Raw genomic sequence first — 53,681 nt, forward strand, 5'->3', positions numbered from 1 at the left:
GTCGTCGAGACCTACGGCGTCGATCACATCACGACGGGCGACGCCCTCCGCGCGAACAAGGACGTGGAGACCGACTACGGCAAGCCCCGCGAGTACATGGACAAGGGCGAACTCGTGCCGGACCCCGTCGTCAACGAGATCGTCGTCGCCGCCCTGGAGGACGCCGATGGGGGGTTCGTCCTCGACGGCTACCCCCGCAACCTGTCGCAGGCGGAGTTCCTCGACGAGCACGCGACGATCGACGTCGTGCCGCTGCTCGACGTGGGCCGCGAGGAGCTGATCCGGCGGCTCACCGGCCGCCGCGTCTGCCCGGAGTGCGGCGCGACCTATCACGTCGCGTTCGACCCGCCGGAGACGACGGACGTCTGCGACGAGTGCGGGAGCGCGCTGATCCAGCGCGACGACGACACCGAGGAGACGGTGCGCGAGCGCCTCTCGGTCTACGAGGAGAACACCGCGCCGCTCATCGAGTTCTACGAGGAGCGCGGCCTGCTGGCCCGCGTCGACGGCGAGGGGACGCCGGAGGAGGTCTGGCACGACCTCCGGCTGACCATCGAGGACGCGCTGGCGACCGGCGGCCAGTGAACGACCGCCCGTCGTCGCCCGGTTCACCCCGTACCGCGGGTCCACAGGGTTGATATTGCGCCCTCGCTAACCCCCCGCTAATGGCACGGGTAGCTACCAAGGTCGAGGACCTCGTTCGCGAGGACCCCGCCATGGCCGACGCCCTTCGGGTCGTGCTCGACCGCGCCGACGGCGGCACGGTCGAGTGGGCCGACGTGGACGACGAACTCACCAGCGGCCAGTGGGGCCGGCTCATCGAGAAGGGGGTGCTGCGGAGCGCGAGCGGTGACGGGTTCGCGATCCGGGACCGCGCCGCCGTCGAGGAGGCGCTCTCCGGGGACGGCGCGACCGAGGCGCAGGCCGCGGCCGACGACGAGGAGTCGGGCTGGTCCTCCTACGACAAGGCCGCCGCGGTGGGCGCGCTCGGCCTGTTCCTGGGATACATGGTCCCGGAGGTCCGCAACACCGTCGGTCGGACGCTCGACCTCGCCCTCGGGCCGCTCAACGACGCGCTGCCGTTCTACGCCGTCGTCCTCGTCCTCGCGATGCTGACGGGGCTGTACTCGACGCTCCTGCAGGCGAACCTCATGGACACCGAGAAGATGGGCGAGTACCAGGCCCGGGCGAAGGAGATCCAGCAGCGCCTCAAGGACGCGAAGGCCCGCGACGACGACGCGGCCGTCGAGCGCATCCAGAAGGAGCAGATGGAGGCGATGGGCGACCAGATGGGCATGATGAAAGAGCAGTTCCGCCCGATGGTGTGGATCATGCTCATCACCATCCCCGTCTTCCTCTGGCTCTACTGGATGATCCTCGAGAACGGCGGGACCCTCGGCACGGTGACCATGCCCCTCCTGGGCGAGGTCGCGTGGACCAAGAACGCCTTCATCATGCCGGCGTGGATCGTCTGGTACTTCGTCTGCTCGCTCGGGTTCACGCAGGTCATCCGCAAGGCGCTCAACATCAACACGACGCCGTCGACGTCGTAAGACAACCTCTTTTACCCTCTGCGCCGGAGTGGGGACATGTTGATCACCGTCTCCGGACCGGCCGGCAGCGGCAAGAGCACGGCCGCCGCCGCCCTCGCCGAGGCGCTCGGCTACGAACACGTCAGCGGCGGCGACATCTTCCGCGCGCTCGCCGCGGACCGCGGCCTCACGGCGCTCGAACTCAACCGACTCGCCGAGGAGGACGACGAGATCGACCGCGACCTCGACCGGCGACAGCGCGCCCTCGCCCGGGAGCGGGACGACGTCGTGCTGGAGTCGCGCCTCGCCGGGTGGATGGCGGGCGACCACGCCGACCTCCGCCTCTGGCTCGACGCGCCGCCCGCCGTGCGCGCCGCGCGCATCGCCGACCGCGAGGAGAAGCCAATCGACGTCGCCCGCGAGGAGACGCGCGAGCGCGCCGCGAGCGAGGCCCTGCGCTACCGCGAGTACTACGGCATCGACATCGAGGACCGCTCGATCTACGACCTCGCGCTCAACACCGCCCGCATCGACCCGGACGGCATGGTCGACGTCCTGGTCACGTTCGTCGAGGCGTACGCGCCCGGACACGACGAGGGGAAGGTCCCGATCGAGGGCGTCCGCTACGAGTTCTGAGGTGACGTGATCGTGCGCGGACCTCCGGACGACCGATCGCTCGCCGACCTCCTCTCGTTCGGCGTCGTCAACCTCGACAAGCCACCCGGTCCCTCCTCCCACCAGGTCGCGGGGTGGCTGCGCGACCTCGTCGGCGTCGACCGCGCCGCCCACGCGGGGACGCTCGACCCCAAGGTGACCGGCTGTCTCCCGGTCACGCTCGGCGACGCGACCCGGATGGCGCAGGTCTTCGACGACAGCGTGAAGGGGTACGTCGCGGTGCTCGAACTCCACCGACCCGCCCCCGCCGACTTCGAGGCCGTCGTCGCCGAGTTCGAGGGGGAGATCTACCAGAAACCGCCGCGAAAGAGCGCCGTGCGCAGGCGGCTGCGGACGCGGACGATCCACGAGCTGACGGTCCTCGAACGCGAGGAGCGACGCGCCCTCCTGCGCGTCGAGTGCGCGTCCGGGACCTACGTCAGAAAGCTCTGTCACGACCTCGGCCTCGCGCTGGGCACGGGCGCGCACATGGGCGACCTGCGGCGCGTCCGGACCGGCCCGTTCGACGACACCGACCTCGCGACGATGCACGACGTGACCGACGCGCTCGCGTTCGCCGACGACGGCGACGAGTCGCTCCTGCGCGAGTGCGTCCGCCCCGCCGAACGCGCGCTGGTGCACCTCCCCCGCGTCACCGTCGCCGAGAGCACCGCGGAGCAGGTCGCCCACGGCGCGCCCGTGTACGCGCCGGGCGTGCTCGACGCGGAGGACGCGGAGGAGGGTGCCCTCGTCGCCTGCTACACGCCCGACGGCGCGGCGATCTGTCTCGGGCGACTCGTCGGCGATCCGGACGCGGACGCGGGGACCGTCGTCGACCTGGAGCGCGTGCTGGTCTAGCCGTCCCGCCACGGGGTGCGCTCGGGCGGCCCCACGACCGCGACCTCCCCGTCGACGTACTGTGGGTATGGAAGTTCGACGTCCTCCTCGTCGCAGCGCTCCTTCACCGCCTGCGCGAACGCGGACCGGATGTCGAGGTAGCGCCGACGCGAGGGGCTCCGGATCCAGACGTACGTCTTCAGCCCGACGTACCGATCCGCGAGTTCGTCCACGTAGACGGCCGGCTCCGGCACGTCGAGGATCTCGTCGATCCCCCCGGCCTCCTCGAGGACGATCCGGCGCGCGGTGTCGATGTCGTCGTCGTACCCGATGGTGATCGGGAGGTCGATGCGCAGTCGCGGCTTCGTCACGTAGTTGGTGACCTCGGCGTTGATCAACGTGGAGTTCGGAACCGTGACCACCTGGTTGTCGAACGTCCGGATGCGCGTCATCCGGAAGCTGATGTCCTCGATGACGCCCTCGCGCTCGTTCCACGCGATCCAATCGCCGATGTTGAACTTCGGATCCGAGATCATGAACAGTCCGCCGACGATGTTCGAGATGATGTCGCGCGAGGCGAACCCGATCGCGAGCGTGAGCGCCGCCGCCATCGTGGCCGTCGCGGACACGAGGTTCCCGAAGCCCGCGACCGCGAACGCCACCCCGACGGCCACGACGAGGACGCCGCCCCGGACCGCCTTCATCGCCGGCCGGGCGAGCGTCGGGTTGGGGTGGCGAGCGTCCACCACCCGCTGGGCGACCGGAACGACCAGCCACCGGCCGACGAACACGAGCGAGACGAACACGACCGCGAACACCGCGAGCTGTGCCAGAAACCCGAGCAACTGCGCGGCCGACTCCGCGGCGAGGTTCTCCAACCGACCGAGTTCGCCGGAGAGTTGCACGGAGGTCATACGCATGACGACCCCACTCGGCCGCGGCCGATAAGACCGCGGAACGAACCGATTCGGTGACCGTCATCGCGAGCGACGCGCGCTCGTCCGGCTCGGACGCCCTCGTCCGCGTTCGTTCGAGTGGCGTCGCGAGAGCGCCGTCTCCCGGCCGAAGGGAAACGAAGTGCTTAACCCGGGGACCGCCATCTCTCGAAACGCGAACGCGAATGCGGGACCGTGGGGTAGCCTGGTATCCTCGGCGCATGGGGTGCGTCGGACCTGAGTTCGAATCTCAGCGGTCCCACTGATTCCCTCGACGCTGACGGGCAGCGTCGAGTGTAACGGTTACGAGCGCGGAGATTCGAGCAGACGAGTCGCAGCCCGCACAGCGAGCGGAGCGAGCGGGACCGTCTCGGCGAGTTCGAATCTCAGCGGTCCCATAAGGGATTCTACAGGATCACATCACCGAGCGGTAGAACACACTGAGCCTGCCGAATTCGGCGGTCGGAGCGGTCGTGATGGTGGGTCGGATGCGAGTCGCCGAGCAGCGGGCCTGTCCGCACTGCGGACGGCACGGCTCACGCGACTTCCGCCGGACTTTCGGCGACAACGAGAACCGCGCCCACCGCCGTCGGTAGTGGGAACCGGACCACCCATCGCCTCGAACATCCGGCGGCGGTCACGAGCGATAGTCTCGTCGATGCGCACGCGTACTGCTTCTGCTCGCCGAACTTCGACGCAGATTGACCGATTGGGTGTGAATCCGTCGCGGTCAAACTTGCGACCTCCTGACCCGAGTGACCGAGCAATTTCCACTACTGGCTACAGTTCGAGAAACCCGTGGATTTCGTCCTACCCCACCGGTAGATGGCTACACCGTACCTTATTTAAATATCTAATTTTCCCCTACGTTAGTCACTTTTATATTGAGATGGTGATAGCGAAATCGCATGGTGTCAACACTGACGATAGGAGCCGTCCTCACGTTACTCGCCTGGGTCGGGCTCCAGGTCGCCGTGATTCACGGTAAGTACGTCGTGGACAAGATCGCAGCGGGGGACTACGAGAAGGGCCCGTTCGACCGACGGGACGAGGGTGGTTCTCGTGAGTAGCGAGGGGGGACTCCCCGGTCACAGCGACAACGAAGAACTCGCTCGCGACCTCTCGGTGTTCGACATCACGATGATCGGCATCGGGGCGATGATCGGTGCCGGGATCTTCGTCCTGACGGGTCTGGCCGCGGGGCAGGCCGGACCTGGCCTCGTGATGGCGTTCGCGTTCAACGGGTTCATCACCATCTTCACGGGGATGGTCTACGCCGAACTCGGTTCGGCGATCCCGGAAGCCGGCGGCGGGTATCTCTGGGTTCGTGAAGCCCTCGGCCGGTCGCAGGCGTTCCTCGCCGGCTGGATGTCCTGGTTCGCCCACGCCGTCGCCGGCTCGCTGTACACCCTCGGGTTCGGTGCGTTCGTCCACCTGCTTCTGACGGACTATTTCGGCATTCGGTTGTTCGCGCCGGTCGATCTCTTCGTGCTCACGATCGGGCCGGAGAAAGTCTTCGCGGCGTTCGCTGGCGTGCTCTTCGCGTACATTAACTTCCGGGGAGCGAAAGAGACCGGGCTCGCCGGCAACGTCGTGACCCTGATCAAGGTCACGGTCATCGTCGTCCTGATCGCGTTCGGTCTCGGGTACATCTTCGGCCACCCCGCGGAGGCGACTGCTCGATTCGAACCGTTCCTCCCGCGCGGCTTCGGTGGCGTCTTCATCGCGATGGGACTGACCTTCATCGCCTTCGAGGGCTACGAGATCATCGTCCAATCCGGCGAGGAAGTCGTCAATCCGAAGAAGTCAGTGCCGAAAGCGGTCTTCTACTCGATGGCGATCGTCGTCACGATCTACATGCTCGTGGCGATCGTCCTCATCGGGGCGGTGGCGGTCACGCCCGACCTGTTCCGACTCGCCGGGGAGGGGGCCGCGTCAGGCGGTCACGGTGCGACGAACCTTCCACCGGTCCCGGACGATATCTCGGACGCGGCGGTCTGGGAGATCCTCGGCCATCTCGGCGAACTGGGGCTCGCTCGTGCGGCCGGTCAGATCATGCCGTACGGGACCATCGTCATTCTAGTCGCGGGGATCTTCTCGACGCTCTCCGCGCTCAACGCGACGACGTACTCCTCGACGCGCGTGTCGTTCGCGATGGGGCGCGACCACGTCCTGCCCGATGCGTTCAGCGCGGTTCACTCCGAAAAGCGGACGCCGCACATCGCGACGGCGCTCTCCGGAGCGCTCATCATCTTCATGGCGGTCGCGCTTCCGATCGAGGCCGTCGCGGCTGCGACCGACGTGATGTTCCTCCAGGTGAACTACGCCGCTATCGTGATCCGACGGGAATGGGGCGATCAGATCGACTACGGATACGTGATGCCGTACTTTCCGTACGTTCCGATCATCGGTATCCTCACGAAGCTCGGTCTCGCCGTCTACCTGTTTAATTACAGCCCGCTAGCGTGGTACGGAGCGATCGCCTGGATACTCGTCGGAGTCGGGATCTTCTTTCTCTACTCTCGCGGGCGCGTCCGCGAGACGGAGGCCGAACAGGAGACGCGGCTCATCACCGAAGAACGCGCGCCCGAGGAACGCGGTTACCAGGTACTGATTCCGATCGCGAATCCCGGCCACGCAGAACAGCTGGTTCGTGCCGGTAGCGCAGTAGCGCGGCACAAGGACGGGGAGGTACTCCTCACCAGCGTTGCAACTGTCCCCGAACAGACGCCGCTCTCGGAGGGGCGGCGCTACGCGGACGAACAGCGGGATCTCCTCGACGAGGCGATGCAGTACGCTCCCGATGATGTCCCAGTCCATCAGACGGTGACGATCGGCCACGACGTCGCGAAGAGCATCAACAACGTCGCGTACCAGCGCGACAGCGACCTCGTGCTGCTCGGCTGGCGGGGTCAGCGCAAACGGTTCTCCGACTACGCGCTGGGATCGAACATCGATACGGTCGTCGAAAACGCCGAGTGTGACGTCGCCGTGGTGAAGACTACACGATCGCCGAACCCCGGTCACGTACTGGTGCCGACTGCCGGCGGACCGAACGCAGACCTCGCAGAACTCTTCGCAGCCGCGTACGCAGCAGTCGGTGCCGACGTGACGCTCTTCCACGTCGTAACCGACGGCGACGTCGAAGACGCTCGGTCGTTCCTCGCCGAGAAACAGGAGGCGCTGGCCGAATCGAATATCGAAGTCGATACCGCCGTCGAAGCGGGCGACGACGTCGCTCAGACGATCCTGAGACGCGCTCGCGAGGGTGGGTTCGACTCGATCATCATCGGAGCGGCGGGCGAAGGTATCCTTCGCCGCGTGATGTTCGGCGAAATCCCCGAGACGGTCGGCGAGGAGTTCGAGGGGGAGGTCGTGATGGTACGCAAGCATCGGCCCGTGCAATCAGACGTGAAGCGGTTCGTCCGAAAGTGGGTGGGGAAGGGCGCGAAGGCCACTACCATCGGGAGGTAAGTCGTGCGATGGTTCCCCCATCTCGCTCGGACGACTTCGATCCGCCGGGCCGGTCGCCGAGTACCCGGATCGCGGGAACCGTAGAACGCGTCTGCGTGGTCGGTGTGCGCCTCTCGATTCCGCTCCTTCTCCTGGTCGTCAGTTCGTTCGCCGCCTACCTGGTCGGGGGGTACGTGCTCACCTCGCTGGGCGTCTGGTCTCCCGGGTACACGTTTCTGTCCCTGCCCGAGGACGTCTACTTCGCGTGGTTCAGTTTTATTTCGGGCGGGACGATCTGTCTGGGGACGGGATCACTGATCGGATTGGCGTTTCTGACGGAGGGTGAGGGTCAGATCCACAACGAGATCTCGATTCTCGCCTCGTTCGTCGGCTTCGGCTTCGGAGCCGGTGTCATGCGAATAACGTACGCAACCGTACTCGCGTCCCTCTCGTAGGCCTCGAGCGTCTCGCGGTCAGTACGCGATGCGCTCGACGACTGCGTTCGGGAACGTCCGTCCCCTCGTATCCTACTGGTCGCGAGTGAGGCCGAGTACTCCACTCCGGAGTCGATCGCGATCGTCGCCCGGAATCCGAGGCCACGCTCCAGGGGTTTCGGCATCCGTTAGCCGCCCTTCGGGAGTCGTTCTGCCGGAGGAAGATCCGTCGCTCAGTCGAACGAGCAGCGTTCGGTTAAAAGAGACGGTCCCTACGGCTCGAAGTCACCGGCTTCCCTGGCCGAACGCTTCGAGCGTCTCCTCGTCGATACCCCCGCGGCAGAATATCGTCACGAGGTCGTCTGCACGGACGGTCGTATCTCCGCGGGGAGTCAGTATCGTGTCGTCGCGTTCGATCGCTACTACCAGGACGTTCGGGTGGATTATGCCCCGTTCGTTGGCTTCGCTCAGGGTGAGTCCAGCGACGTCGGCGCTCGCCGACACCGGGAGTTCGACGACCTCCGCGCCCCCGGACAGCTTCATGAAATCCGTGATGGTGATACCGTCGCGGGATTCGTCCGGGCCGAACTTGTGATACGGAAGCACCTGTTCGCTCTGGAGTAAATTCTCCTCCTCGATCTCGAGGCCGATGCTCGAGAGGTTGCTCGCGACGTGATTCAACTCCTGCATATCGTCGCCGACAGCGGTCACGTGGAGATTGCTTCGCCCCTTCATCAGCTGTCGGACACCGACGACACCGGGGATCTCGGCGACCTGTTTCGAGAGGCGATCGCGGTCGGGGACCGGGCTCGTGCAGATGTAGAGATTCGTGAGCCGCCCCTCCGTGCGCTGATAATCGATGGTCGCGTGGTAGCCGCGAATGACCCCGGCGTCCTCGAGTTGGGCGATTCGATTTCGAATCGTCCCCCCGGAGACGTTGACCTCCTCCGCGATCTCCGGGGCCGACGTATTGCGCGCGTCGCGAACGAGGTGATACAGGATTCGCCTGTCGACTGCGTCCAGCCTCTTGCTCATGGATCTCGTCTTGCCTACAGGGAAATAATCGGTTTGGACTGCTCCGACGCGGGGGTCCTCCTTTCCCGCTCGTAAGCCAGTCTCGTCGGCTGTTTCGCGCCCGCCCGGCGAGGACCGATGACGAAGACGGTCGAGAGGTGCTCGTCCCGGTGCCGGATCCGACCGCGGAGATCGTACGAGAGGCCGAGGAGCACGGTTTCGCGATCGTCGGCGTGTCAGATTCGAACTCCGAGACAACGCACGCGAGTTGTGTGCTACTCTGAAGGACGGCGGCCAACGTCGCGCTTCCTTCGACGTGAAATCGGCCGAGCGCCATCGCCAAGCCGCGTCAGTTCGACCCCGGGTGAACGACGCGAAGGGCCGACGTCCCCGGAACGCGAGAGATCCCGGAAGTCCCTCAGGACCGCTGTTCCTGGGTCATGAACGGCGTGATGCCGATCGTCCGTCGGGAGACCGTCGCGAGCCGCAGGATGTAGGAGAAGAGGACCGACAGGGGCACGAGTCCGAAGGCGACGACGAGCGGGACGAGGATCGAGAGGGTCTCGGCGGGGAGCGTCGCCCCCGTCGGCTCGCCGTAGACGAGGATCATCACGAGCGCGCTGCCCACGGCCGGAACGCCGACGAGCAGCAGGACGCGAGAGAGGTTCACCAGCTCGTACTGGATGTACATCGTCTTGAAGTAGTGCCGGGCGATGTCGGCGTCCTGCAGCGCGGTGACGGTCTCGTCGAGGAGCCGGAGTTGATCCGTCGAGAGGTCCTCTCGGTGCACCGTCCGGAGTCGCTCCGCGCGGCTGATCTCGTCGCCGTAGTTCGTCTCCAGCGTGACCGCGAGCGCGGTGAACACGCCCTCCTCGGCGGCGTTCAGCACCCGATCCGCCCGGTCGATCTTGTCGGTGAGCGTCGTGACGAGGTCGTCGATCTCGCGGGCGACGGGGCCGCGGCTCTGGTTGATAGCGAGTCCGCCGAGCGATTGCACCTTCTCTCGCGTCGCCTCGAGGAGCACCTCGACGAAGCGGGAGGGGGTGTTCGGAACGACGGGTCGGCCCGTGAGTTCCGCGACGTCGCTCCGGTAGCGCATCACGTTCCGTATCTCCTCCCGGAGTTCGCCGGGCGTGTTCAGCTCCCGCGAGAGCACGAGTTCGTTGATCGCCAGGACGATCGTCAACAGCGTCAGGTTCCCGCCGCCGAGCGTGCTGAAGAGGAAGAACATCGCGCTCGGGTCCGCGACCGCCACGATCCCGGCCAGTTCGAGGCCGACGAGGAGCGCCAGGAAGACGCCCGCCAGCGCCGCAGCGACGACGAACCGATCCCCGAAGAGCAACAGCCAGTCCACGGGGTCGGTCACGAACTGTGTCGTCCCCCGCTCGATCCGCGACACGAGCCGCCCGAGAGGACCGCCGATGTCGAAGCTCATCGCCCGATCCGTTGGGGACAGCACGGCGTAAGCGCCCGCCCTGCTATCGCCGCGGGTCACGGTCCGCGCCCCCGCCCCGTCGGGATGACGCCGCGTGCGCCGACTCGGGGGTCGATCTCGCTGCTCGTTCGGAACGCCACGACGACCCCGACGGACCCCCCGCTACCCGGCGGTATTCCCCGTCGGCCATCCCGATGGGCGAAAGAGGCTCACGGAATCGATACAAGCGCTCGACATATTTCTCTGCGGAGCGTCGGTATCCGTAGGAGGTGGGTCACAGGATGTCGAAACTTACGTGTCACAAATGCGGTGAGAGGATGGACGCGACGGCGTTGTTGAGTCACATCAAGGCGTGTACCACGGACGAGGGGGACGGGTTCGAAGACCGTGGCGAGAGGGGCGGGTTGCAACTGCAAACGCTCGCGCGTTCCGGGCGACACCTGTCGGGAGGAACGGCGGAGCGGGACGAGGTGCGGGACGTGTTCGAGGAACTCAGGCGATTGAAGCGGCGGGTCGCCGTCCTCGAACGCGAGCAGTTCGCCGTTGGTTCGATCGACCGCCGGCTGGCGGTCGATCACGAACTACAGGTGTGTGACGCGTGCGGTGCCGTGGTGAGTCGGTTCGCGCCCGACGGTTCGGCCGACTGTCCGGGGTGCGACCACGGCGTGTTGCGACGGATCTGACTGACCTCGTCGAGTCGTGAGAACGACCGGTCCGTTCGACGTAGTCGGAGGGACGGCGAAACGGGTCAGGCGCGACGGCGCAGCAACAGCGTCGCGCTCGCGAGGGCGACGACGGCGGCGGCGACGCCGAATCCGGGACCGGTCTGGTTGGACCCCTCCGCGGGGTTCTCGCCGGTCGCGTTGGTCGACTCGTTTCCGCCCGTCTCCGTCCCCGCGTTCGTTCCGCCCCCGTCGGAGGACGGCGTCGGGGTTTCGGTCCGGTTGAATTCGGTCGAGTCGGTCGTTCCGTCGCCGTCGGAGTCGCGCTTCGTGGGAGAGAGTCCCGCGTCGACCTCCTCGCCGTCTGAGACGCCGTCCCCGTCGGTGTCCCGTTTCGTGACGTTGGTTCCCCGCCGGATCTCCTCGCCGTCGGGGAGGCCGTCGCCGTCCGTGTCGCGTTTCTTCGGGTTCGTCTTGAACTTCCTCACCTCGATGCTGTCGGAGAGGCCGTCGCCGTCCGTGTCGCGGTAGGCGGGGTCGGTACCGTACAGTTTGACCTCCTCGCCGTCGGAGAGGCCGTCGCCGTCCGTGTCGGCGACGGTCGGGCCCGTGTTGTAGCGGCCCGTCTCGTTCGCGTCGGAGAGGCCGTCGCCGTCCGAGTCCGGCGGCCTGCTCGCGTTCGTTCCGTTCGTTCCGTTCGTTCCGCTCGTGCCGTTCGTCCCGTTCGCCTGCATCGCGAGGGTCACGCTCGTCCACGCCGAACCGCTCGCGGACCCCTGGCTCTCCTCGAGAGCGGTACGTTCCGCCAGCGCGACTCCCGAGAGCGGCGAACCGGTCACGGCGAGGGTCAGCGCGAGAACGACCATCACTCTGGCGCGCGTCAACGACATAATTTCACCACTACGTCATGGGGTTAGTATTTTCCGCTGGACGGGACGGTGCCCTGGCCCGGTGGTCGCGACGGCGACCGTCCCGGAGGCGTCGACGGTCGGCGCGTTCGCGGAGCCGACCGCCGCGTCCCCCGAACAGGTCCGTTATCCCTCGAATAACGCCGTACCGCTCCCCGATCTCCCCGTCACCATCGGGAGATCGTATTCGGTCGTTGAGGTTCACGATACCGACTCATAACTAATCCCCACTACTTTGATCACTGAATGTATGCGTTCAGGTAAGTACTGCTCGGACAGGACGAAACGGGGGAAAGCGCCGTCCGGAAGCGGTGATCGGGCGTGTTTCCGACGGACCGAGCGCCGTCGATTCGAGGCGTTCGGGATCTCCCCCGCCCGCAGAGGCCCCCTCCCGAACGGGTTCCCCCGATCTACGTGCATAGCCACGAAGTACATTCAACTGGGGGGGAGAGTCAATTGACGGGAGGCGACAGATGGCGATAACACGCGATACCGAGACCGAGACCGGCACTGACACTGACACCGACACGGGCGGCGAGCTGTGCGATCCGACGACGCTCCCGCCACAGCGAGCGTGCGAGCGCTGTGGCTGTGACCGCTTCTACGTCTACGGTCGCGACGGCGAACGACCGCGGTTCGTCTGTCCCGCCTGCGGAGTCCGTCTCGACGGCGACGCCCACACGGCCGACTCGGGGGAGTCGACCGAGTCGAGCGACCGGACGCTGCTTGCGGACGTCGCGAGCGCGCTTCCGCTCGCATCGTTGCCCCGCGGGCGGCACGACTGAGGTCGGCGGGCCGCTCTTTTCTCGCCGCCGCGCGATCGGAGCCGAGCACCGCGGGCGCAGGGAGTCGCGCGTCGCGTCGCGGGCGCTGGACGCCCGCCGGATCACCACCGTTAATGCGCCCTCCGCGCGCCCGTCCGGTATGGACGCCGCCGTCGTCGTACCCGCGTACAACGAGCGCGCCGCCGTCTCGCGCGCGCTCGACGCGCTCGCCGGGCAGGACGCAGAGGTCGTCGTGGTCGTCGGTGGCGACGACGGCACCGAGACCGTCGCGAGAGAGCACGCAGCGACCGGTCGCGTCGTTCGCGACGAGGCGGAGGACGGCCCCGCCGCGGCGCGCAACCAGGGTGCCCGCGCGACCGACGCGACGGTCGTCTGCTTCACGGACGCCGACACCGTCGTCCCGCCGGGCTGGGTGGCGCGGCATCTGAGCCACTACCACGATCGGCGCGTTGTCGGCGTCGGCGGGCCGCTCAGGCCGCTCGACGGCGACCGGACCGACGAGGCGCTGTTCAAGCTCCTCTCTGACTACTGGTACCGCGTCTCCTGGCCCGTCGGCTTCGTCCAGGCGAGCGGTAACAACTGTAGCTACCGACGCGAGGACTTCCTCGCCGCCGGCGGGTTCGACGAGTCGCTCCCGTTCATGGAGGACACCGACTGTTCGCTGCGCATGAAGGCCCGCGGGAGACTGGTGTACGATCCCCACGCCTGGGTTCGAACCTCCGTCCGTCGCCAGCGCGAGGAGGGCTACGGCGGGCTCTTCCTGCGCTACGCGATCGGGTACGTCCGGTACGCGCTCGGTCGCGAGCCCGGATCGAGGTACTTCAGGGACTGGTAGGGGAGAACGGGGCGACTGGGGACCGACGCCGGCGGGAGGCGGACGAGGACGGGCGAGACTGGTGGTAGGCCTTTCCGGTGACGCAACCGGGATACGACCCACCGTCGATGGGCGGACATGGTTCGGGTCGAGACCGGCGCGCGTCTCCACTTCGGGTTTCAGAACCTCTCGCTCGCCCACGAACGCCTCTACGGCGGCGTGGGCGTGGCGCTCGACGAGCCGCGCGCGGTCGTCGAGGCCGAACCCGCCGCGACGCTCGACGCCGATCCGACCGTCGAGCGCGCCGCCCGACGCGCCTGCGAGGCGCTCGACGTTCCCGGCGCGCGCGTCCGCCTCGTCGAGTCCCTCCCGCGGCACGTCGGACTCGGGAGCGGGACGCAGCACGCCCTGGCGACGCTCGCGGCCGTCGCCGACGCGCACGACCGCCCGGCCCGCGTCCGCGAGCGCGCGCCCGCCCTCGACCGCGGCGGGCGCAGCGGCGTCGGCGTCGCCACCTTCGAGGCCGGCGGGTTCGTCGTCGACGCCGGCCACCCCGCAGAGCGGTTCACGACCGCCCCGCCGCGGCCGGGCGAGTGGGCCGTCCCCGCGGTCGCCGTCCGCCACGACGTGCCCGCCGACTGGCGATTCCTCCTCGTGATCCCGGAGGCCGAGAGCGGGAAGCACGGCGCGGACGAGGACGAGAGCATGCGGGCGGTCATCGAGCGCGCCGACGCGACCGTCGCCGACGAACTCGCGGCCGTCCTCACCCGACGACTCCTCCCGGCCATAGCGGAGGGCGACGTGGAGCGGTTCGGCGCGGCCGTCGCCGCCCTCGGTCGCCTCAACGGCGCGTGGTACGCCGACGAACAGGGGGGCGTGTACCGCCCGCCCGCCGGCGAGGTCGTCGCCGCCCTCCGCGGGTCGCCCGCCGTCTCCGGCGTCGGCCAGTCGTCCTGGGGGCCGACGATCTACGGCGTGACCGACGAGGACCGCGCCGGAACGGCGGCCGACGACGCCCGCGCGGCCCTCGACGAACTGGGCGTCGGGGGCGACGTTCGCGTCGTCGCCGCGCGCAACGAGGGCGCGAGCGCGAGCGGTCCGCCCGCCGACGGGTGACTTACGACGGGTGACTTTTGCCCCTCGAGCGACTACGCGAGGGCATGCAGTTCTGCGACGACTGCGGTTCGCTGATGCACGCCGACGGGGACGAGATGGTCTGTTCGTCCTGCGGCGCGCGCGTCCCCAAGGACAGAGAGCGCGCCGCGCAGTTCGTCAGCACCGAGAAGCAGACGTTCGACGACGTGATCGAATCGTCCGAGGAGGCGGCAGACGAGGGCCTCCCGAGCACCGAGGCGACCTGCGAGGAGTGCGGCCACGACCGGGCGTGGTACACGATCAAGCAGACAGCCAGTGCCGACGAACCCCCGACGCGCTTCTTCAAGTGCCAGGAGTGCGGCCACCGCTGGAGAGGGTATAACTAGCCGTCGAACCCCTCCTCGAACCGGAACGTACCGTCCCGCTGGACGACCTCGCCGTCCACCTCGATGCGCGAGTCCTCGCTCACGTCCACGAGCATGTCGACGTGCGTCGCGCTCGCGTTGAACTCGCGACCGTCCGGGACGCACTCCTCCACGGCGTTCCCGAGCGCGAGGTGGACGGTGTCGCCCATCTTTTCGTCGAACAACAGGGTGCCGGTGAACCGATCGATCCCGCGGTTCGTCCCGATGCCGAGTTCGCCGAGCCGTCGCGCCCCCTCGTCGGTGTCGAGCACGCTCGTCAGCACGTCTTCGTTCCGACCCGCGGTGTGGTCCACCACCTCACCTCCCTCGAAGACGAGGCGGGCGTCGCGCACCTCCCGGCCGTGCCGGCGCACCGGCAGGTCGAACGTCACCTCCCCCTCGACGCTGTCGGGGACCGGCGCGGTGAACACCTCCCCGCCGGGGAGGTTGCGCGTCGCGTCGTCGCTACCGGCTCGCATCCCGTCGACGCTCATGGAGAGGTCGGTCCCCTCGCCGCTCACGACGCGCACCGCCGCCGCCGGGTCGAGGATCTCGACCAGTTGCTCCTGGAACTCGCGCTGGGCGGCCCAGTCGCGGTTCACCGCGTCGTAGACGAAGTCCGTCCACGCGGCGGTGCTCATCTCGGCTCGCTGCGCGTCGGCGGGCGTCGGGTGCTGGGTGATCACCCAGCGCGTCGACTCGAGGCGCTCCTCGAGCACGGGGCGGTTGGCGCGAGCGGAGGCGGCCGCCTTCGCCGGGTCGACGTCGCTCGTCTCGGCGGCGTTCGTCGACCCGGCCACCATGATCACCACGTCCGTCTCCCGCATCGCCGCGAGGTCGTGTCCCTTCGTCCGGAAGTCGTCCACGTCCATCGCGCGGGCGTACGCGCGACCGGCTCGCCGATTACGCCACGAGAGGGTCGGCCGCGCGCCGCGTTCCCCGAGACGTTCGTAGAGCGCGACGACGAGATCGTCCGCCGTCGCGGGCGCGCTGATCAGCACGTCGTCGTCGGGGCCGACGTCGGTACAGTGATCGACGAGGATCTCCGCGTGCCTCCGCACTCGGTCGTCCATGTTCGCCGAACCGACTCGCCACCGTCCCAAAGGACTCCGCCAAGCTCGGCGGAAGTGTAACTGAAGGTAGCGGTGCGTGACGGCACCGGAACGTACGCTCGACCAATATAGTACCCGTATCCGACCTTTTTTATGGTGAATATGCGTCGCGCAGGGATCGGGTACGTACACTATCGATACCGAGACAGTGCTCGCTGGTCCGGCGAGATGATTAATAGGCTGTAAACTCAGGTGGGAGGTATGGGCGATGAATCAGAGCAGCCAGAGTCCGGGGGGGGCATGCAACGCGACGTCGACGACTACATTCGGACTGCGCAACCACCGCCAGTGGAGGTACTGGACCTGCAGTTCGTCTACGAGGCGCTGGCGCATCCGCGACGACGGTACATCGTCTACTCCCTGCTTTCGAGCACGCGGTGGACGCTCACCGAGTTGGCGACGAAACTCGTCGCGTGGGAACGGGATATCCCCGCGGAGGACGTTGCCGACGTCGAGCGGGATGAGATGTACATCTCCCTCTATCACGCTCACATCCCGAAACTGGTCGAGTTGGACATCGTCGAGTACGACGACGGCGAGGACGCGGAGATAATCGTCGCGGACGAGAACGCTGCGCAGGTACTCGCAGCCCTGGAGGGTGCCGGAGCGAGCGTCGATGCCGCCCAGGAAACACACGCACGGGACGACCACGAAAAAAAAATAACTACGAAAGAAGGTGACAACGATGGATAAGGAGCGATCGGGACAAAGTCCTTCGATCGATACAGGCCAGGAACATCGTGAACCCACGTCCACGAACTGGCAGATGGACGCGCCGACTCCCGGGGAGACAGCTGACGGAGGCTGGGACTTCGTAACACAGGCGCATTACGACCCGGCCGAGTCCCGGGACCTGACCACCGTCATCATCGGTGCGATCGCGGACACCGAGAACGTCCCCGGAGTCGAGGTCAAGACCCCACCGCTCTACGAGATGGTGGACGTTACGGGCATCGAGAACGCCCTGTTCGGCCGTCCGGACGCAAACAGGAACGATACGGACTCGACCGTCGAGTTCCGCTACAACCAGTACAAAGTGAGCGTCGATGCCGACGGCTGGGTAACGGTCGCCGAGTCCTCCGGAAGGGCAACGACCGACGAGGCGTGACGGGAAAACGGGACGTGGTCCGTTCGAGCCACGTTCTGTAGATCTGGAGGCACGACCACCGCCTACGTCGCTTCCCGTCGAAGGGCCGGGATTCCCTGCTCGAATTAGATGGACGATATCGAGAAGAGGTGTACGGAAGCGGTTTTTCTATCGCCCATTACCCCACCTCACCGCCCCTGACCGCCACTGAACTCCCCCTCCACGACGGCCTTCGCGCGCCGGAGGTCGTCGTCGATCCGCCGTCTGTGGTCCGCCCACTCGTCGTCCGAGAGGCGGGGCCGGCGAACGGTGAGGTGGACGAGGACGCAGGCGGTCTCGCCGACCGGGAAGAGCCGCGAGCGGAAGAACTCCGATGCGCCCCCCTCGTCGACCACTTCGAGGTCGGCGATGCCGAACTCGCGGTCAAGGTGCGGGTAGACGGTGAACTCGTCGCCGGTCGGGTCGGTCCCACGAAACGCGCCCCGGCCGGCGCGCTCGACCGCGCTGGCCCAGTCGGGGTACAGCGTGGGGAACGCCTCGGGGTCGGTCACGCGCGACCAGACCGCGTCGAACGGCGCGGCGAAGAACACGCTCGACGTGTGCGTGTCCGCCGCCGTGAGCGTCGTGGGCATACGAGAGAGAGGCGACGAGAGGGGATATACGCTACCGACGCCGCCACCGGCGCGCCGTCGGCCGGCGAGTCGGCCCCGCCGTTCGGTCCGCACTCGGGCCCGTCGAAGGACGTATGCCTCCGTGCGACACAGTAGAGGACGTGACCACGCCCCGCCGCGTCGAGGTCCACCCGGGCTGTGAGGCGATCGTCGAGTTCGACCCCGAGTTGACCTTCGAGTGCGTCCCGGAGTGCACGTGGTGCTGTCACCACGGCGTGTTGCTGTACGAGGAGGACTTCGCGGAACTCGCGAAGCGCGAGAACCTGAACCGCTCGACGAAGCAGCTCCGCGGCCGCGACTTCGTCAAGCGCGAGGACAAGGACCGCGAGGAGCACGTCGACGTGGACGGCCGCGCGTGCCACTTCCTGCGCGACGACGGCCTCTGTGCGCTCCACGCCGAACACGACTGGAAACCCACCCGCTGTTCGGTCTTCCCGCTCTCGGTGAGCGTCGAGGACGGCGAGATCCACGTGGACGTGCGGGAGTCGGCGCACGAGTACTGCGAGGGGCTGCACGTGAGCGACCGGAAGGTCGTCGATCACCTCGACGCCTTCCTCCCACGACTGCTGTGGGACCTCGACGACCCGACGAGCGACGTCGTCATCGAGTAGCGCGACAGCGACGACGGTACCGCCGATCCCCCGCTTCGCCGGTCAGCGCAGGACGACCCACGCGAGGAAGACGACGACCGCGCCGAGCGACGTGCTCGCCACGGCGTGGGTGCGCAGGCGGTCGAGCAGGCGGTGGTCGTCGGCGGAGATCTGGGCCACCTCCGTCACCTCGCTGCCCACCTCACAGCGGGGGAGGAAGTCCATCGCCACGTGGAGGAAGATCCCGGCCGCGAAGCCGAAGACGGCGGCGTTCGTCGCGGGGGCGCTCGGTAGGCCGACGCTCGCCGCCGGGATCGCGGTGAGTCCGACGCCCGCGGCAGGAACCAGAAGCACCAGTGGCGAGCGCCCCCCGTCCGCGAGTCGCCGTGCGGCGGCGTAGCCGGCCGGTCCCTTGTGCGAGACGATGGCGAGGCCGAGCAGGAGCCCCAGCTCCGGCATCGCGCCGTAGACGAGCCCGATGATGAGGCCCGCCGAGAGGGCGTGGGCGGCCAGTTGCGCCGCGGTCGCGTCGAACGGGAGGTCGAGGTGGGAGATCCGGTGTCCGAGGGTGTGCGACGCGAACCCGACGAGGAGGCCCGCGGCGACGCCGAACCCGCCGATCTTGGGATCGAGACCGATCGCCTGCGGGAGCAGGAAGGCGGCGGCGCTCGCCACCATCGCCCCGCTGGCGAGGCCGTACCCCCAGACGAGGCGGCGGGCGTCGACGCTCCCGGCGGCGCGGACGCCGAGCGGGATCGCCCCCGCCATCGCGGCGAACGCGACCCAGCTGATGGCCGTCACCTTCCAGAGTCCGGCCGAGAGCGCGGCCGCAGACAGCGCCACGAGCGCCGCGACGGCGACCGCCCCGACCCCCGAGGATCGACCGATCGCCGCGCGAGAAACGGTGTCCGTGATACCCATCCGATTAACAATTCTATGCTCCAAGTTACTAAAACGCTCGGTTCGTCGTCACCGGGTCGCGCGTCGCCACGCCCCGAGGTCGAGGACTCGGCCGTCGACGTCCTCGTCGGGGGCGTCGACCGCCGCCCAGCGGAACATCGCCGCGACGGCGTCGGGATCGCGTCCGTCCCCGCCGGCGAGGGCCGTCGAGACCGTTCCCGGGTCGACCACGCCGACCGCGGCGTCCAGTTCGGCGGCGAACTGTCGCGCGACGGCCTCCGCGAGCGCCTTCGAGACGGCGTAGGAACCGAACTCCGGCCTCGCGTCGCGGGCGACCGAACCGGAGGGCACCAGCACGCGCGCGCCGCCGTTCAGGTGCGGGACGGCCTCGCGGATCGCGGCGTAGACGCCCCGGCCGTTCGTGCGCAGGTGGTCGTCGAAGGCGCTGTACGACTCCCCCGCGAGCGGCGTCTCGCCGGGCGATCCGTGGTAGACGCCGGCGCAGGGGACCAGGAGGTCGATCCCGTCGCCCTCGCGGGCGGCGACTTCCATCAGCCGTTCGAGGTCGAACTCGTCGCGGACGTCCGCACGGAGCCCCGTCGCGCGCCCCCCGTCGGTCTCGATCCCCTCGACGACCGACGCCAGCGCGCCGTCGTCTCTCGCGCACAGCGCGACGTACGCCCCCTCGTTCGCGAACAGGCGGGCGACGCTCGCTCCGATCCCCCGGCTCGCGCCGGTCACCACCGCCGTCAGGTCGTCCATGCGGGACGCACGCCCGGGGGACGCTTCGTCGTTTCGCAGGTCGCCGGGGACCGTTAGGGCGGCCGACGCTCGAACGACAGCCCGGAGTGCACGCCGTAGGCGTCCTCGAGTCGCCGCAACCCCTCGAAGAGACAGAGCGCGCTGTGGGGGACGATCCCGCGGGGGTCGCTCAGCTCGGCCAGACGGTCGCCGTCGGAGAGCGCCACCCACTCGGGGTCCGACCCCTCCCAGTTCATCGAGAGCCCGTCGCGGACGTAGCGGTAGTACGCAGGCGACTCGACGAACAGCAGGGAGCAGAGGAGCACGTTCGCGCCGAGAGCGTTGCAGGCCGCCGCCGCGAAGTCGAGGTGCGCCTCCCCGCGCTCCAGGAGCCGCTCGAGGCGGACGACCGACTCGTGGGCGAGCGGGTCTTCGTCCCCGCCCTCCGCGTCGAACAGCTCCTCCGCGAACTCGGTGAGGAGGGCGCGACGGACGCTCGGCGGCTCCCCCGCCGAGTCCGGGGCGACGATCCCCGAAACGCCGACCGCGACCTTCTCGGGGTAGTGTGCGACGCCCGCCGACCGTCGGTAGCGGATGGTCGCGTAGCCGTCGCCGGTGTCGAACACCGGGAGCACGCCCGCCCCGAGGACGTTCGGCGGGAGATTCGACCTGAAGAACGACGCGGCGTCGGGGAACCGTCGCTCGCGACGGGGGAGAGAGAGCGCGTCGATCGCCCCGCGGAGCGCGCCGTCGGAGGCGTCGGGCGGGACGTCGGCGTCGTAGAGCGCGCGCGTCAGTTCCTCGTCGAGGCCGACCGCCGTCGAGCAACCCGAGAAGTAGTCCGACCGCGTGACGGGAAAGGGAGGGCAGTCCGCGTCGGTCGCGCTCACGGCGTACGTCTCGCCGTTCCAGAGGCCGGCGTCGTCGCCGCCGCGGTCGGCGCGGCGGGCGCGGAGCGATGCGACGACCCCCTCGTCCACCGCGGTGCGCTTCTCGTCGCGGTAGGGCCCGAGGACGGCCGACACGTCCGACCGCCCGGCGAGCCACCCCCGCCGCGCCAGCAGCGGGTAGGTCCGTTTCTCGCCGTCGATCGCCACGTCGTAGAGGTCGCCGTCGTCCCCGGGACGGTAGTACTGGATCGCCGCGCGCTCTGCGAGGTTCGTCGCGGCCGCGGCGCGCCGCCAGCGGCGGTAGCTCCCGGTCATCGCTGTCGTAGAGCGCTTCGTCCGCTGCCGGTATAGCACTTCGCGCTCGGCGGTGGTCGCGGTCGGTGGAAAGGGAACCGCGTCGGGCCGACCGCACCCCGGGCGTCGCGCGTTACCGCCCGGTGGCGCGGCGGAGGAACGCCACCGCCGCGCCGAGCATCGCCACGTTCTTGACGAAGTGGTTTCGCTCGTTGCCCCGCTGCTCGTCGGGCGCGTTCCAGAAGTCGTGCATCGTCGGCGTGATCGCCGCGAGGAACGTCACGACGGCGGCCGTCGCCAGCCTCGGGACGCGCCAGAGCGCGACGCCGACGCTCCCGAACGCCAGCAACCCCGTCGCCAGCGGGACGAGGCGCTCGGGGACGGGGACGCCGTTCGCCTCCGCGTAGGCGATCTGTCCGTCCAGGTTCCGAAACCCGTCGATCGCCGTGTACGCGAGCACGCCCCCGAACAGGAGGCGACCGAGCAGCGACGGCGGGTCACGCTCGCCCTCCGCTTTCTCGCCGTCGGCCCCCTCTCGGGTGTCCGTCTCCGTCTCCATCTCGCTCCCCGTCTCCGCCATCTATCGGCACCCCGCGACAGGTGTCACTGCGTCGTTCATGCACGCTGGGAAACGTGCGGGCGGAAGTTAAGCCCCGAGATCGTCCAGAGGCTTGCCGCTATCCGGGTCGGCACGCGCGGCGTCCGAGGGACGGCGAAACCGACGATGCGCTTCTCGCCCGCAGGCTCTACCGCCGGTGGTTGCCGTCGATCGGTCGGAACGAGCGGGTTTTAGTTCGCTCCGACTAACAGTGACGCATGGTCCTACGACGGGACGCGGACGGGACGCCCCTCGCCGGACGGTCGGTCGTCGTCGTCGGTGGCGGGTTCGGCGGCCTCTCCGCGGCCTGCTACCTCGCGCGCGACGGCGCGGACGTGACGCTGTTGGAGAAGAACGAGCAGGTCGGCGGGCGCGCCTCGCGGCTGGAGGCGGAGGGCTTTCGCTTCGACATGGGGCCGTCGTGGTACCTCATGCCCGACGTCTTCGAGCGGTTCTTCTCGCACTTCGGCGAGCGCCCCGCCGACTACTACGATCTCGAACGGCTGGACCCCCACTACCGGATCTTCTACAAGGACGGCGACCGGATCGACGTGACCGACGACCGCGAGGAGATGGTGGCGCGGTTCGAGTCGGTGGAACCCGGCGCGGGCGCGGCGCTCGAGTCCTACCTCGAGACGAGCGAGACGCACTACGAGGTGGCGATGGAGCACTTCGTCTACGAGGACCGCCCCCGCCTGCGCGACTGGGTGGACCTCGACGTGCTGCGCGCCGCGCCGATCGGCCTGCAACTGATCGGGACGATGGACGACTACGTGGCCGACTACTTCGACGATCCGAAGCTCCAGCAGATCATGCAGTACACGCTCGTGTTCCTCGGCGGGTCGCCGAAGAACACCCCGGCGCTCTACAACATGATGGCGCACGTGGACTTCAACATGGGCGTGTTCTACCCCGACGGCGGGATCGGCGCGGTCGTGGACGGCATCGCCGACCTCGCGGCGGGACTGGGCGTCTCGATCGAGACGGACGCCGAGGTGGTCGAGATCACGAAGCGCCGCGAGGGCTTCCACGTCGAGACCGTGGACGGAACGGTCCATCGCCCCGACTTCGTCGTCAGCGACGCCGACTACGCCCACACCGAGCAGGACCTCCTCCCGGAACACGAGCGCCAGTACGACGCCGACTACTGGGCGTCGCGCACCTACGCGCCGAGCGCCTTCCTGCTCTACCTGGGCGTCGAGGGCGACGTCTCCCCGCTCGCGCACCACACGCTCGTCCTCCCGACCGACTGGGACGGGCACTTCGCGGACATCTTCGACGATCCCGCCTGGCCCGACGACCCCGCGTACTACGTCTGCGCCCCGAGCGTGACCGACGACTCGGTCGCCCCCGAGGGCCACGGCAACCTGTTCGTCCTCGTCCCGATCGCCCCCGGACTGGAGGACACCCCCGACCTGCGCGAGGCGTACCGCGAGTTCGTCCTCGCGGACCTCGCGGAGAACGCCGGCGTCGACCTCCGCGACCGGATCGTCTTCGAGGAGTCGTTCTGCGTCGAGGACTTCGCCGACCGCTACAACGCGACCCGCGGTACCGCGCTGGGGCTCGCCCACACCCTCCGCCAGACGGCGCTTCTCCGCCCGCCTCACCGCTCTGCGGCCGTCGACGGCCTCTACTTCGCCGGCGGGTTCACCACGCCCGGCGTCGGCGTCCCGATGTGCCTCATCAGCGGTGAGCATACGGCGTCCGCGCTCGTAGACGACCTGTGATGACCGGAAGCGACGAGCGCCACCTGCGCGCCGGCCTCGACGGCCTCCTCCCCCCGGAGTCGACGCGCCTCGGGTACCTGCTCCGCCTGTCGCGCCCCCGGTTCTGGTTCTACCTCGCCGGCCCTGTGATCGTCGGGGTCGCCTACGCCGCCGGGAGCGTCCCGGAACTCCTCTCGCCGATCGCGCTCGCGCTGTTCGCGTACTTCCTCGTCCCGGCGAACGTCTACCTCTACGGGGTCAACGACGTCTTCGACGCCGAGGTCGACGCCCACAACGAGAAGAAGGAGGGGCGCGAGGTGCGCTTCGAGGGGGGTCGCCTCGTGCTCGGGGTCGTCGCCGCCAGCGGCCTGCTCGGAGTCGCGCTCGTCCCGTTCCTCCCGGTCCCGGCGCTCGTCGCGCTCGCCGCCTTCGCGTTCCTCGCCACGGAGTACAGCGCGCCCCCGCTGCGGTTCAAGACGACGCCCCTCCTCGACTCCGCGTCGAACGGGCTGTACGTCCTCCCCGGCGTCGTCGCCTACGCCGCCGTCGCGGGCGAGTACCCCCCGCTCGCCGCCGTCGCGGGCGCGTGGCTCTGGACCATGGGGATGCACACGTTCTCCGCGATCCCGGACGTCGAACCGGACCGCGCCGCCGGCATCCGGACGACGGCGACGGTCCTCGGGGAGCGCCGCGCGTACGCCTACTGCGCGACCTGCTGGCTCGCCGCGGCGGCCGTCTTCGGCCTCGTCCACCCGTTCTTCGCCGCGGTGCTGCTCGCCTACCCGCTCCTCGTGTTCGCCATCGTGCGCTCCGGGGTGGCGGTCGACGAGGCGTACTGGTGGTACCCGACGATCAACACGCTCGTCGGCATGGCGATCACGCTCGGCGGGCTCTGGAGGCTCCTCCATGGCTGAGGTCGAGACGACCCCCGCCCGGGCGCGCGTCGAGACGCGCCTCGACGACCTCGTCCGCGGGAATCGGTTCGTCATCTCGGTCGTCTTCCCGGTCGTCGGCGCGGTGCTGCTGGTCGCGAGCGCGGAGTCGCTGCTCGGCCCGCTCGCCTACAACCCGTATCTCATCCTCGCGGGGGTCGTCGTGATGCGCCTCCCGCTGGTCGCGGGCGTCGCGCCCCTGCTCGACCGCCGGGCGACGGCGGCGCTCCTCGCGTTGACCCTCTACGCCTACGGCATCGAGTACCTCGGCGTGACGACCGGGTGGCCCTACGGGGAGTTCGAGTACGCGATCGACCTCGGGCCGATGCTGTTCGGGGCGATCCCGGTCGGCCTGCCCGTGTTCTTCTTCCCGCTCGTGCTCAACAGCTACCTGCTCTGTCTGCTCCTGCTCGGCGGGCGCGCGGACCGGGCGCGGGTGCGCCTCCCGGTCGTCGTCCTCGCCGTCCTCGGGATGGACCTCGTGCTCGACCCCGCCGCCGTCTCCGTCGGCTTCTGGAGGTACGCCGGCGGCGGGGCCTACTACGGCGTCCCCCTCTCGAACTACCTCGGCTGGGTCCTCTCGGCCACGGTCGCCGTCGCCGCCTTCGACCTCGGCTTCGAGCGCGCGGGCCTCCGCCACCGCTTGCGGGAGTGCGAGTTCATGCTCGACGACCTCGTGAGCTTCGTCCTCCTGTGGGGACCGATCAACGCCTACTTCGGCAACTGGGTGCCCGTCGGCGTCGCCGCGCTGTTCGGCCTCGGACTGCTCTACACCGACCGCTTCGACTTCGACGTTCGCGACTCGATTCCGGGGCTCGGCGCGCGGTGACGCGGCGATGCTATCCAGATCAGGGACCGGAACGAATAGACGCGCGCCGGACGTATCCCTCCCATGCTCCGCGCTCGTGACCTGATGACGACCGACGTCGAGACCGTCTCGCCCGACGACGAGGTGAGCGAGGTGCTCTCGCGGCTCGCGAAGGTCGACTTCAACGGCTTTCCCGTCGTCGAGGGGGACCGCCTGGTCGGCATCGTGACGCAGGGGGACCTCGTTCGGCTCTTCCAGACGGAAGACCGCGTCCTCTGGATCCCGATCGGCCTCCCGCCGTTCACCGAGACGCTCACCTACGCGGTGAACGTGTCGTGGGACGACCTCGACCTGGGGATCGACCTCGCGAAGAACGCGAGCAGGCCGATCCGGGAGGTGATGACGGCGGACGTGGTGACGGTCGAACCGGACGACGACGTCGACCGACTGCTCGACCTGCTGTCCGGCGAGATCAACCGCCTGCCGGTCGTGGAGCGGCCGGGTCGGGACCCCGCCGCGGATCGGACGGACGCCGGCGAGACCGGTCGGCTGGTCGGCATCGTCACGCGGGAGGACGTCATCCGGGCGCTCCGGGACGAACGGGCGGGGATGGCGGAGGGGAGGGAGCAGGCGGACTGAGGTCGGACGCGAGGCGGGTCAGCGCACGGGGTGGGCCTCGCCCGCACCGGGTTCCGCGTGGCGGTCGTTGGTCACGGGGATCGCGCTCACCTTCGCGAAGACAGCCTCGGGGTCCTTCGAGAACGCCCAGTACGCGCGTGTCTTGAGCGTGAGCCAGGTCTTCCGGGCGGTGGTCAGTTCGGGCGTCGCGGAGAGCACGTCGTAGTCGCGCTCGCGGATGAGGCGGTGGTGCTCCGCGTAGAGGACCGCAGCCAGCAGGACGGCGAACTGGCAGTCGCGGGGGAGAAGGCGGATGCCCGCGACGCCCTCTCGATACCGGCGCTCGGTGCGCCTGAGTTCCCCGCGGATCGACTCCCGGAACGCCGCGTCGACCTCGAGGCGCGCGATCTGCTCGTCGTCGACGCCGTACTCGGCGAGCGTCTCCCGGGGGAGGTAGATGCGCCCGCGGTCGACGACGTCCTCCCGAACGTCGCGGAGGATGTTGGTGAGCTGGAACGCCACGCCGAGCGTCCGCGCGTGCGGACGCGCCTCGTCGGGCTGGTCCGGATCCATCACGGTCGTCATCATCTCGCCGACGGCGGCGGCCGACCCTCGCATGTACGCCTCCAGTTCGTCGTCCGTCTCGTACCGGTCCTTCTCGACGTCGGCGAGCATCGACTCGACGAACACCTCGACCTCCTCGTCGGCGATGCCCACCTCCTCGCGGAGTTCGCTGAACGCGGCCAGCACCGGATCGTCGGCCGGCGCGCGGCCGAGTGCCTGGTCGCGGATGGAGCGCAAGCGTTCGCGCTGTTCGGCGGACGAACGGCGGGCGTCCCCGTCGTCGACCACCTCGTCCGCGATGCGGAAGAAGGCGTAGAGGACGTACGTGGCTCGCCTGACGCGCGCCGGGAGCACGCGCGTCGCGAAGTAGAACGTCGGCCCCGTCTGCCGGTGGATCGACTTGCTCCTGGCGAGCTGCGAGTTATCAACCATGGGATGTGGACCGATCCCATATTCGGACGGAGACGGCTTATGCCTTTGTACCATCGACGGACCGATACCCCCTCCATCCCCCATTTTCACTCGGCCAGTGACAGCTTGGAATACCGTTATTACATCCCGGAGTAGATGTCGGTCGCGTCACGGGGACGACGTGGCGCTCCCCCGTCCCCGCGGCCCCGAACGGGCGAAGACGTTTATGACTGTGAGGGGTGTTCATCGGGTATGGCACGATTCGTTGTCGGAACGAACGGCGTCTCCACGAGCGATCGCCTGATCGCGTACCTCGACGGGCGGGTCGCGACGGACGACGAGGTGTACGTGATCAACTCGCAGAAGGGGGGCGACGCCACCAGCGGCGACGACGTCCGCGACGGGACCGAGGCGCTCGCGCGCTTCGAGGAGCGCCTCGACTGCTCGGTCGCGACCCACCAGTTCGTCCGCGGGAACAGCCCCGCCGAGGACCTGCTCGCAGCGGCCGAGGAGTACGACGCGGACGAACTCGTCATCGGCATCCGCAAGCGCAACCCCACCGGGAAGATCATCTTCGGGAGCACCGCGCAGGACCTCCTGCTGAGCACGGAGCGCCCGGTCGTCGCCGTCCCGCTGACCCACGGCCAGTAGCGGTTACCCCTCCTCGCCGCCGTAGATGACGTGCTCGGCGAGTATCGGGACGAACGTCCCGATGTCGGTCACCATCCCGACGGCCTGCGCGCTCCCCCGGTCGAGCAACTGCGTCACCGTCGAGGGGTTGATGTCGACGCAGACCACGCGCGTCGTCGAGGGGAGGCAGTTGCCGACCGCCACGGAGTGGAGCAACGTCGAGAGCAACAGCACCATGTCGGCCTCGTGGGCCTGCTCGCGGATGGCGTTCTGCGCCTCGATCGCGTCCGTGATGGTGTCCGGCAGCGGGCCGTCGTCCCGGATCGACCCCGCGAGGACGAAGGGGACGTCGTTTCTCACGCACTCGTACATCACGCCCGACTCGACGAGTCCCGACTCCACCGCCTCGCGGATCGATCCCACCCGGATGATCTCGCTGATGGTGTAGATGTGGTGCTTGTGGCCCTTCCGCGGGTGGTCGAGCGTCTCCGTGTCCATCCCGAGCGAGGTGCCGTAGAGGTCGTGTTCGAGGTCGTGGACGGCGAAGCCGTTACCCGCAGAGAGCATGTCGACGTACCCCTCGCTCACGAGTTGCGCGAGCGCCTCCCGCGCGCCGGAGTGGATGAGCGCGGGCCCGCAGACGGCGAGCACCGTCCCGTCCTCCTCCTTGACCTCGCGGATGGACTCGGCGATCTTCGCGATCGTGGACTCGGAGGGGCGCTCGGCGGAGACGCCCCCCTGCATGAACCCGAACGGGCTCCCTCCGCCCCGGGGGCGCTCGGGCGGCCGGACGCGGACGCCCGCCTCCGCGGTCACCACGAGGTCGCCCGCCTCGATCGCGTTGAGCACCTTCGTGTACGCCCGGGGTCCCCCCTCGGCCTCGGGGTCGACCACGACCGCGCAGTCCATCTCGATCCGCTCGACGGGGAGCCACTCGCCCTCGTAGCGGACGTCGGTCGGGTGGTTCGTCGTCGAGTAGAAGCCCTTCGGGACGACCCGGTCTGCCGGCGCGGGCGTGAGCGTGGCGTCCTTCGGATCGGCCGGGTTCGCGCCGATCCCGTGGAGTTCGTGGACGATCGGCTGGAGGTCGGCCTCGGTGTCCGCGAAGACGGTGAGCCGCGCGTAGGACTCCTCGGTCTTCGAGCGACCGATCTCGAACTCGTCGACCTCGAACGACCCGCCCATGTCCATGACGATCCCGAAGGCGGCACCCATCATCCCCGAGTCGATGATGTGCCCCTCCAGTTCGACCACGCGAGCGACTGTCATGCCCCTCGGTCGGCGGGGACGCCTCAAATCGGTTGTGACTCGGCGTCAGGCGTCCGCACGACGCTCGACCGCCCACCGGCTGTCGGTCGCCGCCAGGAGTCGATCGTACAGCGCGCGCAACCCGGCCGACTCCGTCTCGGGGAGGGGGTGCAGTTCGACCGCTCCGTCGCGGACGACGACCCGGAAGGTGTCGCCCGTCCCGTCGTCGTGGACGAGGTAGAGCGGGAGGGGGAGGTCGAACCAGTCACCGTAGCGGTACGGCCCGTCGTCGAGCACCCGCGTGACGAGCGCGTCGAGGGCGTCGTCGTCGTGGTCCCCCTCGGGGACGAGCGCGAAGACCACCCCGCCGTCGTGCTCGACGGTCGTCGAGGAGAACCGCCGCTGGGGGCGGACGGGGATGCGGAACCTCGGGTCGTCGGGCGCGTCTGACACACGCCCCCATTCTTCGTCATCCGATTTATAACCGAGGGCGTGAACGTCCGGCGTACTGGGTGGGGAGCCGAGTTCGGCCGGGGGGTCGGCGGCCCCGGCCACGGCTACGGATCGACCGGACAGCCGTTCACCTCGCCGCCGCGCATCCCGTCCGCGAGCCAGTAGGTCGAGAGCGCGAGCGCGACGAGCGCCAGCAGGGCGAACTCCAGCCCCTCCAGCGGGAGGAACGTGAGCGCCGCCGGGAGGCCGAACAGCGAGAGGACGCCCGCGAGGATCGCCGTCCCGCAGGCCGCACAGCCCGCGCCGAGCGTCCCGAGGACGAGGCCGACGGCGCTCGCGCCGCCCTCCCGCGCCGAGAGGTCGTGTTCCCGCAGGTGGTAGACGAGCGTGGCGACGTTCGCGCCGAACAGGAGCGCGACCGCCACGAGGAGGGTCCCCGCCAGGGGGCCGAACTCCGTCCCGACGAACGGGTAGAGCGAGAGCAGTATCGCGAGGCGGTCGCCGAGCGGGAGCGCCCCGCCCGCGACGAACCCGAAGAGCCCCGGGCTGAGCGAGAGGACGAACAGCGTCAACCCGAGCGCCGCGACGACGAGCGCCAACAGGGCGTAGACGGGGACGGTGAGGACGAGACGGACCGTCCGCGCGGTCAGCCGCCAGTCGCGGGCGCGGGTGGGCAGTCGGACCATCTCACCCACCGAGCGCGCGCTCGAACACCGCGTAGTCCTTCGCGCCCACCGCCCGCGTCAGGAACGCCCCGTCGCGAAAGAGGTAGAACGTCGGCGTCGCGCTCGCGCCCGCCTCCTCGGCGGCGCGCACGTCCTCTTGTACCCGATCGTCGAAGCGCTCCTCGCGCGCGTCCGCGACGACACCCGCCGCGTCCACGTCGGTCTCCCTCGCGAGGAACGCCTCGGTCCGATCGAGGACGTTACCGGAGCCGAAGGCGTCCTGCTCCGCGTAGTAGTGCGCCTTGAGCGCCCAGAACGCCTCGGCACTCCGGTCGTAGGTGGCCTCCAGCGCCTGCGCGGCGGGCTTCCCCCACGGGAAGACGATCGGGAAGAGCCGGTAGACGAACGCGACCTCGCCCGACCCGACGAGGTCGGACTCGATCCGCGGGAAGGTCGTCCGCTCGAAGCGACGGCAGGTCGTGCACGAGGGGTCCTCGAACGCGACGATGACCCCGCGCGCCTCGTCGAGCGGCGGGCCGAGCCGCGGTTCGTCGGTCGCGCCCGCCGCCGCGGGGTGCGCGTCGAGGTCAGTCTCCGAGCGACCGCCTCCCCGTCCGAGACACCCGGCGAGCGCGCCGCTCGCGGCGAGGCCGACACTCGCGAGGAACGCGCGTCTGTGTTCCATGATCGGACGGAGGCGACAGTCGCGTATAGCGGTGGGTCCGGATGGGCGGGCGCGGCGCACGACCGTCCGCGATCTTCCGCTCCCGCGCTCCTCGATCCCCCCGTATCGCTCGTCCGCCGAACGGTCCGCCTGCTGATCAGTTCGCCGGATCAGTACCACGTCGCGCCCGAGTCCACGTTGAGATCCTGGGCGGTGACGTGCCGGGCGTGCGGTCCGGCGAGGTAGGCGACCAGTTCGGCGACCTCCGCCGGGGGGACGAGTTCCTCGATGGGCAGGTCGTCGAGCACCATCGAGCGCTTCGCCTCCTCGACGCTCACGCCCAGCTCGCGGGCGCGCGCCGCGAAGACGCGCTCGATGCGGTCTCCCTCGACGGCCCCGGGGCAGATCGCGTTGACGGTGACGTCGTCCGGGCCGAGTTCGAAGGCGAGCGCCCGCGTGAGGCCGACGACGGCCATCTTGGAGGCGGCGTAGGGCGATCGGAGGGGGTAGGGCTTCTTCCCCCCGATGGAGGAGATCGTGACGATGCTCCCCCGGTCGCTCGCCCGGAGGTGCGACGCGGCGTGCTTCGCACAGAGGAACGGCCCGAGGACGTTCACGTCCTGCACCTCGGTCCACTCCGCCGCCGCGATCTCCTCCAGTCGTTTGGTCGGGCCGGCGATGCCCGCGTTGTTGACGAGGCAGTCGAGGCCGCCGAACGCGGCGACGGTCTCCTCGATCGAGTCGGCGACCGCCGCCTCGTCGGTCACGTCTGTCGGGACGACGAGCGCCCGATCCTCGGGGATCGCGTCCGCCGTCTCCGCCAGCCCCTCCTCGTTGCGCGCCGCGAGCGCGACGGACGCCCCCCGGTCGGCGAGCGTTCGCGCGATCGCCCGGCCGAGACCCTGACTCGCGCCGGTGACGAAGGCTGTCGTGTCGGAAAGCACGACCCGCGTTCGACCACCGGCGTGTTAGGTGTTCTGTTGCACGACCCCCCGTCGTCAGCCCGGACGCCACCCGCAGGGTCATCACCCCTCCGTCCCTCCTCCGGGTATGTGCGGCCGCTACAGCATCTTCGCCCCGCCCGACGAACTGGAGGAGCGTTTCGACGCCGCGTTCGTCACCGACCCTCGCCCGCGCTACAACGCCGCGCCGGGCCAGTCCCTCCCCGTGATCCGCGACGCCTCGCGAGACGCGATCACCGGGGCGCGCTGGGGGCTGGTCCCGTCGTGGGCCGACGGCCCGTCGGGCGGGTTCATCAACGCCCGCGCGGAGACGCTCGGCGAGAAGCCGGCATTCCGCGACGCCTACGCCGAACGGCGCTGTCTCGTGCTCGCGGACGGCTTCTACGAGTGGGTCGAGACCGACGTCGGCAAGCGCCCCTACCGGATCACCCGCCTCGACGGCGACCCATTCGCGCTTGCCGGACTGTGGGAGACGTGGACGCCGGCGGTGACGCAGACCGGGCTCGACGAGTTCGCGGGCGGCGCGGACGACGCGGGGAGCGGACCGGACCGGAGCGTCGAACCCCTGGAGACGTTCACGATCGTGACGCGCGAGCCGACGCCCCTCCTCGCGGACTACCACCACCGGATGGCGCTGCTCCTCCGCCCGGACGACGAGGCGGCGTGGCTCGACGGCGACCGCGTCGAGGCGTTCGACCCGCCCGCTGACGACGAACTGCGCGCGTATCCGGTCTCGACGCTGGTGAACGACCCCGCGAACGACTCGCCCGCGGTCGTCGAGGAGGTCAGCCCGTAGCGTTCGGAGCGGAGGCGTTCGCGCCGTCACCCGTGCGCGCGAGTGCGGCCCGGACGCCGCCGTCGCGTTCGACGACGAAGACGACCTCGAACCCACCGTCGGCGTCCGTCAGGTCCGTCGGGTCGAACTCGACGACCGCCCGCGCGCTGCTGGCGTTCGAGCGTCCGACGATCGTGAACGTCTCCGGGACGTCGGGTACGGCGGGCGCGTCGGGGAGGCTCACCTCGACGAACCGCACGCCGCGCGGCGGGATTCTGTACGTGTCCCACCCGCGACGCTCGTCGTCGCCGTACCGAAGCAGGACGCCGAAGCGCTCCTCTCGGTTCCGTCTGTTCCGCAGGACGATGCGTTCGAGGGGAAAGTCGGCGTCGTCCGGCACGGTCGGGCCGGCCGCCCGCGGGTCGGGCAGTCGGGCACAACCGGCCAACGGGAGGCCGGCGAGTGCGGCGAGAGCGGCGCTGACGACCTCTCGACGGCGCGGCGGACCCGACGCCCCCGCTCCGCGGGTGCGATCGCCGTGCGCGGAACCGACGACTGCCGCTCCCCGGAACCCGTCGTCAGCCTCCCGCGCGTCCTCGTGGCGTCTCACTCGAACAGCTCTTCGTGACGGGCGGCGAGGTTCGCGTACTTGCCCGTCGAGTACGCCTCGAACAGCCCCTCCGCGTTCAGCCCCGTCTCCTCGAGTGGCGTCGTCAGCGCCGGGACGCCGTGGACGAAGCTGTGAGGCGGGACGTCCGTGTTCTGGAGGACGACGGCCCCGGCGGCGACGATGCTCCCCGCGCCGATCGTGACCTCGTTGACGGTGGCGTTGAACCCGACGAGGACGTTGTCGCCCACCTCCGCGTCGTTGAGCACCGCGCCGGCGGCGATCATCGACCGCTGACCGACGGTGGAGGCGTGGATCGTCGCGTTCTCACCGACGTGGGACTCGGGGCCGACGCGGACGGGGCCGATGTCCCCACGGAGCACCGCGTTCGGCCAGACGTTGGCGTTCGATTCGATCTCGACGTCGCCGACGAGCGTGGACTCGTTGCTGACGTGCGCGTTCCCGTGAATTTCGGGTTCGGTGCCCTCGAAGGCGTAGTGGCGGCGGTCCATACCCCCACACTCACCGCCACGTGTCAAATGACTATCCCGACATTCCGGTTCACTCATACGTCTCGGCGTCCGACCCGTCGCGCGTGAAACTCGCACGCATCGAGACCGACGACGGCACCGTCACCGGCGAGTGCGACCCGGAGACCGGGATCGTAGACGCCGACGGAACGCGCTACGCCCCCGACGAGTACGACCTGCTCGCGCCCTGCGAGCCGACGGCGCTCTACTGCGTCGGGCGCAACTACGCCGCGACGATCGAGCAGATGGACTACGACCGCCCGGAGGAACCGGACTTCTTCATCAAACCGCCCGTCTCCGTGCTCGCGCCCGGAGCGCCCATCGAGTACCCGGCGTTCACCGACGAACTCACCTACGCGGGCGAACTCGCGGCGGTCGTCGACCGCGAGTGTCGGGACCTTCGCGAGGGGGAGGTCGACGACGCGGTGCGCGGTTACACGATCATGAACGACCTCGACGCGCTCGACCAGCCCGGACGGACGGCCCGGAAGACCTTCGACGGCTCTGCGCCGCTCGGCCCGTACCTCGAGACTGACGTGGACCCGACCGACCTCGAGATGCGGACGCTCGTCGCCGGCGAGGAGCGCCAGTCGGCGACGACCGCGCAGATGCTCTTCTCGCCGCGCGAGGTGATCTCGTTCCTATCGGAGCGGTTCACCTTCCGGCCGGGGGACGTGATCGCCTTCGGTAGTCCCGCAAACCCCGGACTCCTCGAGCGGGGCGACGACGTGGAGATCACCTACGAGGGCGTCGGGACGCTTCGCAACACGGTCGCGTGACCCGTCGCGGGCCGACAACCCTTTTGGGCTGACCTGGGGAGTCTCCCGCATGACTACGCGACTCCCCGAACGCGAGTACGACGCGCGCCTGTCCACCGTGCGCGATCGCCTCGCGAGGACCACCGCCGACGCGGCGGTGTGGTTCGGCGCGACCGACATCGCCTACCTGACGGGGTTCCACCACGTGCAGACCGAGCGCCCGGTGGTCCTCGCGGTGACCGAGGAGCGCGCCGAGATCACGGTGCCGCGCCTCGAAGTCGAGCGCGTGGCCGGGAACCCCCGCATCGACGCCGTCCACACCTACTTCGACTACCCCGGCGGGATGCCGATCGCGACGGCCGTCTCGATGCTCCGGAGACTCGACGCCGAGTCGGTGCTGGCGGACGCGGACGGCGCGCCGGGGACGATGGGCTACCGGGGACCGGAACTCTCAGCGTACCTCGACGTGGAGCGACAGGACTGGGTGTGGCGGATGCGCTGGGCGAAGTCGGAGGCGGAGGTGGCGCTGATCCGGGAGTCGGCGCGCTGGGCGAACCTCGGCCACCGGTACCTCGCGGACTACGCCGAACCGGGGGCGCACCCCGCGACGGTGAGCCAGCGCGCCGCGACGGACGCCTCGCGGGCCATGCTCGATACGCTTGGCGACCGCTACGTCGAGCGCGTCCGGGGGACCGGTCCGGTGCGCGCCGGGTTCGTCAGCGCCCGCGAGACCGCCCTCCCGCACGGCCACACCCCGAACCGCCGGTTGCGCGAGGGCGACGTCATCGTCACCGGCGCGTCGGCGAACGTCGACGGGTACCACTCCGAACTCGAGCGGACGATGTTCGTCGGCGAACCGACCGACGAGCAGGTCCACTACTTCGAACTGATGCTCGAAGCCCAGACGATCGCCATCGAGGCGCTCGGGCCGGGCGTCCCCGTGGCCGACGTCGATCAGGCGGTGTGGGACTACTTCCGGGAGCAGGGGGTGACCGACCTCGCGCGCCACCACGTCGGCCACAACATCGGGATGGACGGCCACGAACCGCCGTACCTCGACAGGGGGTGGGGGGAAGCGCAGGCCGACCCCGGAAACCGCCTGATCGAACCCGGCCACGTCTACACGATCGAACCCGGCCTCTACACCGGCACCGAGGGCTATCGCCACTCCGATACGGTCGCGATCACCGAGGACGGAACCGAGCGGCTGACCTACTTCCCCCGCGAACTCGAGGGGAACGTCATCCGATACCGTTGACATCCTCCCCGCCCTGAAGGGCGAGGTTTTAGCCTTGCAACTTCCATAACTCGTCGCGGCGAACACCCCCTCGTAGATGGGGTACAACGCGGTAGTCTTCGACGACGGCGGCAGCCTCGCGGAGCCGACCCACGAGATCGAGACGTTGGAGGGGCTGGCGGACCTGGTCTGATCGACGACCATGACGCACGAATCACCCGTCGAACTGCGGGCGCTCGTCCTGCCCGCCTTCTCGTTCGAGTGGGGCGACGCGCCGAGCGAACTCGCCCCCTGGCTCGACCGCTACGACGTAGCGCGCGAGATCGCCGTCCCCGGCGCGGCCGACGCGGTGCGCTGCACCGACCGCGGGATCGGCGTCGCGACGACCGGCATGGGGAAGGCGCAGGCGGCGGCGACGGTGACGGCGCTCCATCGCAGCCCCCGCCTCGACCTCTCGCGGGCGTACGTCGTGACCGCGGGCGTCGCCGGCGGCTCGCCGTCGGCCGGCACGATCGGCTCCGTGTTCCTCGCTGACGCCGTCGCCGACTGGGACCGCAAGTTCCGCTGGGATCCGGACGGCGGCGAGGGCGACGGCGAGGGGCCGACGATCGGTCCGCTACCGTTCGATCCCGAGCCCGCCGTCTACCGGCTGAACGCGGACCTCGTCGCGGCGGCGCGGCGGGCGACGGCGGACGTCACCCTCCGCGACCTCCCCGAGGCGCGGGCGTACCGGGAGCGCTACCCCCAGGAGGCCGCCCGCGGGGCTCCGGCCGTCGAGGTCGGGACGACGCTCTGCGGCGACGAGTTCTGGCACGGGGAGCGCCTCGCCGCGGCGGCCGAGGAACTGGTCGAGGGGTACGGCGTCGGACCGCACGCGACGACCGAGATGGAGGACTACGGGACGGCGCTCGCGCTCGACCGCGTCGGCCGCCTCGACCGCTACCTGAACGTCCGCGCGGTCGCCAACTTCGACCGGCCCGCGCCCGGTCAGTCCGCCCGCGAGAGCATAGACGAGGACGTCGAGGCGTTCGTCGGCCTGGCCGTCGAGAACGCGTTCCGCGTGGCGTCGGCGTTCGTCGAACACGTCACGGGGCGCTGGGAGGCGTACCGCGACGGCGTCCCGTCGCACCCCGAGTAGCGCCGTGCTCCGGGCGGGTCACGCCGCGGTCCGCGGGATCGTGCGACCGAAACGTGCGACCCGTGCGAGCACGACCCGAAGGGCGGTCGAGTCGCAACCGTTTCGGGGGGCGCTCGCGGAGCGGTCCCAATGAGTTACCGGATCGGCCTCGTGGGCAAGCCCTCGGTGGGCAAGTCCTCCCTCTTCAACGCGGCGACGATGAACGACGTGCCCGAGGGCGCGTACCCGTTCACGACCATCGACCCGAGCGTCGGCGAGGCGTACGTCCGCGTCGAGTGCGCCGCCCCCGAGTTCGGCGAGACGTGCACGCCCGAGACGGGCTTCTGCCGGGACGGGACGCGCTTCGTCCCGACGAAACTGGTTGACGTGGCGGGGCTCATCCCCGGCGCGCACGAGGGGAAGGGACTCGGCAACCAGTTCCTCACCGACCTGAACGAGGCCGACGTGCTGATCCACGTCGTCGACTTCTCCGGGACGACCGACGCGGAGGGCGAGGCGACGGAGGGCCACGATCCGCGCGAGGACGTCGCCTTCCTGGAGGAGGAACTCGACATGTGGTACCTCGAGATCTTAGAGAAGGGGATCGACCGCTACGAGAACGCCTACCGGGGGGCCGAGGCGGAGATCGAGGAGTCGCTCGCCGAGCAGATGAACGCCTTCCGAACGAACGCAGAGGAGATAAAGCAGGTCGTGCTGTCGCTCGGCCTCGAACTCGACCCCGAGACGTGGGAGGCGGCCGACCGCCTCGAACTCGCCCGGGAGATCCGGCGTCGCACGAAGCCGATGGTGATCGCCGCGAACAAGATGGACACCCCGGAGGCGCAGGCGAACTACGAGGAGATCGCGTCGGACCCCGAGTACGACCACCTCTCGTTCGTTCCCGTCAGCGCGCACGCCGAGAAGGCGCTCAAGACCGCCGCGGAGGGGGGCGTCGTCGAGTACACTCCCGGCGACGACGACTTCGAGGTGACGGGCGACCTCTCGATGGAGCAGCGGCGCGGCCTCGAACGGATTCGCGACTTCACGACCGAGTACGGCGGGACGGGCGTCCAGCGCGCGCTCGAGGCGGCGCTGTTCGACGAACTCGGCGTCGTCGCGGTCTTCCCCGGGAGCGCCAGGGGCGTGAAGACCTCCGAGGGGAAGGTGCTGCGCGACTGTTTCCTCCTCCCGCCGGACTCGACGACGGAGGACTTCGCGTACTTCCTGCACACCGACATCGGCGACGGCCTGCTCTACGGCGTCGACTGCCGGACGAAGCGCCAGATCGGATCGGACCGCGAACTCGCCCACCGTGACGTCGTCGAGATCGTCACGACGAACTGACAGGGACTGCGGACGGCCGACCGGCCGGTGGTACCCGCGCCCGACGCGGCCCGGCGATCGCCCGCAGGGCGCTTTTCAGTCGCCGGACCGTATCCCCGATCATGTCTCCGGACCCCGACCGAGCGGAGGATCGGATGGGCGAACGGCAGCACGAGCGCACCGAGCGCGTCGAGGACGTCCTCGACGGCGTTCGCGAGGACCTCGGCGACCGGAAGTACCCGGTGACGAGCGAGGAGCTGGCGATGGAGTACGCCGATCAGCCCCTCGACATGCCGAACGAGACGGAGACGCTGGGGAGCGTCTTCGACCGCCTGGTCGATGAGGAGTACGACTCGCCCGAGGAGGTTCGCGAGGCCGTCTATCGCGAACTCACCGGCGAGGCCGAAGGACCGGAGGAGTACAACGAGCAGCGGGACCTCGAACAGATCGACGAGGTCGACGGGAAGACGGAGACGGACTGGCAGTGAGCGGCGCGGCGGCGGCGGGCTCAGTCCCCTCCGGTCCGCGGTTCGAGCGTCACCGCGCCCTCCGTGATCGTCACGCGGTAGCCGTCGACGGGAACCGTCACGCGGAACGACCCGTCCGGGTCCGCCGTTCTCGCCTCCTCCCGATCGAACAGCTCCGCGAACTCCTCGGCGTCCGATAGTTCGAGGTCCGTCAGCGCCTCCAGCGCGTCCAGGGCGTCGTGGACGCTGATTCGCTCATCCCCGTTGGTACGCTGGACGCGATAGCTGTCGGTCTCACGATCGTACTCCGGTCCCGCCCACTCTGGTAGCTCTGTGTCCCTCATTCCGTCCCCCTCCTCCCGTCATAACTGTCGCGCGTGTGGTACTTGTATTCGACGCCGATTCGCGTCGCTTGCGCCATCGACGTTCGATTCCACCGCCGTCCCAAACGCGTTCGATCCGCGACCGCGGACGAGCGTCGTGCCACCGTCCACACCTCGACCTCGTACCCTCGGTCAGCGTCTGTACGCGGCGAAGCGGCGCGTCCGCGGTTCCGATCGGTCGGCGGCGCGCGTGTGCCAACTACGGTCTCCCGACCGTGCCGCCGTACGACGGCCGGAAGCGACGTGCCGGTATCGGCGACGCGGTCAGCGACGCGCCGTCACCGGCGACGAGGCGAGCGACGCGCCTCGGTTCGTTCGTGTGCCATCCGCATCCGGTAGTGAGGCCACCGCGGCGAAGTGAGTTGTAGCTAGATTCGTTTCGGCGGCGCTATGGATATAGGCCACCGTCCATCGCTGTCACGGGACAGTGCGGCGGCGTCGGTCGGTTTCGGGCGTTCGGCATCGGTGCCGGCGTTCACCCCTCCGTCGCCAGTTCGGCCGCGGTGACCTCGGCGATCCGTTTCGCCATCCCGAGGACGACCGGACCGAAGAACAGCCCCATGACGCCGACGAGCGCGAGGCCGCCGAAGATGCCGAGCAGGAACAGCCCGGGGTTGAGGTTCGCCTCGCGTCCGCCGACCATGGGCCGGACGTAGTTGTCCGAGAGGCTGACGACGAGCGCCCCGTATCCGAACAGGGCGAGGCCGGCGATCGGTCGCCCGGTCAGCAGGAGGAACCCCGACGCGGGGACCCAGACGACCGACGCGCCGATGAGCGGGAGCAGCGCGAGCGCGACGGTCAGGACGGTCCAGAAGACGACGTCCGAGAAGCCGACGACGAAGAAGCCGACCCCGGTCAGCACCCCCTGGAGGACGGCCACGACCACGTTGCCGACGATGGCCGCCCACATGAGCCGGTCGCACTCATCGACCAGGTCGCGCTGGACGCGGGGACGGAGCGGCAGGACGCGGCGGACCCACGCCACGACCCGCTCGCCGTCGACGAGGAGGTAGTAGAACAGAAACAGCGTGACGAAGACCCCGATGGTGAGGTCGACGACCGTACCGACGAGCGCCAGCGCCTCCGAGAGCACCCGCTGGGTCCCCTGGGATCCGTTTCGCCGCACCACCTCGGCGAGCCTGTCGGGAATCGTCGACAGGGCGAGGTCGATCTCGACGGGGACGCCGGTCGTCGTTCGGATCGCCCGCTCGATCGCCTCGAACTCCATCCCGCCCGTCCGGAGCATCTCGACGAGGCCGAGCGCCTGCTGGAAGGCCACGCCGAGCAACACGGCGACGGGGAGCAACAGCAGGAAGAAGGTGACGACGATGAGCAGGCCGGCGGCGACGCGCGCCCCGATGCGCGGGGCGAGGCGGCGCTGTATCGGATAGAGGAGGTACGCGAGGAGGACCGCGAGGAGGACGTACTGCAGAAACGGGCGGACCAGCGCGGCGGCGACGAGGCCGACGACGAGCAGGAGCGCGACCAGCACCGCCCGGTGTCTGTTCATGTGTCTGAGACGTGGCGTAGCGCAAAAAGTTTCGTGCCGTTCGTCGGAGATTCACGCGGCGGGGAGCAGCAGGTGACTGTCGCCGAACTCGTGCCAGCGGTAGCCCCGCGCCACGGCCTCTCGATAGCCGTCCAGCACGAGTCGGCGTCCGGCGATTGGGTCGCTCGCGCCGTCGTCGGGAGCGGTCGCCTTCGATCGACCGGCGACGGCGGTGAGCATCGCGAGGTGCGTCGTTCCCGGATCGTGGAAGCCGGTCAGGAGGCCGTCTACGGCGCTGACGCCGCGCTCCGGGGTGACGAACGTCCGGGCGAACCCACGCGCCGGACGAACCGCACCACCCCTCCAGGCGGTCTCGAGCGCCCGGACCACCGTCGTCCCAACCGCGACGACCCGCCCTCCCTCCTCGCGGGCGGCGGCGACCGCGCGGGCGGTGGCCGCCGGCACCGCGAACGGTTCGGGGAGCAGGGGTGGGCCGTCGGCGTCGGCCGGTTCGATGCTCGACACGCCCGCGTGGAGCGTCACCGCTGCGAATTCGACGCCCCGCTCGCGGAGCGAATCGACGACGCGCGCGGTGAACGGACGCGCGGCGGAGGGCATCTCGGCGCTCCCCGGCACCTCGGCGAAGTGCGTCCGGTAGGCCGAGAGCGGGTACTCGCCGTCGAGGTAGCCGTATCGGATGGGTCGCCCGACGCGGTCCATCGCCGCGCGGACGTCCCCGTCGAACCGGACGAACAGCAGTCGAGGAATGCCGGGATAGGGGGCGAGTACGGTGCCCTCGACGCCCCCGATGTCGAAGCGGTCGCCGGGCGCGAGGGCGAGCGGGCCCGGGGTCTCGGCGTCTCGGCGGGGTTCGACCAGCCAGACGCCGCGTCCGTAGTCGGTCGAGAGGTTGCACAGGAACGCGCCGAACGGAGCGGTCGCCAGGAGAGAGGCGGGGAGCGTCCCGCTTCGGTTGACGACGAGGACGTCGCCCGGCCGCAGGCGAGCCGTGAGGTCAGCGAACCGCCCGTGGGAGTGACCGCCGGGCGTGCTCACCAGGAGGCGCACCTCGTCGCGGCGCAGGCCGCGGGCCTCCGGCGGAGCGGTCGCCTCCAGGCCGGCGGGTCGATCGAACGCGGGGAGGGCGTCGACGGTCCCCATCAGTCAGCCTCCGTCCAGCGGTCGCCCTGCGCCCGGAACCGCCGACCCGACACGGCCCGCGGGTCGCGCCCGAGCAGCCACAGCCAGAACGGGATCGTCACGTCGGGGTGCGGACGATCGGAGACGTCCTCCCCCGGGAAGGCTCGCCGGTGCATCCCCGTGCGCATGTCGCCGGGATCGACGCTCACGACGGCCACCTCGCCGTCGAATTCCGCCGCGAGCGTCCGCGAGAGGAGGTCGAGCGCGGCCTTGCTCGCCCCGTAGCCGCCCCATCCCGGGTAGCCCTCGCTTGCGGCGTCGCTCGTGACGTTGACGACGAGACCCGAGCGGGCGCGCAGGGCCGGGAGGAGTTCCTGTACGAGACCGAGCGGCGCGACGGCGTTCACCTCGAAGACGTCCGCCAGCGCACCGAGGGGGTACTCGGCGAGCGGCGGGAGCGGCGACGGTCCGAGCGTCGATGCGTTGTTCACGAGCAGGTCGAGGCCGTCGCCCGTCTCCTCGACGACGCGGGCGAGGTCGCGTCGGTGGTCGGCGTCCGACACGTCACCCGGGACCGCGTGGACCGTCGCGTCGCTCCCGCCGGCCTCGCGGAGCGCGCCGGCGCGTGCGTCGAGGTCGGTAGCGGTTCGAGCGGTTACGACGAGGTCGTAGCCCTCGCGCGCGAGCAGGGTCGAGACGGTCGCGCCGAGCCCGCGGCTCGCGCCCGTGACCAGCGCGAGCGGCCGTCGCCCGTCGGGCGATTCGTCGGATAGAGTCGTGTGATCTGTCATACCGTCCCTACGCGCTCCGGGCCAGATATATGTAATCTGAAATTCATTTATGTTGGCGAAGCTGGTGAAATCCGTTTCAGTCGTCCCTCGGACTCGTCGGGGGCCCGACCCGGTCGCGGACGCGCTGAGGAGCGAGACAGTACGTTCCACGATTTTGATCGGAAAAATTATCCGTTCGAGATCCGACTGGATCTCCGTCATGCGTCGACGTACGTATCTGAAGGCGACGGGCACAGCGCTCCTCGGACTGGCGGCGACGGGGCGGGCGGCCGCGGACGGATCGAGCGACCGGCGGGGGGTCTACCGACCGGGCGGTCCGTGGCCGGGGAGCGAGCAGGCGTTCAACCTCGACGGGTTCCACACGAACGAGGAACTCGCCGCCGAACTCCGGAAGATCGACCGGCGGAGCGACCGGATCACCCTTCGACGGATCGGCGAGTCGGCGGGCCTCGGCGAGCCCATCTGGGAGGTCACCGTCGGCGACGGCGACACGAGCGTTCACCTCATCAACCAGATCCACGGCGACGAGCCGGTCGGGACAGAGGTCACTCTCGACCTGATCCGCGACCTCGCGCTGGGTAACTCGGGACGGGTCGAGACGCTGCTCGACGGGCTCTCGTTCACCATCGTCCCGCGGGTGAACCCCGACGGCGCGATGTTCGAGTACGACATCGACGGCGACGGGAGAGCGGAGTGGATCGGGCGGCGCTACAACACCCAGGCGTGGGAGCCGGGCGACTCGCGCTACGAGCCGTACTACCACTACCGGTACCCGGCGGACGCGCCGCCGGGCTACGACATGAACCGCGACTTCAACGTCCTCCCGCCGGGTGACCTCCCCGATCCGATCCCCGAGGAGTGGTGGACCGTCGAGGACGGCGAGGCCTTCCTGGATGTGCCGTACGAGGGGTACACCCTCCGCAGCAGCGGCCTGCGTCTCGCGCCGGAGGTCCGCGCCGTCACGGAGTCGGCCCTCCGCGCCGATCCCGACTACGCCATCACCCACCACCACCAGGGGCGGTACCTCTACCCCGACTCCGGCGACGGCAACAGGCCGCCGAAGCAGACGATCATGAGCGTGATGCCGGCCTACGGGCCGGTCTACCGCGAGCGGTCGCCGTTCGACTTCCCCGGCGCGGACGTAGAGCAGGTCGTCGACCCGTTCATCGACGCGGAGACGAGCCAGCGGTCGCTCCAGCTCAACGTGCTGGTCGCGAACGCCCTCGCCGAGCGCGGCGACAGCGTCTTCGACAGCGTCACCCGCTACGGCTACTACCCGCTGTGGGGGTCGTACCTCGACACGGTGTGCCCGCAGACGGGCGCGGCCGGCCTGCTCTACGAGGTGACCGGTCAGACCGACGACCGCGGCCAGCAGGGTCTCGGGCAGATGATCCAGGCGACGAAGGAGGGGTTCGCGGCGACCTTCGAGGCGATGGCCGACGGCTCCATCGCGGACGTGGACGCCGAGGACTACTGGGACATCCCGCTCACGGGCGAACCGCTCTCTAACCCACACGGCGTGGAGCTACCGACGCGCTGAGCGTCGCGCGGATGTCGCTCGCCACTCCGCCTCCAGGACGCTCATCTGCACCAGCGTCCGGTAGTCGTCCTCGAACCGTCGCGCGTCGCGGAGGACGCCCTCGCGTCTGAAGCCGCAGGACTCGTAGCACGCGATCGCGGCCTCGTCCGTCGTCGGTTGTAACGAGTTCACCACTCGGGATCGAACGCGGACCGATGTAGGCGTCGCCGAGGGGTGTCACCGCCCGCCGCCTCACACCCGCAGCCTGATCGTGTCCTCGTCCACGTTCGCCACGTACCGCCCGGGGAGGTGGTGGGTGTCCTGTTCGACGGTGCCGTCCCACGCCAGTTCGTCGAGCACGTCCGGGTCGACGTCGCCCTCGACGGTCACGTGGAGGTCGCCGCCGCGCACGTCGCTGACGGTCCCGATCTCCTCGCCGGTCTGGGAGACGACGCGCTTTCCGACCTGCTTCTCCGAGAAGTCGTCGGGCATGAGTCGCGATTCACGGCGGAGCGGGTTGAACGTTGTCCCCGCGCTCGCCGGCCCTTACCCCAGGAAGTCCGTCGCCGCCGCGACGACGATCTCCGCCACCTCGACCACGTCGTCGGTGTAGACGAACTCGCCCGCGGCGTGGACGTTCCCGCCGTCGGGCCCGAGGATGACCGTCGGGAGGCCCGCGCGGTCGCCGAGGTAGTTGAAGTCGCCGACGCTGGCGAAGTAGCCGATCGCGGGGTCGACGCCCGCCACCGCGCGGGTCGCGTCGCGGAGCGCACCCACGAGCGGGTGGTCCTCCTCGGTGACGTACGGCCCGTAGCGGATGTCGGGGGCCGGTGCCTCGCGGAAGCCGATCTCCACCTCGCTGTCGAGGTCGAGCGCGGCCACCGCCTCCTCCGCGTCGGTTCGCACGTCGGCTTCGGTCTCCCCGACGACGACGTGGCGATCGACCATGAGGCGGGCGCGCTCGGGGACCGAGAGCGTCTGGCTCCCGCCGTCGAGCAGGAGCGGGCAGACCGACCCCTCGCCGAGTTTCGGGTGCGAGCCGACGTCGATCCGGGTGAGCGCGTCGGCCACGCGCCCGGCGTCCACGACGGCGTTGACGCCCCGCTCCGGTTGCGATCCGTGGGCGGCCTCGCCCTTCACGGTGACGTCGTAGAGGAACCGCCCGCGCGCGCCGAGGACGAGCGCCGGGTTCTCGATCTCCCCCTGGGCGAGGACCGGGCCGGGTTCGGTGACGATCGCCGCGTCGCAGTCGTCGGCGTAGCCGTCGCGGACGAGGCGGTCCGTACCGAGCCCGAAGGGCCCCTCCTCGTCCACGACGGCGGTGAGGAGCACGTCGCCGGCGAGATCGCGCTCCGCGAGCGCCTCGAACGCGACCATGACCGCCGCGAGACCGCCCTTCATGTCGCACGCGCCCTGTCCGTAGAGCTTGCCGTCCTCGATCCGCCCCGAACAGGGGTCCTCCTCCCAGTCGTCGACCAGCAGGACCGTGTCCATGTGGGCGTTGAGCAGGAGCGTGGGGGCGTCGGGGTCGCTCCCCTCGAGGCGGGCGATCACGTTGTCGCCCTCGTAGCCGGTGATCTCGGGCTCGCTCACGCGGTGGTACGCCGGGGTCAGGCCGCGCTCGTCGAGCCACCCGTGGACGAACTCGGCGATCTCGCGCTCCTCGAAGTAGGGGCTCGGGATCCGGACGAGGCGCTGGAGGAGGTCGATCGTCTCGTTGGGATCGACGCGGGGGCGGTCAGTCATCGCCCGTCCCCCGTGCGAGGTCACGGTCGTCGGAGGCGACGCCCGGGAGCGTCTCGAGCAGCGCCCCGACGTCGGTGTCGCGCCTGCGACCGCGGTACCAGTAGCCGCCGAAGACGACCAGCCCGACGGCGAGCCACGGGACGTAGATGCGAAGCGTCGGGAGCGCCGAGAGGTCGCCCGAGGGGACCGCCCCCCAGTTCGCGGCCTGCGTGATGAGTCCGAACGAGCCGACCGCGGCGACGACGCCGGTGAGCACGAGCAGCCAGCCGACGTCGAACCCCGCCCTCGAGGCGAGGTCGGGCCGGGTGAAGTGGACGTAGAGCACCGTCGCCGAGACGGCGAAGTACGCGATGAGGTAGCTGAACGTGGCGATGGCGAGCGCCTGATCGAGGCCGCCCGTCCAGAACGTGAGCGCCGAGGCGACGACGTACAGCGTGAGCAGCGACCAGTGGGGCGTCCCGAATCGATCGCTCACCGACGAGAAGGCCCGCGGGAACACCTCGTCCCAGGCCCAGGAGTAGGGCATCTTGATGCCGGCGGCCATGACCGCGTGGACGCTGGAGGCGGTGGCGAGCAGTCCGCCGATCGCGACGATGGCGGTCGCGTTCGCCCCGAGGAACGCCTCGGCCGCCGTGGCGAGCGGACGGGCGGAGTTCGCGAGTACGGTGTACTCGGTGACGCCGTAGATGACGACCGCCGTCCAGACGTACAGCAGGATGAGGATCGCCGTCCCGCCGGCCATCGCCAGCGGGAGGTTCCGCTCGGGGTCCTTCACCTCCGCGCCCATCTGCCCGGCGACCGCGATCCCGATGTAGGCGTAGAACAGCGGGACGGCGGCGGCGACGAAGCCGTCGAACCCGCCGGTGAAGAAGGGCCGGTAGTTCGACGCGCTCACGCTGAACGTCCCCGGGATCACGAGCACGAGGATCGAGACCATGAGGAAGGCGAAGATGGCGTTCTGCGAGACGCTGTAGCCCTTCGTGCCGACGAGGTTGACGAGGAAGAGCGCGGTGAGCAGCCCGAAGCCGGCCAGCGCGGGGTCGATACCGGGGTAGAACACCTGGAGGTAGCTCCCGAACCCGAGCGCGAGGACGGCGTCGGCCGCCATGTAGCCGAGCCACTTCGACCACGTGACGAGAAAGCCCGGCAGACGACTGCCGAACGTCCGCGAGACGTAGGCGTACGACCCCGCGGCCGCCGGGAAGATGGTGGCCATCCAGCTGTAGTTGACGGCGATGCTCATCGCGAGGATCCCCGAGAGGACGACCACGAGGATGACGCTCGGTCCCGTCGTGCTGCTGGCCGTGCCGAGCGTGACGAACAGCCCCGCGCCGAGCGTCCCCGCGACGACGGTGCTGACCGCGCCGAAGAGCCCGATGTCGCGGGAGAGGCTGTTCCCGTCGTTCGCTCCTGTTTCCGCCATGCGTACACACGGCACGGTACGGGCGTATAGCTCCCCTCCCTAGCATGGTCGGGTCGGGTGGGCCCTCACTCCGAGCCGAGGAGCTTCGACTCGGCCTTCCGGAGGTGTTCGAGCAGCGTCGCCCTCGACACGCCCGCGATCGCCGCCAGTTCGCCCGCGCTCACCTCCCGCGGCCACGTGTAGTAGTCGTGCCGCCGGGCGAGGTCGAACACCTCGCGCTGGCGCTCCGAGAGGTCGTCGGTCTGGAAGATGCCCGTACCGCTCGCCGGGGCGGTGATGAGTTCGACGCGGATCTCCGCGTCCATCTCCTCGCGCACCTCCTCGAGCCTGTCGTGGACCGTCCGGCGCGTCTCGTGGACCAGGACGGTCCAGTACTCCCGGCCGCCGATCATCCGCACGGGCTCGTCCGGGATGAACCCGCGCGAGACGAGCGCCTCGTTGATGCTGTTCGCGAGGTCGTATCGGACGACGATCCCCCGCGCGGCGCTGCCGGGAACGGCGGCGTCGGTCGCCGCGTCGATCGGCCCGCCGGTCTCCCAGACGGACTCGGTGAGGTCGGAGGCCTCGACGGCCGCGACGAGGTCGTCGACGGCGGCCGTCGTGTCGCCGTAGGCGGTGAACCGCCCGGTCGCCAGCCCGTCGATCCGGTGGACGCCGTGGCCGAGCAGTCCCGCGTCTACCGCCTCGGTGACCTCGAGCGTCCAGCAGTCGGGGTGCCAGAGGTCGAGCGAGACGCGGACCCCCAGTTCGTCGGCGGTCATCGCTTCGCGAAGGGAACGTCGCCGCCGACCAAAAGCTAGCGCATCCCCGCCAGACGGTGTCGCTCCCGCGGAGCGTTGCCCCGCCCCGGTCGGCACTTCAACGGCGCGGATTCGCAGGCCCGGTGGCGATACGCGTTCGCCCGGAACTGACGGTGATGAACAGCGATTCGAGGCTCCTGCGGATCGCCGGGGTCGTCGTGGTGCTGCTCCTGCTCGCGGGGACCGCCTACGGTCTCGTCGCCGTCGACCGCCCGCGCGTCGAGGCGGTCGACAACGACTGGGGAACCGTCACGCAGGAGTGGACCGAGGTCGAGACACAGCTCCTCGTCGAGAACCCCCGGCTCCTCCGAGTGGGCGAAGCGGTCGCGAACGTCGAGTACACCGTCTCGTTCAACGGCATCGAGATGGCCCACGGGCAGAAGAAGTCGATCGCGCTCTCCGGCGAGCGGGACGTCGTGAACCTCTCGACGCGCATCGACAACGACGACATCCCCGAGTGGTGGGCGTCGCACGTCGAGCACAACGAGACGACGACCGTGCGGGTGAACCCGGCCGTCGACGTCGAGTACGCCGGAATGCGGATACCCGTGGAGTCCGCCACGCGGACGCGGACGGTCCACACGAGCCTGCTCGAACCGCTCCGGACGGAGGAGAACCGCCGGATCACCGCGTCGAACCGGACGCTACTGATCGTCAACGGGACCGACGCCCGATGGGGGAACGCGACGGTCGAGCGGACGCCCATCCACGCGTCGGCGACCGTCACCAATCCCACCCCGGTTCCCATCCCCGTCACCGACATCGAGTACACCATCCGGATGAACGGGATCGTCGTCGGCAACGGGACGGCGGCCGGGCGGACGGTCGTCCCGCCGGGCGAGACGAAGACGCTCGAGACCCGCGCCGTCATCGACAACTCGAAGCTCGACGAGTGGTGGGTCACGCACGTCCGGAACGACGAGACGACGCGCATGACCGTCGACTTCTACGCCACGGTGGAGCTGTTCGGGAATCGCTACCGGCTACCGCTCGAGTCGCTCTCCTACGAGCGGACGTTCCACACGGACATCCTCCGACCGGGCGGCCTCCCGACCAACGACTCGGGAACCGACCGTCGGGCGATCGCGACGGACAGAACGGCGAGACGGTGATAACGGACGATGGTCGACGTACTCGGTCACCTCGCGCTCGCCCTGCTCTTCGCGCTCCCGGCGTGGATCGTCTGGGACGGCCGCGTGAGCCTCGCGTTCGTCGGGACCGTCCTCGCGACGGCGATGCTCCCCGACGTCGACCTCGTGCTCAGGCACGTCGTCCCGACCGTCGAGCACCACGGCGTCACGCACACCGTCCTCTTCGTGACGGTCGTCTCGGTGGTCGCCGGTGCCCTCGCCGAGACCGTCGACACGTCGGTGCTCGAGCGGTGGTGGCGCGAGAGCGAGGGACACGCGGTCTCCGACGGCGCGGTCTTCCTCTTCGTGACCGGCGGGTTCCTCCTCGGCGGACTCAGCCACCTGTTCGGCGACGTGCTCTCCGCGCCGGACGTCTCCGAGCCGATCGAGCCCCTGTGGCCGGTCTTCGACAAGCCGATCTCGATCGACGTGCTCTACTACACCTCGCCGTGGTGGAACCTCGGCCTGCTGGTGGCGGCCGTCTCGCTCCACCTCGCGCTCGGCTACCGCGACGGCTACCTCGTCGAACTCGTCGATCGAGCCTCCCCGCGGGAGGACGGGTAACCCCCCGACACCGAAGCGCGTCCGGTCCGTCCACACCGTTATGCGCGCGGCGGGCGAATCCGGGAGCATGTCGGACGTCGTTCCCCCCGAGGCGGCGGAGTTGCTCACGAGCGAACCGCTGATGGCTCACCTCGCGACCTGCCGCGACGGCCGGCCACACGTCGCGCCCGTCTGGTACCGCTACGCCGACGACGCGGTCGAGATCGTCACGAGCGGGCGGAAACTGGCGAACGTCCGCGCCAACCCTCGCGTCGCGCTGTCGGTCCAGAAGGACGACGGCGGGCGGGCTCGGTGGATGGTCTCGCTGCTCGGCACGGCGACCGTCGTCGAGGACGACGACGAGATCGCGGCGGCGACCGCGCGCATCAACCGGAAGTACGGGGCCGAAGAGGACGCGTGGCCGGAGAACGTGCTCGTCCGGATCGACGTCGGGACGGCGAGCTACCGGACGTACTGAGTTCCGATCGGCGATCGCTCCGCCCGCGACGCTCCGCCGTCAGAGGACGTCGTCGAGCCAGTCGTAGATCACCCCGTGGGCGAGCGAGAGGTTCCCGACCTGGCAGTGCTCGCCCGCTCCCTCCTCGGTCGTGAAGGTCCGGAGCGTCGTCGGGCCGCTCACGGCGTCGACGAACTCGTAGGCGAGCGGGAGCGGTATCAGGTGGTCGTCCTCGCCGGCGAGCGCGAGCGTCGGGCAGGTGACGCGCTCTGCGACCCCCCGCAGCGAGTACTCCCGGAGCGTCCCGCGGAGGGCGGCCGCGTCGGTGCCGAAGACCCAGCGGGCGTTCTCGCGCCGCCAGCGCGCGCCGGGATCGAACCGCGCGCCGAGGGCGGCGAGCGCGTTCACGAGCGCGCCGGGGGCGTGGTCGACGAGCGTCGCGACCCCGCGCTGGCCGTACGCGGCCGCGGACCAGAGGTCGAAGCAGTGATCGAACGCGACGCAGGCCGCGACCCGCTCGTCGAACGCCGCGGCCCGGGGCGCGTAGTAGCCGCCCATGCTCGCGCCGAGGAGGGCGATCCGCTCCGGATCGACGCCCGGTTCCCCCTCGAGGAAGTCGAGCACCGGGCCGACGACCGCCTCCCAGTCGGATCGCGCCCGTCGCCCCTCGAACCGGAGCGGCGCGCCCTGGCCCGGGCCGTCGAAGACGAGACACGCGTACCCCCGCTCCAGCGCGGCGGGGACCCCACAGAGGAAGTACAACTCTTCGGCGACCGAGTCGAACCCGCCGAGACAGACGACGGTCGGCCGCGGCGCGTCGCCGTCCGGGTGAAACGCGTACCCCGGCAGGTTCGTGTCCTCGTAGGGGATCTCGACGGCTCGGGCCGTCGCGTCGAGCAGGTCGAGCGCGCTCCGGAACGCGTCACGGCTCCGCTCGTACGTCGGCCCGCGCCGGGGGTCGTCGCCGTCGAGGAAGAACTCCGCCGTCCGGTAGTAGTTGTGCGCTCTGAGGAACGCCCCCCTCGCGGTCTCGTCGCGGCCGCGCTCGCGCGCCGCCTCGGCGACCCCTGCGACCCGATCGGCGGTCCGTCGCCACTCGGCGTGCCAGGCCTCGAAGTCCCCCTCGTCGATCCGCTCGACCGTCGCGAGGCACTCCCCCGGTTCGGCCCCGCCGTACGTGGCGTAGCCCATCGTCCGCAGGGTCTGGTAGTCGAAGGTGCGATCCTCGAAATGTACGCGCATACGGTAGGAGACGGGACACCAGCCGTTAATACCGAGGGGCGCTCCCGCCGACGGGAGCGACGCTCGGCCGCCCGACGCGGCCGAGCGGCTTCGACCGGTGAACTCCATTCCGGGCTCGCTCAGTGCTTATGTTCGCGGCGGGTCACCGTCGGGACGATGATCGGCGTGCGCGGGCTCCGGTTTACCTACCCCGGTGCCGAATCGGCGACGCTTCGAGGGCTCGACTTCTCGGTCGACGCGGGAGAGGTGTTCGGGTTCCTCGGTCCCAGCGGCGCGGGCAAGAGTACGACCCAGCGGGTGTTGACGGGGCTGCTCGACGGGTACGAGGGGTCCGTCCGCGTGCTCGGACGGGAGGTCGCGGAGTGGGACGGCGGGTACTACGAGCGCATCGGCGTCTCCGGGGAGTCGCCGAACCACTACCCGAAGCTCACCGGACGCGAGAACCTGGAACTGTTCGCGTCGCTCTACCGGGGCGAGACGAGGGACGTCGAGGGGCTGTTCGAACTGGTCGGCCTCGACGACGCCCTCGACCGGCGCGTCGCGGAGTACTCGAACGGGATGCGGATGCGGCTCAACTTCGTCCGCGCCCTGCTCCACGACCCGGACGTGCTCCTCCTCGACGAGCCGACGAGCGGGATCGACCCGGGCAACGCCAGGACCGTGAAGGGCGCGATCTCCGACCTCCGCGACGAGGGGCGGGCGATCTTCCTCACGACCCACGACATGACCGTCGCGGATCAGCTGTGCGACCGGGTCGCGTTCCTCGTCGACGGGCGGATCGCGACCGTCGACGCGCCGGACCGCCTGAAGCGGGAGTACGGATCGCGGACCGTCCGCGTCGAGTACCGCCGCGGCGGTACCCGAGGCACCGAGCGGTTCCCGCTCGACGGACTGGGCGAGAGCGCGGCGTTCCGGCGACTGCTCGCGGACGGGCGCGTGGAGACGATCCACACCGACGAGGCGACCCTGGAGGACGTGTTCCTCCGGAATCACGGGGGCGGCGCTCGCGTGAGATCGGCGACGGCGATGCTCGCCTGGGACGTCCGCCTCCAGCTTCGGTACGGCTTCTACGCGGTGTACGCCGTCCTCGCGGCGGCCTACGCGGTACTGCTCGGTCTCCTCCCGCCGCGGCTGGTCGAACCGGCGCTCGTCTTCGTCGTCGTCTCCGACGCGGCGGTCCTGGGGTTCTACTTCATCGCCGCGCTCGTCCTCGTCGAGCGGCGGGAGGGGGTGCTCGACGCGCTCGTGGTCTCGCCGCTCGGCGCTCGGGGCTACCTGGCGTCGAAGACCGCCTCGCTCACGATCCTCGCCGTGCTCGTCTCGACGCTCCTCGCGGTCGTCGCGCACCGGGGGACGAACGTCGCGCTGCTGATCGTGGGCGTCGCGCTGACGTCGGTCTTCTTCGTCCTCGTCGGCTTCGTCGCCGTCGCCCGGTTCGATTCGATCAACGCCTACTTCTTCAGCGCCCCCCTCTACGGCGTCATCCTGTACGCGCCGCTGCTCGGCTACTTCGGCGTCTACGAGACGCCGGCGTTCTACCTGCTGCCGGTTCAGCCGGCGCTGCTCCTCGTCGGCGGCGCGTTCGGCGGGATCGACGCGTCGGCGCTGCTGTACGGGGTCGGATACCTCTCGATCGGGAGCGCGGCGGCGTTCGTCCTCGCCGAACGGCGGTTCGAGCGATACGTCGTGCGGGGGGAGGGTAGCCGCCCTCGCGCCGCCCGGCGGACGCCCGGGCGGATCGGTCGTGGGGTAGCCGCCCGGGCCGGAACCGTGGCCGGGATGGTCCTGGCCGATCTGCGCAACTGGGCCCGCGACCCGATCCTCCTGCTCGCCGCGAGCGGACCGCTCCTGCTCGCGGTCGTCGCCCGCGTGGGCCTCCCCCTCGTCGATCGTCTGTACCTCCCCGGCGCGTCGCTGACCGGGTACTACCCGCTGGTGCTCGGATTCCTCGTCCTGTTTCCGCCGTACGTGTACGGCGTCGTCGTCGGGTTCCTGATGCTCGAGGACCGCGAGCAGGGAACGCTCGCCGCCCTGCGGACCACGCCGCTCACCGCGGCCGGGTACCTCCGATACCGCGGCGCGAGCGCCTACTTCGTCAGCGCAGCGCTCGTCGGCCCGACCGCCGCGCTCTTCGGTTTATTCGCCGTCCCACTCCGGGTACTCATCCCGGTCGCGCTTGTCGCCGCGCTCGCCGGCCCCGCGATCGCGTTCCTGTTCGCCGGCCTCGCGCGCGACTCGATCGAGGGGGTGGCGATCAACAAACTGCTCGGCCTCGTCGTCGTCCTCCCGATCGCCGGCGTCCTCCTGCTCCCCGAGCCGGTCGAGTACCTCGCGGGAATCGTCCCACTCTACTGGCCGGTGAAGGCGCTCCTCGTCGCAGCCGACGGCGACGCGGGACCGGCGTTCGTCGCGGCGCTCGCTCTCGGCTCCGTATCGCTGGGCGCGTCCGTCTACCTCCTCGCGAGGCGGTTCGTCGCGCTGGCGACGTGAGGTCCCCCGCGGCGGTCGACGGCGGCGGCGCTCGACGCCGACGGCCGACGAATTAACCCCGTCGCGCCCGAACGGTCGACGATGCTCGTACTCGGCGACGTACACGCGTCCGATCCCGACAGGTGGGGGGCCCTCCTCGCCGCCTACCGGGCGGCGGACGAGGCGGTCGCGCTCCAGGTCGGCGACCTCGAGCGGTACGACCTCCCCC

At 69.8% G+C, this 53,681-nt stretch carries 62 protein-coding genes and 1 tRNA gene (2 of these 63 cut by a window edge); 35 read left to right on the forward strand and 28 right to left on the reverse strand.

What is annotated here, in order from left to right:
* The 4 genes from NKI68_RS03515 to NKI68_RS03530 form a co-directional block, all read left to right on the forward strand.
* Positions 1 to 585 carry the 3' portion of an adenylate kinase gene (locus NKI68_RS03515; protein WP_254545306.1) on the forward strand. The gene continues 66 nt to the left of window position 1, outside the view, so the window shows 585 of its 651 coding nt (coding positions 67-651); its start codon lies beyond the left edge, outside the window; the stop codon is at positions 583 to 585.
* Positions 586 to 665: 80 nt separating this feature from the next.
* On the forward strand, positions 666 to 1,553 hold the full coding sequence (locus NKI68_RS03520; protein ID WP_254545307.1) for a DUF106 domain-containing protein: 888 nt from the start codon (positions 666 to 668) through the stop codon (positions 1,551 to 1,553).
* Between the two features lie 36 nt (positions 1,554 to 1,589).
* On the forward strand, positions 1,590 to 2,168 hold the full coding sequence (gene cmk, locus NKI68_RS03525) for a (d)CMP kinase (RefSeq protein WP_254545308.1): 579 nt from the start codon (positions 1,590 to 1,592) through the stop codon (positions 2,166 to 2,168).
* Positions 2,169 to 2,174: 6 nt separating this feature from the next.
* A complete protein-coding gene (locus NKI68_RS03530) occupies positions 2,175 to 3,044 on the forward strand; it encodes an RNA-guided pseudouridylation complex pseudouridine synthase subunit Cbf5 (protein WP_254545309.1) in 870 nt (289 codons plus the stop codon).
* On the opposite strand, the gene NKI68_RS03535 is transcribed toward NKI68_RS03530, so the two are convergent.
* On the reverse strand, positions 3,041 to 3,937 hold the full coding sequence (locus NKI68_RS03535) for a mechanosensitive ion channel family protein (protein ID WP_254545310.1): 897 nt from the start codon (positions 3,935 to 3,937) through the stop codon (positions 3,041 to 3,043). The two genes, NKI68_RS03530 and NKI68_RS03535, sit on opposite strands and share 4 nt — an antisense overlap.
* Before the next feature lie 210 nt (positions 3,938 to 4,147).
* Between NKI68_RS03535 and NKI68_RS03540 the strand changes: the two genes are divergently transcribed.
* The 5 genes from NKI68_RS03540 to NKI68_RS03555 all read left to right on the forward strand — a co-directional run bounded on the left by NKI68_RS03540 (position 4,148) and on the right by NKI68_RS03555 (position 7,866).
* Positions 4,148 to 4,220, forward strand: a tRNA-Pro gene (locus NKI68_RS03540).
* Positions 4,221 to 4,446: 226 nt separating this feature from the next.
* A complete protein-coding gene (locus tag NKI68_RS23910) occupies positions 4,447 to 4,554 on the forward strand; it encodes a DUF7563 family protein (RefSeq protein ID WP_438267809.1) in 108 nt (35 codons plus the stop codon).
* 312 nt (positions 4,555 to 4,866) lie between these two features.
* Entirely contained in the window at positions 4,867 to 5,028 is a 162-nt protein-coding gene (locus tag NKI68_RS03545) for a hypothetical protein (RefSeq protein ID WP_254545311.1), read from the forward strand.
* Complete coding sequence (locus NKI68_RS03550) at positions 5,021 to 7,432, forward strand: amino acid permease (RefSeq protein ID WP_254545312.1); 2,412 nt, start codon at positions 5,021 to 5,023, stop codon at positions 7,430 to 7,432. The genes NKI68_RS03545 and NKI68_RS03550 overlap by 8 nt, the downstream gene beginning before the upstream one ends.
* Before the next feature lie 8 nt (positions 7,433 to 7,440).
* Positions 7,441 to 7,866, forward strand: coding sequence for a hypothetical protein (locus NKI68_RS03555; RefSeq protein ID WP_254545313.1), 426 nt, complete (start codon positions 7,441 to 7,443; stop codon positions 7,864 to 7,866).
* A gap of 264 nt (positions 7,867 to 8,130) precedes the next feature.
* Here NKI68_RS03555 and NKI68_RS03560 read toward each other — a convergent pair whose 3' ends face one another.
* Entirely contained in the window at positions 8,131 to 8,880 is a 750-nt protein-coding gene (locus NKI68_RS03560) for a winged helix-turn-helix transcriptional regulator (protein WP_254545314.1), read from the reverse strand.
* A 397-nt stretch (positions 8,881 to 9,277) separates the two neighbouring features.
* Positions 9,278 to 10,294, reverse strand: coding sequence for a DUF7972 family membrane protein (locus NKI68_RS03565; RefSeq protein WP_254545315.1), 1,017 nt, complete (start codon positions 10,292 to 10,294; stop codon positions 9,278 to 9,280).
* A gap of 317 nt (positions 10,295 to 10,611) precedes the next feature.
* On the opposite strand from NKI68_RS03565, the gene NKI68_RS03570 reads away from it, so the two are divergent.
* Positions 10,612 to 10,977: a hypothetical protein gene (locus NKI68_RS03570; protein WP_254545316.1), complete on the forward strand. Its 366-nt coding sequence runs from the start codon at positions 10,612 to 10,614 to the stop codon at positions 10,975 to 10,977.
* A gap of 65 nt (positions 10,978 to 11,042) precedes the next feature.
* Here the strand turns inward: NKI68_RS03570 and NKI68_RS03575 are convergent, their stop codons facing one another.
* A complete protein-coding gene (locus NKI68_RS03575) occupies positions 11,043 to 11,846 on the reverse strand; it encodes a PGF-CTERM sorting domain-containing protein (protein WP_254545317.1) in 804 nt (267 codons plus the stop codon).
* A gap of 61 nt (positions 11,847 to 11,907) precedes the next feature.
* On the opposite strand from NKI68_RS03575, the gene NKI68_RS03580 reads away from it, so the two are divergent.
* From NKI68_RS03580 to NKI68_RS03600, 5 genes are all read left to right on the forward strand, one after another.
* A complete protein-coding gene (locus tag NKI68_RS03580; RefSeq protein WP_254545318.1) occupies positions 11,908 to 12,084 on the forward strand; it encodes a hypothetical protein in 177 nt (58 codons plus the stop codon).
* A gap of 253 nt (positions 12,085 to 12,337) precedes the next feature.
* Complete coding sequence (locus tag NKI68_RS03585) at positions 12,338 to 12,649, forward strand: hypothetical protein (protein ID WP_254545319.1); 312 nt, start codon at positions 12,338 to 12,340, stop codon at positions 12,647 to 12,649.
* A gap of 139 nt (positions 12,650 to 12,788) precedes the next feature.
* Complete coding sequence (locus NKI68_RS03590) at positions 12,789 to 13,484, forward strand: glycosyltransferase family 2 protein (RefSeq protein ID WP_254545320.1); 696 nt, start codon at positions 12,789 to 12,791, stop codon at positions 13,482 to 13,484.
* Positions 13,485 to 13,601: 117 nt separating this feature from the next.
* Positions 13,602 to 14,579 carry a beta-ribofuranosylaminobenzene 5'-phosphate synthase family protein gene (locus NKI68_RS03595; RefSeq protein ID WP_254545321.1) on the forward strand — a complete coding sequence of 326 codons (978 nt, stop codon included), beginning with the start codon at positions 13,602 to 13,604 and terminating at the stop codon, positions 14,577 to 14,579.
* 44 nt (positions 14,580 to 14,623) lie between these two features.
* Entirely contained in the window at positions 14,624 to 14,944 is a 321-nt protein-coding gene (locus tag NKI68_RS03600; RefSeq protein ID WP_254545322.1) for a transcription factor S, read from the forward strand.
* Here the strand turns inward: NKI68_RS03600 and NKI68_RS03605 are convergent.
* Positions 14,941 to 16,035, reverse strand: coding sequence for an aminopeptidase (locus tag NKI68_RS03605; RefSeq protein WP_254545323.1), 1,095 nt, complete (start codon positions 16,033 to 16,035; stop codon positions 14,941 to 14,943). The two genes, NKI68_RS03600 and NKI68_RS03605, sit on opposite strands and share 4 nt — an antisense overlap.
* A 240-nt stretch (positions 16,036 to 16,275) precedes the next feature.
* On the opposite strand from NKI68_RS03605, the gene NKI68_RS03610 reads away from it, so the two are divergent.
* Entirely contained in the window at positions 16,276 to 16,767 is a 492-nt protein-coding gene (locus NKI68_RS03610; RefSeq protein ID WP_254545324.1) for a DUF7344 domain-containing protein, read from the forward strand.
* Complete coding sequence (locus NKI68_RS03615) at positions 16,760 to 17,182, forward strand: HalOD1 output domain-containing protein (protein ID WP_254545325.1); 423 nt, start codon at positions 16,760 to 16,762, stop codon at positions 17,180 to 17,182. Before NKI68_RS03610 ends, NKI68_RS03615 begins: the two co-directional genes overlap by 8 nt.
* Before the next feature lie 167 nt (positions 17,183 to 17,349).
* Here NKI68_RS03615 and NKI68_RS03620 read toward each other — a convergent pair whose 3' ends face one another.
* The gene (locus NKI68_RS03620; protein ID WP_254545326.1) at positions 17,350 to 17,793 is read right to left on the reverse strand and encodes a hypothetical protein; all 444 of its coding nucleotides are present in this window, start codon (positions 17,791 to 17,793) and stop codon (positions 17,350 to 17,352) included.
* 113 nt (positions 17,794 to 17,906) lie between these two features.
* Here NKI68_RS03620 and NKI68_RS03625 point away from each other — a divergent pair, with 113 nt between their 5' ends.
* On the forward strand, positions 17,907 to 18,443 hold the full coding sequence (locus tag NKI68_RS03625; protein WP_368410922.1) for a hypothetical protein: 537 nt from the start codon (positions 17,907 to 17,909) through the stop codon (positions 18,441 to 18,443).
* Between the two features lie 42 nt (positions 18,444 to 18,485).
* Here the strand turns inward: NKI68_RS03625 and NKI68_RS03630 are convergent, their stop codons facing one another.
* The 4 genes from NKI68_RS03630 to NKI68_RS03645 form a co-directional block, all read right to left on the reverse strand.
* Complete coding sequence (locus tag NKI68_RS03630; RefSeq protein WP_254545328.1) at positions 18,486 to 19,343, reverse strand: ZIP family metal transporter; 858 nt, start codon at positions 19,341 to 19,343, stop codon at positions 18,486 to 18,488.
* A gap of 48 nt (positions 19,344 to 19,391) precedes the next feature.
* Entirely contained in the window at positions 19,392 to 20,084 is a 693-nt protein-coding gene (locus NKI68_RS03635) for an SDR family NAD(P)-dependent oxidoreductase (RefSeq protein ID WP_254545329.1), read from the reverse strand.
* Between the two features lie 53 nt (positions 20,085 to 20,137).
* Positions 20,138 to 21,268 carry a hypothetical protein gene (locus NKI68_RS03640; RefSeq protein ID WP_254545330.1) on the reverse strand — a complete coding sequence of 377 codons (1,131 nt, stop codon included), beginning with the start codon at positions 21,266 to 21,268 and terminating at the stop codon, positions 20,138 to 20,140.
* 112 nt (positions 21,269 to 21,380) lie between these two features.
* Entirely contained in the window at positions 21,381 to 21,827 is a 447-nt protein-coding gene (locus tag NKI68_RS03645; protein WP_254545331.1) for a DoxX family protein, read from the reverse strand.
* Between the two features lie 236 nt (positions 21,828 to 22,063).
* Here NKI68_RS03645 and crtID point away from each other — a divergent pair, with 236 nt between their 5' ends.
* The 4 genes from crtID to NKI68_RS03665 all read left to right on the forward strand — a co-directional run bounded on the left by crtID (position 22,064) and on the right by NKI68_RS03665 (position 25,930).
* Complete coding sequence (gene crtID, locus NKI68_RS03650) at positions 22,064 to 23,572, forward strand: bifunctional phytoene desaturase/3,4-desaturase (RefSeq protein WP_254545332.1); 1,509 nt, start codon at positions 22,064 to 22,066, stop codon at positions 23,570 to 23,572.
* The gene (locus tag NKI68_RS03655; protein ID WP_254545333.1) at positions 23,572 to 24,465 is read left to right on the forward strand and encodes a prenyltransferase; all 894 of its coding nucleotides are present in this window, start codon (positions 23,572 to 23,574) and stop codon (positions 24,463 to 24,465) included. Before crtID ends, NKI68_RS03655 begins: the two co-directional genes overlap by 1 nt.
* On the forward strand, positions 24,458 to 25,312 hold the full coding sequence (gene cruF / locus NKI68_RS03660) for a bisanhydrobacterioruberin hydratase (RefSeq protein ID WP_254545334.1): 855 nt from the start codon (positions 24,458 to 24,460) through the stop codon (positions 25,310 to 25,312). The genes NKI68_RS03655 and cruF overlap by 8 nt, the downstream gene beginning before the upstream one ends.
* A gap of 63 nt (positions 25,313 to 25,375) precedes the next feature.
* The gene (locus NKI68_RS03665; RefSeq protein ID WP_254545335.1) at positions 25,376 to 25,930 is read left to right on the forward strand and encodes a CBS domain-containing protein; all 555 of its coding nucleotides are present in this window, start codon (positions 25,376 to 25,378) and stop codon (positions 25,928 to 25,930) included.
* Positions 25,931 to 25,948: 18 nt separating this feature from the next.
* Here the strand turns inward: NKI68_RS03665 and NKI68_RS03670 are convergent, their stop codons facing one another.
* The gene (locus tag NKI68_RS03670) at positions 25,949 to 26,905 is read right to left on the reverse strand and encodes a phytoene/squalene synthase family protein (protein WP_254545336.1); all 957 of its coding nucleotides are present in this window, start codon (positions 26,903 to 26,905) and stop codon (positions 25,949 to 25,951) included.
* 231 nt (positions 26,906 to 27,136) lie between these two features.
* On the opposite strand from NKI68_RS03670, the gene NKI68_RS03675 reads away from it, so the two are divergent.
* Complete coding sequence (locus NKI68_RS03675) at positions 27,137 to 27,535, forward strand: universal stress protein (protein WP_254545337.1); 399 nt, start codon at positions 27,137 to 27,139, stop codon at positions 27,533 to 27,535.
* Between the two features lie 3 nt (positions 27,536 to 27,538).
* On the opposite strand, the gene NKI68_RS03680 is transcribed toward NKI68_RS03675, so the two are convergent.
* The 5 genes from NKI68_RS03680 to NKI68_RS03700 form a co-directional block, all read right to left on the reverse strand.
* Positions 27,539 to 28,783 (reverse strand): ornithine cyclodeaminase, nickel-pincer nucleotide-dependent, encoded by a 1,245-nt coding sequence (locus tag NKI68_RS03680; RefSeq protein WP_254545338.1) that lies wholly within the window; start codon positions 28,781 to 28,783, stop codon positions 27,539 to 27,541.
* A 45-nt stretch (positions 28,784 to 28,828) separates the two neighbouring features.
* Positions 28,829 to 29,215 carry a hypothetical protein gene (locus NKI68_RS03685; protein WP_254545339.1) on the reverse strand — a complete coding sequence of 129 codons (387 nt, stop codon included), beginning with the start codon at positions 29,213 to 29,215 and terminating at the stop codon, positions 28,829 to 28,831.
* 104 nt (positions 29,216 to 29,319) lie between these two features.
* Positions 29,320 to 29,901, reverse strand: coding sequence for a hypothetical protein (locus NKI68_RS03690; RefSeq protein ID WP_254545340.1), 582 nt, complete (start codon positions 29,899 to 29,901; stop codon positions 29,320 to 29,322).
* Between the two features lies 1 nt (position 29,902).
* Positions 29,903 to 30,565 (reverse strand): DsbA family protein, encoded by a 663-nt coding sequence (locus NKI68_RS03695; protein WP_254545341.1) that lies wholly within the window; start codon positions 30,563 to 30,565, stop codon positions 29,903 to 29,905.
* A gap of 149 nt (positions 30,566 to 30,714) precedes the next feature.
* Positions 30,715 to 31,488 carry an SDR family NAD(P)-dependent oxidoreductase gene (locus NKI68_RS03700; RefSeq protein ID WP_254545342.1) on the reverse strand — a complete coding sequence of 258 codons (774 nt, stop codon included), beginning with the start codon at positions 31,486 to 31,488 and terminating at the stop codon, positions 30,715 to 30,717.
* 106 nt (positions 31,489 to 31,594) lie between these two features.
* Here NKI68_RS03700 and NKI68_RS03705 point away from each other — a divergent pair, with 106 nt between their 5' ends.
* Entirely contained in the window at positions 31,595 to 32,302 is a 708-nt protein-coding gene (locus NKI68_RS03705) for an SOS response-associated peptidase (protein WP_254545343.1), read from the forward strand.
* Here the strand turns inward: NKI68_RS03705 and NKI68_RS03710 are convergent.
* Together NKI68_RS03710 and NKI68_RS03715 are read right to left on the reverse strand one after the other, a co-directional pair.
* Complete coding sequence (locus NKI68_RS03710; RefSeq protein WP_254545344.1) at positions 32,292 to 32,891, reverse strand: hypothetical protein; 600 nt, start codon at positions 32,889 to 32,891, stop codon at positions 32,292 to 32,294. The genes NKI68_RS03705 and NKI68_RS03710 overlap by 11 nt on opposite strands.
* A complete protein-coding gene (locus NKI68_RS03715; protein WP_254545345.1) occupies positions 32,888 to 33,400 on the reverse strand; it encodes a gamma carbonic anhydrase family protein in 513 nt (170 codons plus the stop codon). Before NKI68_RS03715 ends, NKI68_RS03710 begins: the two co-directional genes overlap by 4 nt.
* An 83-nt stretch (positions 33,401 to 33,483) precedes the next feature.
* On the opposite strand from NKI68_RS03715, the gene NKI68_RS03720 reads away from it, so the two are divergent.
* The 5 genes from NKI68_RS03720 (at position 33,484) to NKI68_RS03740 (ending at position 38,341) form a co-directional block, all read left to right on the forward strand.
* Positions 33,484 to 34,197 carry a fumarylacetoacetate hydrolase family protein gene (locus tag NKI68_RS03720; protein WP_254545346.1) on the forward strand — a complete coding sequence of 238 codons (714 nt, stop codon included), beginning with the start codon at positions 33,484 to 33,486 and terminating at the stop codon, positions 34,195 to 34,197.
* A gap of 49 nt (positions 34,198 to 34,246) precedes the next feature.
* A complete protein-coding gene (locus tag NKI68_RS03725) occupies positions 34,247 to 35,434 on the forward strand; it encodes a M24 family metallopeptidase (RefSeq protein ID WP_254545347.1) in 1,188 nt (395 codons plus the stop codon).
* A 181-nt stretch (positions 35,435 to 35,615) separates the two neighbouring features.
* Positions 35,616 to 36,551, forward strand: coding sequence for a phosphorylase family protein (locus NKI68_RS03730; RefSeq protein ID WP_254545348.1), 936 nt, complete (start codon positions 35,616 to 35,618; stop codon positions 36,549 to 36,551).
* A gap of 129 nt (positions 36,552 to 36,680) precedes the next feature.
* Positions 36,681 to 37,874: a redox-regulated ATPase YchF gene (locus NKI68_RS03735; protein WP_254545349.1), complete on the forward strand. Its 1,194-nt coding sequence runs from the start codon at positions 36,681 to 36,683 to the stop codon at positions 37,872 to 37,874.
* A gap of 101 nt (positions 37,875 to 37,975) precedes the next feature.
* The gene (locus NKI68_RS03740) at positions 37,976 to 38,341 is read left to right on the forward strand and encodes a DUF5789 family protein (protein ID WP_254545350.1); all 366 of its coding nucleotides are present in this window, start codon (positions 37,976 to 37,978) and stop codon (positions 38,339 to 38,341) included.
* A gap of 20 nt (positions 38,342 to 38,361) precedes the next feature.
* Here the strand turns inward: NKI68_RS03740 and NKI68_RS03745 are convergent, their stop codons facing one another.
* The 4 genes from NKI68_RS03745 to NKI68_RS03760 all read right to left on the reverse strand — a co-directional run bounded on the left by NKI68_RS03745 (position 38,362) and on the right by NKI68_RS03760 (position 42,123).
* A complete protein-coding gene (locus NKI68_RS03745) occupies positions 38,362 to 38,664 on the reverse strand; it encodes a hypothetical protein (protein ID WP_254545351.1) in 303 nt (100 codons plus the stop codon).
* A gap of 514 nt (positions 38,665 to 39,178) precedes the next feature.
* A complete protein-coding gene (locus NKI68_RS03750; RefSeq protein WP_254545352.1) occupies positions 39,179 to 40,213 on the reverse strand; it encodes an AI-2E family transporter in 1,035 nt (344 codons plus the stop codon).
* Positions 40,214 to 40,264: 51 nt separating this feature from the next.
* Positions 40,265 to 41,353 carry an S-adenosylmethionine:tRNA ribosyltransferase-isomerase gene (locus NKI68_RS03755; protein WP_254545353.1) on the reverse strand — a complete coding sequence of 363 codons (1,089 nt, stop codon included), beginning with the start codon at positions 41,351 to 41,353 and terminating at the stop codon, positions 40,265 to 40,267.
* On the reverse strand, positions 41,353 to 42,123 hold the full coding sequence (locus tag NKI68_RS03760; protein ID WP_254545354.1) for an SDR family NAD(P)-dependent oxidoreductase: 771 nt from the start codon (positions 42,121 to 42,123) through the stop codon (positions 41,353 to 41,355). Before NKI68_RS03760 ends, NKI68_RS03755 begins: the two co-directional genes overlap by 1 nt.
* Before the next feature lie 199 nt (positions 42,124 to 42,322).
* On the opposite strand from NKI68_RS03760, the gene NKI68_RS03765 reads away from it, so the two are divergent.
* Positions 42,323 to 43,663 carry a M14 family zinc carboxypeptidase gene (locus NKI68_RS03765; RefSeq protein WP_254545355.1) on the forward strand — a complete coding sequence of 447 codons (1,341 nt, stop codon included), beginning with the start codon at positions 42,323 to 42,325 and terminating at the stop codon, positions 43,661 to 43,663.
* Here NKI68_RS03765 and NKI68_RS03770 read toward each other — a convergent pair.
* From NKI68_RS03770 to NKI68_RS03790, 5 genes are all read right to left on the reverse strand, one after another.
* Positions 43,649 to 43,834: a GNAT family N-acetyltransferase gene (locus tag NKI68_RS03770; protein WP_254545356.1), complete on the reverse strand. Its 186-nt coding sequence runs from the start codon at positions 43,832 to 43,834 to the stop codon at positions 43,649 to 43,651. The two genes, NKI68_RS03765 and NKI68_RS03770, sit on opposite strands and share 15 nt — an antisense overlap.
* Positions 43,835 to 43,894: 60 nt before the next feature.
* On the reverse strand, positions 43,895 to 44,134 hold the full coding sequence (locus NKI68_RS03775; RefSeq protein WP_254545357.1) for a DUF8593 domain-containing protein: 240 nt from the start codon (positions 44,132 to 44,134) through the stop codon (positions 43,895 to 43,897).
* 54 nt (positions 44,135 to 44,188) lie between these two features.
* Entirely contained in the window at positions 44,189 to 45,388 is a 1,200-nt protein-coding gene (locus NKI68_RS03780) for a M20 family metallopeptidase (protein ID WP_254545358.1), read from the reverse strand.
* Positions 45,381 to 46,811, reverse strand: coding sequence for an APC family permease (locus NKI68_RS03785; protein WP_254545359.1), 1,431 nt, complete (start codon positions 46,809 to 46,811; stop codon positions 45,381 to 45,383). Before NKI68_RS03785 ends, NKI68_RS03780 begins: the two co-directional genes overlap by 8 nt.
* Positions 46,812 to 46,876: 65 nt before the next feature.
* Complete coding sequence (locus NKI68_RS03790; protein WP_254545360.1) at positions 46,877 to 47,572, reverse strand: helix-turn-helix domain-containing protein; 696 nt, start codon at positions 47,570 to 47,572, stop codon at positions 46,877 to 46,879.
* 155 nt (positions 47,573 to 47,727) lie between these two features.
* On the opposite strand from NKI68_RS03790, the gene NKI68_RS03795 reads away from it, so the two are divergent.
* The 3 genes from NKI68_RS03795 (at position 47,728) to NKI68_RS03805 (ending at position 49,762) form a co-directional block, all read left to right on the forward strand.
* Positions 47,728 to 48,723: an LEA/WHy family protein gene (locus NKI68_RS03795; protein ID WP_254545361.1), complete on the forward strand. Its 996-nt coding sequence runs from the start codon at positions 47,728 to 47,730 to the stop codon at positions 48,721 to 48,723.
* 9 nt (positions 48,724 to 48,732) lie between these two features.
* The gene (locus NKI68_RS03800) at positions 48,733 to 49,305 is read left to right on the forward strand and encodes a metal-dependent hydrolase (protein WP_254545362.1); all 573 of its coding nucleotides are present in this window, start codon (positions 48,733 to 48,735) and stop codon (positions 49,303 to 49,305) included.
* 67 nt (positions 49,306 to 49,372) lie between these two features.
* The gene (locus NKI68_RS03805; RefSeq protein WP_254545363.1) at positions 49,373 to 49,762 is read left to right on the forward strand and encodes a pyridoxamine 5'-phosphate oxidase family protein; all 390 of its coding nucleotides are present in this window, start codon (positions 49,373 to 49,375) and stop codon (positions 49,760 to 49,762) included.
* 39 nt (positions 49,763 to 49,801) lie between these two features.
* Here NKI68_RS03805 and NKI68_RS03810 read toward each other — a convergent pair whose 3' ends face one another.
* Positions 49,802 to 50,983: an alpha/beta hydrolase family protein gene (locus tag NKI68_RS03810; protein WP_254545364.1), complete on the reverse strand. Its 1,182-nt coding sequence runs from the start codon at positions 50,981 to 50,983 to the stop codon at positions 49,802 to 49,804.
* Between the two features lie 156 nt (positions 50,984 to 51,139).
* On the opposite strand from NKI68_RS03810, the gene NKI68_RS03815 reads away from it, so the two are divergent.
* Positions 51,140 to 53,473, forward strand: coding sequence for a fluoroquinolone export ABC transporter permease subunit (locus NKI68_RS03815; protein ID WP_254545365.1), 2,334 nt, complete (start codon positions 51,140 to 51,142; stop codon positions 53,471 to 53,473).
* Positions 53,474 to 53,554: 81 nt separating this feature from the next.
* Positions 53,555 to 53,681, forward strand: partial view of a metallophosphoesterase family protein gene (locus tag NKI68_RS03820; protein ID WP_254545366.1) — the start only. The gene runs 506 nt beyond the window's last position; the window shows 127 of its 633 coding nt (coding positions 1-127); its start codon is at positions 53,555 to 53,557; its stop codon lies off the right edge, out of view.

Source organism: Halomarina pelagica (assembly GCF_024228315.1).
GTDB classification, from domain to species: domain Archaea; phylum Halobacteriota; class Halobacteria; order Halobacteriales; family Haloarculaceae; genus Halomarina; species Halomarina pelagica.

Coding starts and splice junctions, on each gene's coding strand:
- NKI68_RS03520 (WP_254545307.1), top strand. CDS start 666: ATGGCACGGGTAGCTACCAAGGTCGAGGACCTCGTTCGCGAGGACCCC.
- cmk (WP_254545308.1), top strand. CDS start 1,590: ATGTTGATCACCGTCTCCGGACCGGCCGGCAGCGGCAAGAGCACGGCC.
- NKI68_RS03535 (WP_254545310.1), bottom strand. CDS start 3,937: ATGACCTCCGTGCAACTCTCCGGCGAACTCGGTCGGTTGGAGAACCTC.
- NKI68_RS23910 (WP_438267809.1), top strand. CDS start 4,447: ATGCGAGTCGCCGAGCAGCGGGCCTGTCCGCACTGCGGACGGCACGGC.
- NKI68_RS03545 (WP_254545311.1), top strand. CDS start 4,867: ATGGTGTCAACACTGACGATAGGAGCCGTCCTCACGTTACTCGCCTGG.
- NKI68_RS03555 (WP_254545313.1), top strand. CDS start 7,441: ATGGTTCCCCCATCTCGCTCGGACGACTTCGATCCGCCGGGCCGGTCG.
- NKI68_RS03560 (WP_254545314.1), bottom strand. CDS start 8,880: ATGAGCAAGAGGCTGGACGCAGTCGACAGGCGAATCCTGTATCACCTC.
- NKI68_RS03565 (WP_254545315.1), bottom strand. CDS start 10,294: ATGAGCTTCGACATCGGCGGTCCTCTCGGGCGGCTCGTGTCGCGGATC.
- NKI68_RS03570 (WP_254545316.1), top strand. CDS start 10,612: ATGGACGCGACGGCGTTGTTGAGTCACATCAAGGCGTGTACCACGGAC.
- NKI68_RS03575 (WP_254545317.1), bottom strand. CDS start 11,846: ATGTCGTTGACGCGCGCCAGAGTGATGGTCGTTCTCGCGCTGACCCTC.
- NKI68_RS03585 (WP_254545319.1), top strand. CDS start 12,338: ATGGCGATAACACGCGATACCGAGACCGAGACCGGCACTGACACTGAC.
- NKI68_RS03590 (WP_254545320.1), top strand. CDS start 12,789: ATGGACGCCGCCGTCGTCGTACCCGCGTACAACGAGCGCGCCGCCGTC.
- NKI68_RS03595 (WP_254545321.1), top strand. CDS start 13,602: ATGGTTCGGGTCGAGACCGGCGCGCGTCTCCACTTCGGGTTTCAGAAC.
- NKI68_RS03600 (WP_254545322.1), top strand. CDS start 14,624: ATGCAGTTCTGCGACGACTGCGGTTCGCTGATGCACGCCGACGGGGAC.
- NKI68_RS03605 (WP_254545323.1), bottom strand. CDS start 16,035: ATGGACGACCGAGTGCGGAGGCACGCGGAGATCCTCGTCGATCACTGT.
- NKI68_RS03610 (WP_254545324.1), top strand. CDS start 16,276: ATGGGCGATGAATCAGAGCAGCCAGAGTCCGGGGGGGGCATGCAACGC.
- NKI68_RS03615 (WP_254545325.1), top strand. CDS start 16,760: ATGGATAAGGAGCGATCGGGACAAAGTCCTTCGATCGATACAGGCCAG.
- NKI68_RS03620 (WP_254545326.1), bottom strand. CDS start 17,793: ATGCCCACGACGCTCACGGCGGCGGACACGCACACGTCGAGCGTGTTC.
- NKI68_RS03625 (WP_368410922.1), top strand. CDS start 17,907: ATGCCTCCGTGCGACACAGTAGAGGACGTGACCACGCCCCGCCGCGTC.
- NKI68_RS03630 (WP_254545328.1), bottom strand. CDS start 19,343: ATGGGTATCACGGACACCGTTTCTCGCGCGGCGATCGGTCGATCCTCG.
- NKI68_RS03635 (WP_254545329.1), bottom strand. CDS start 20,084: ATGGACGACCTGACGGCGGTGGTGACCGGCGCGAGCCGGGGGATCGGA.
- NKI68_RS03640 (WP_254545330.1), bottom strand. CDS start 21,268: ATGACCGGGAGCTACCGCCGCTGGCGGCGCGCCGCGGCCGCGACGAAC.
- NKI68_RS03645 (WP_254545331.1), bottom strand. CDS start 21,827: ATGGCGGAGACGGGGAGCGAGATGGAGACGGAGACGGACACCCGAGAG.
- crtID (WP_254545332.1), top strand. CDS start 22,064: ATGGTCCTACGACGGGACGCGGACGGGACGCCCCTCGCCGGACGGTCG.
- NKI68_RS03655 (WP_254545333.1), top strand. CDS start 23,572: ATGACCGGAAGCGACGAGCGCCACCTGCGCGCCGGCCTCGACGGCCTC.
- cruF (WP_254545334.1), top strand. CDS start 24,458: ATGGCTGAGGTCGAGACGACCCCCGCCCGGGCGCGCGTCGAGACGCGC.
- NKI68_RS03665 (WP_254545335.1), top strand. CDS start 25,376: ATGCTCCGCGCTCGTGACCTGATGACGACCGACGTCGAGACCGTCTCG.
- NKI68_RS03670 (WP_254545336.1), bottom strand. CDS start 26,905: ATGGTTGATAACTCGCAGCTCGCCAGGAGCAAGTCGATCCACCGGCAG.
- NKI68_RS03675 (WP_254545337.1), top strand. CDS start 27,137: ATGGCACGATTCGTTGTCGGAACGAACGGCGTCTCCACGAGCGATCGC.
- NKI68_RS03680 (WP_254545338.1), bottom strand. CDS start 28,783: ATGACAGTCGCTCGCGTGGTCGAACTGGAGGGGCACATCATCGACTCG.
- NKI68_RS03690 (WP_254545340.1), bottom strand. CDS start 29,901: ATGGTCCGACTGCCCACCCGCGCCCGCGACTGGCGGCTGACCGCGCGG.
- NKI68_RS03695 (WP_254545341.1), bottom strand. CDS start 30,565: ATGGAACACAGACGCGCGTTCCTCGCGAGTGTCGGCCTCGCCGCGAGC.
- NKI68_RS03705 (WP_254545343.1), top strand. CDS start 31,595: ATGTGCGGCCGCTACAGCATCTTCGCCCCGCCCGACGAACTGGAGGAG.
- NKI68_RS03715 (WP_254545345.1), bottom strand. CDS start 33,400: ATGGACCGCCGCCACTACGCCTTCGAGGGCACCGAACCCGAAATTCAC.
- NKI68_RS03725 (WP_254545347.1), top strand. CDS start 34,247: ATGACTACGCGACTCCCCGAACGCGAGTACGACGCGCGCCTGTCCACC.
- NKI68_RS03730 (WP_254545348.1), top strand. CDS start 35,616: ATGACGCACGAATCACCCGTCGAACTGCGGGCGCTCGTCCTGCCCGCC.
- NKI68_RS03735 (WP_254545349.1), top strand. CDS start 36,681: ATGAGTTACCGGATCGGCCTCGTGGGCAAGCCCTCGGTGGGCAAGTCC.
- NKI68_RS03740 (WP_254545350.1), top strand. CDS start 37,976: ATGTCTCCGGACCCCGACCGAGCGGAGGATCGGATGGGCGAACGGCAG.
- NKI68_RS03745 (WP_254545351.1), bottom strand. CDS start 38,664: ATGAGGGACACAGAGCTACCAGAGTGGGCGGGACCGGAGTACGATCGT.
- NKI68_RS03750 (WP_254545352.1), bottom strand. CDS start 40,213: ATGAACAGACACCGGGCGGTGCTGGTCGCGCTCCTGCTCGTCGTCGGC.
- NKI68_RS03755 (WP_254545353.1), bottom strand. CDS start 41,353: ATGGGGACCGTCGACGCCCTCCCCGCGTTCGATCGACCCGCCGGCCTG.
- NKI68_RS03760 (WP_254545354.1), bottom strand. CDS start 42,123: ATGACAGATCACACGACTCTATCCGACGAATCGCCCGACGGGCGACGG.
- NKI68_RS03765 (WP_254545355.1), top strand. CDS start 42,323: ATGCGTCGACGTACGTATCTGAAGGCGACGGGCACAGCGCTCCTCGGA.
- NKI68_RS03775 (WP_254545357.1), bottom strand. CDS start 44,134: ATGCCCGACGACTTCTCGGAGAAGCAGGTCGGAAAGCGCGTCGTCTCC.
- NKI68_RS03780 (WP_254545358.1), bottom strand. CDS start 45,388: ATGACTGACCGCCCCCGCGTCGATCCCAACGAGACGATCGACCTCCTC.
- NKI68_RS03785 (WP_254545359.1), bottom strand. CDS start 46,811: ATGGCGGAAACAGGAGCGAACGACGGGAACAGCCTCTCCCGCGACATC.
- NKI68_RS03790 (WP_254545360.1), bottom strand. CDS start 47,572: ATGACCGCCGACGAACTGGGGGTCCGCGTCTCGCTCGACCTCTGGCAC.
- NKI68_RS03795 (WP_254545361.1), top strand. CDS start 47,728: ATGAACAGCGATTCGAGGCTCCTGCGGATCGCCGGGGTCGTCGTGGTG.
- NKI68_RS03800 (WP_254545362.1), top strand. CDS start 48,733: ATGGTCGACGTACTCGGTCACCTCGCGCTCGCCCTGCTCTTCGCGCTC.
- NKI68_RS03805 (WP_254545363.1), top strand. CDS start 49,373: ATGTCGGACGTCGTTCCCCCCGAGGCGGCGGAGTTGCTCACGAGCGAA.
- NKI68_RS03810 (WP_254545364.1), bottom strand. CDS start 50,983: ATGCGCGTACATTTCGAGGATCGCACCTTCGACTACCAGACCCTGCGG.
- NKI68_RS03815 (WP_254545365.1), top strand. CDS start 51,140: ATGATCGGCGTGCGCGGGCTCCGGTTTACCTACCCCGGTGCCGAATCG.